Here is a 43150-nt window from a genome sequence, read left to right as displayed (position 1 = left end):
GGCCGGTACCATACAGCCGCTTGCCTATGCGCGCGGGCTGGCCCACGCCGCAGTCGCGGCCGGCGCCCGCCTGTTCTGCCGCAGCCCGGTACGTTCCGCGCACCGCACCGGCAGTGCCTGGCGGCTTCAAACGCCGCAGGGCGCCGTCACCGCAGCACGGGTGATCGCGGCAACCAACGCCTATACGCAGGCCTGCTGGCCGCAATTGCGCACCGAGCTCGTCCATCTGCCCTATTTCAACATCGCCACCCGCCCCCTGTCCGGAAACCTTGCCAGATCCATCCTGCCGGGTAGGCCGGGATGCTGGGACACGAAGGAAATCCTGACATCCTTCCGCTTCGACGCCCGGAACCGCCTGATCGTCGGCAGTGTGGGCGCGTTGCGCGGCACCGGCCGGGCCATCCATCGGCGCTGGGCCGCGGCAACGCTGAAGCGGCTTTTCCCGCAGCTCGGCCCGGTCGAGTTCGAATCCGAATGGTTCGGCATGATCGGCATGACCGAGGATGCGCTGCCGCGCTTCCACAGGCTCGACGAGGGGGTCTTCTCGTTCAGCGGCTACAATGGCCGCGGAATCGCGCCGGGAACGGTGTTCGGCCAGGTCCTGGCCCAGCATCTGACGGGGCACCTGCGCGAGGAAGACCTGCCATTGCCGCTCAGCGACGCGCGCCCGCAGCGTTTCCGCGCGGTCCGCGAAGGCTTCTACGAATACGGGGCGCAGGTCGCCCATCTCACATCCCGGATCTGATCCGCACCAGGAGACCCATCATGACCCTTTCGACACCCATCCGGTCTGCCGAGAGCCTCGCCGCCGAAGTGGCGGCCCTGTTCGATACGCTCGGCACGCCGGCCTCGGCACTGGCGGGCGGCACGCTCGACGTGCATTCGCCCGTGACCGGCGAACGGCTTGCGGCCCTTGCCGAAACGGACATTGCGGGCGTGGCGCGGGCAATCGATGCGGCGGACGCCGCCTTCGCAGAGTGGCGCCTGGTGCCGGCGCCGCAGCGCGGCGAGCTGGTGCGCCTGCTGGGCGAAGAGCTGCGTGCGCACAAGGCGTTGCTCGGCCGGCTGGTATCCATCGAGGTCGGCAAGGTGACCTCCGAGGGCCTGGGCGAAGTGCAGGAGATGATCGACATCTGCGATTTCGCCGTCGGCCTGTCGCGGCAGCTCTATGGCCTCACCATCGCCACCGAACGCGGCGAGCACCGCATGATGGAGACATGGCATCCGTTGGGCGTCGTCGGCATCATCTCGGCCTTCAACTTTCCTGTGGCGGTCTGGTCGTGGAACGCGGCGCTGGCGCTGGTCTGCGGCAACGCCACCGTGTGGAAGCCCTCGGAAAAGACCCCGCTGACCGCCCTGGCGACGCAGGCCCTCTTCGACCGGGCGCTGGCGCGTTTCCGCGACAATGGCGGCAAGGCGCCGGACGGGCTGTCGGCGGTGCTGCTTGGCGGGCGGGACATCGGCGAGGCCATGGTGGACAGCGCGAAGGTGCCGCTGGTGTCCGCGACCGGTTCGACGGCCATGGGGCGCGCCGTCGGGCCGCGCGTCGCGTCGCGCTTCGGGCGGTCGCTGCTGGAACTCGGCGGCAACAACGCGGCCATCGTCTGCCCGTCGGCCGATCTGGACCTGACGTTGCGCGGTGTCGCCTTTGCGGCGATGGGCACCGCCGGCCAGCGCTGCACCACCCTGCGGCGCCTGTTCGTGCATGACAGCGTCTACGATACGCTCGTGCCGCGGCTGAAGGCAGCCTACGCATCCGTCGCCGTGGGCAATCCGATGAGCGAGGGCACGCTTGTCGGGCCGCTGATCGACGCAGCGGCCTTCGAGGCGATGCAGAAGGCGCTCGAGGCCGCCCGCGCGGCCGGCGGCACGGTGTCCGGCGGCGAGCGTGTCACCGTCGGCGCGGGTGGCTACTATGTGCGTCCTGCCCTGGTGGAGATGCCGGGCCAGACCGGCCCGATGCTGGAGGAAACCTTCGCCCCCATCCTCTACGTGGTGCGCTACGACGCCTTCGACGAGGCGATCGCCCTGCAGAACGGCGTGCCGCAGGGCCTGTCCTCGTCGGTGTTCACCAACGATCTGCGCGAGGCCGAGCTGTTCCTGTCGGCGAGCGGGTCGGACTGCGGCATTGCCAACGTCAATATCGGCCCGTCCGGTGCCGAGATCGGCGGTGCCTTCGGCGGCGAGAAGGAAACCGGTGGTGGCCGTGAATCGGGCTCGGACGCCTGGAAAGCCTATATGCGACGGGCCACGAACACCATCAATTACGGGCGCACTCTGCCGCTGGCGCAGGGCGTGAAGTTCGATGTGGGCTGACAAAAGGGCACGTTGACCGGGCTTGCGTAACCATCAATAACTGAGGCTGGTAAACCGCTTCAGGACATCGCATGGCCCGTGGTCCACTTCTTGTCTTCGCGCCATTACTCGTCCTTGTCGCGGCGTGCCGGCCACCCGAGGCCCAGCCCGAGACGCCCATCGTTCCGGTGGTCGTGCAGCGGGCGCAACTGTCCGATTACGCGCCCACGGCCGCCGTCACCGGCGAGGTGCAGGCCCGCAATCAGACGGCGCTCGCCTTCCGGGTCGGCGGTCGCGTTTCCGAACGCAGTGTCGATGTGGGTGACCGCGTTGCCGAAGGCGACGTGCTGGCCCGGCTGGACCCGCGTGAACAGCAGGCGGACCTGGCGGCATCGCAGGCCGGCGTGGAAGCGGCGCAGGCACAGCTTGACCAGGCAAATTCCGAGTTTACGCGGCAGGATGCACTGTACCGGCAGGGCCTGACGACACGCAGTGTGTTCGAGCAGGCGCAGGAGGCCGTTCGTACCGCGCAGGCGTCGCTGGATGCCGCGCAGGCGCAGCAGGCAACCAGCGCCGATGCGCTGTCCTACACGCAATTGCGGGCAACTGCGCCCGGCGTCGTCACGGCGCGCGACATAGAGGTGGGGCAGGTGGTGCAGGCGGCGGAAACGGCGTTCTCCGTAGCCGAGGACGGGCCGAGGGACGCTGTCTTCCACGTTTATGAGCGCATCCTGTTCGAGCGGCCCCCGACCGATCATATCGCGCTATCGCTGGCGACGGACCCCTCCGTCTCGACGACCGGAAGCATCCGGGAAATCTCCCCGGCCGTGGACACGACCACGGGAACGGTTCGCGTGAAGGTCGGCATCGACGATGTGCCGGACCGGATGAACCTCGGCTCCGCCGTCGTCGGCCAGGCTTTGTTGCCCGGCACGCGCGGGGTCATCGTGCCATGGAGCGCGCTGGCGTCCGCCGCCGGACAGCCGGCGGTCTGGATCGTCGACATCGACAAGGGCACCACGGAGCTGCGCCCGGTGCGCATACAGGCCTATGAAACGGGCCGCATCATACTGGCCGGGGGGGTGGAGCCGGGAGAGGCCGTGGTGGTGGACGGAACCAAGTTCCTTCGGCCCGACGAAAAGGTGTCCGTCATCGAGGAGGCCGGATCGTGAGGCACGCCTTGCTTTATCTGCCGGCCCTCGCGCTGGCGCTTGCGGCGCTGGCCGGCTGCAACCGGACAGAGGAGCCGGCTGCCGCCGAGCCTGTCCGCCCCGTCCGCGCCATGCAGGTTGCGGCCGTCGAAACGCCGAGCCTGCTGCTGACCGGAACGATAGAACCGCGTGTGCGCACCGATCTCGGCTTTCGCGTCCTCGGCCGCATCACCTCTCGCCCGGTCGAGACGGGCGATACGGTGCAACAGGGCGCCGTGCTGGCGACGGTGGACCCGACCACCCTGGACCTTGCGGTGCAGTCGGCGGAAGCCGACCTGATCAGTGCCAAGGCCCAGCTTGCCGAAGCCTCCGGCGTGGCTTTCCGGCAAAGCGAACTGCTGGCGGCGCGTGCATCGACGCAGGCCAGCTTCGAATCCGCCGACAGGCAACGCCGCACGGGCGCCGCGCAGGTGGCAAGTGCGCAGGCGCGGCTGACCAAGGCGCAGGAACAACGCGGCTACGCCGAACTCAAGGCGGATTATGACGGCGTCGTCCTGTCCACCAGTGCCGATGTCGGCCAGGTGGTCAGCCCCGGCCAGACGGTCTTGACGCTGGCGCGCCCCGACGTGCGGGAAGCGGTCATCGATGTGCCCGATCAGGCGGCCTCGTCGCTGGCCGTGGGCATGCCGTTCAACGTGCGGCTGGAGCTCGATCACGGCATGACGACGTCGGGCCGCGTCCGGGAGATCGCCCCCAGCGCCGATCCGGCGACACGCAGCCGCCGCGTCCGCATCACGCTGGACGATCCACCGCAGGATTTCCGCCTCGGCTCGACGGTCCGGGTGTTCCCGGCCGATGAGGGCCCACCGGGGATCGCCTTGCCGGCATCCGCCGTCAAGCGGACGGCGGATGGCGACTTCGTTTTCGTCATCGAGGACGGCACGCGGGCGGTGCTCCGGGCCGTGGAGTTGGAGCCGGTCGGACCGGGCTTCAAGGTGACATCCGGCCTGTCGGATGGCGAGACGGTTGCCACCGCCGGCGTCAACCGGCTGGAGGACGGACAGGCCGTGCGCATTGGCGGAGACGCGATTTGAAAGCCGAGCAGTTCAACCTCTCCGACTGGGCGCTCCGCCACCGTTCGATGATCTGGTACTTCATGATCGTCTTCCTTCTGGCGGGGGCGTTCTCCTATATCGGCCTCGGGCGCGAGGAAGATCCCAACTTCACCATCAAGACCATGCTGATCCAGGCGCAATGGCCCGGCGCATCGGCCGAGGAGACGACGCTTCAGGTCACCGACCGCATCGAGAAGAAGCTCGAGGAGCTGGAATCGCTCGATTTCACCCGCTCCGTCACGCGGCCGGGCGTGACGACCGTCTTCGTCAATCTGCGCGACACCACCAAGGCCCGCGACGTGCCGGCGATCTGGCAGGAAGTCCGCAGCATGATCGGCGACATAAGGCCGAACTTTCCGGAAGGGGTGCAGGGGCCGTTCTTCAACGATCGTTTCGGCGACGTCTATGGCAACATCTACGCCTTCGTCAGCGATGGGCTGACCCAACGCCAGTTGCGCGACATCGTGGAGGATATCCGCGCCAAGGTGCTGACGGTGCGCAATGTCGGCCGGGTGGAGGTGCTGGGCGCACAGGACGAAGCCATCTACCTGGAATTCTCGACACGGCAGATCGCCGCGCTGGGGCTCGACCAGCAGCAGATCATCAATACGCTGCGGGCTCAGAACGCCATCAGCCCGTCCGGCGTCATCCAGGCCGGGCCGGAGCGCGTGTCGGTGCGCGTCAGCGGCCAGTTCGCCTCCGAAGACAGCCTGAGCGCCGTCAACCTGCGCATCAACGATCGCTTCTTCCCATTGTCCGACGTCGCGACCATCACGCGCGGCTATGTCGACCCGCCCTCGGCGCTGTTCCGCGCCAATGGCCAACCGGCCATCGGCCTTGCCATCGGCATGCGTGCGGGCTCCAACCTTCTGGACTTCGGCGAGGCGCTGGAGGCCGAGATGGAGCGCGTCACCGCCGAGCTGCCCGTCGGCGTGGACGTGATCCGCGTCGCCGACCAACCCGTCGTGGTGGACGAGGCGGTGTCCCAGTTCACCCGCGCGCTCTTCGAGGCGGTCGCCATCGTCCTTGCCATCAGCTTCATCAGCCTCGGCCTGCGGGCCGGGCTCGTCGTGGCGGTGTCGATCCCGCTGGTGCTGGCCATCACCTTCCTCATCATGGCCTATCTCGGCATATCCATGCAGCGCGTGTCGCTGGGCGCCCTCATCATCGCGCTCGGCCTGCTGGTGGACGACGCCATGATCGCGGTGGAGATGATGGTCGCCCGGCTCGAGGTGGGCGACCCGCTCGAGAAGGCGGCAACCTACGTCTATACCTCGACGGCGTTTCCCATGCTCACCGGCACGCTCGTTACGGTGGCCGGCTTCGTGCCCATCGGACTCAACAGCTCCAATGCCGGCGAATTCACCTTTACGCTCTTCGTCGTCATCGCCGTCGCGCTGCTGATCTCGTGGATCGTGGCGGTGCTGTTTGCGCCGCTGCTGGGCGTCACGCTGCTGCCGCGCGCTCTGCCGGACCACAAGAAGCAGAAGGGCTGGTTCGCGCGGGGGTTCCAGCGCATTCTGCTGGTCGCCATGCGGGCCCGCTGGATCACCATCGGCCTGACCGTCATCGCCTTCGGCATATCCATCTATGGCCTCGGCCACGTGCAGCAGCAATTTTTCCCGTCGTCGGACAGGCCCGAGCTGATCGTCGACTTCACCCTGCCGCAGAACGCCTCGATTGCCGAGACGAACCGCCAGATGCAGAAGTTCGAGCAGGACATGCTGGCGAACAACCCGGATGTCGACCACTGGTCGGTCTATGTCGGGCAGGGGGCGCCGCGCTTCATCCTGTCTTTCGACGTCGAGACGCCCGACCCGTCCTTCGGCCAGGTCGTGGTGGTGACCAAGGGTCTCGACGTGCGCGACCGGACACGAGCCCAGTTGCAGGAGTATCTTCGGAAGACCTTCCCCGGCACCGACGCCTTCGTGAAACTGCTCGATATCGGCCCGCCGGTCGGCCGGCCGGTGCAGTACCGTATCAGCGGACCGGATATCCAGACCGTGCGCCGGCTGTCGGAAGAGCTGGCCGGGGTGATGGCGACCAACCCCAATCTGGACGAGGTCGTCTACGACTGGCACGAGCCGGCCCGCGTCGTGCGCGTCAACGTCTCGCAGGACATGGCGCGGCGCCTTGGCGTTTCGTCCGCCGACATCGCCGGCGCCCTCAACGGCGTGGTCGACGGAACCAACATCACGCAGGTTCGCGATGACATCTACCTCGTCAACGTGGTGGCGCGGGCAACGGATGCGGAGCGCGGTTCCATCGATACGCTGCAGAACCTGCAATTGCCCGGCAGCAGCGGCCAGTCGGTGCCGCTGGCGGCAATTGCCAGCTTCTCCTACGAGATGGAGCAGCCCGTCATCTGGCGTCGCTCGCGGCTGCCGACCATAACCGTGCAGGCGGCTGTCCAGGGCAGCGTCCAGCCCGATACCGTCGTGCGGCAGCTGACGCCCGCCGTCGCCGAATTCTCGGAGCGGCTGCCGGCCGGCTACAACGTCGCCATCGGCGGCGCGGTCGAGGAAAGCGGCAAGAGCCAGGCCCCGATCATCGCCGTCGTGCCGCTGATGCTGTTCCTCATGGCGACAATCCTGATGATTCAGCTTCAAAGCTTCCAGCGGCTGTTTCTGGTCTTCTCCGTTGCGCCGCTGGCCTCCATCGGCGTCGTCGTCGGCCTTCTGGCCAGCAACTCGCCGATGGGCTTCGTGGCCATCCTGGGCATCCTCGCCCTTGCGGGCATTCTGATCCGCAATTCGGTGATCCTGATCGTGCAGATCGAGCATGCGCGCCAGGAGGGCGATTCGCCCTGGGACGCCGTGGTGGAGGCGACCGAACATCGCATGCGGCCCATCCTGCTGACGGCGGCTGCCGCCAGCCTGGCGCTGATTCCGATATCGCGGGAAGTGTTCTGGGGGCCCATGGCCTATGCCATGATGGGCGGCATCGTCGTCGGCACGGTGCTGACGCTGCTGTTCCTGCCCGCCCTCTACGTCGCCTGGTTCCGCATCCACGAAGATGCCAAAGCCAGGCCGACCGAAGAAACCGGGGCGGCCTGAGCCGCCCCGCCTTGGCGCTTCGTCAGCCGATGCGGCCGCCGCCGGTGCGGGTGATGGCAACGACGGCCGGGCGCACCGGCATCGCTTCGTCGAAATCGGGCCAGCGGGTGGACAGGTCCTCGTAATAGGAGGGCCTGCCGAATCCTTCCCAGTCCTCGCCGCCGTCGCCGGGATGCTGCACGGCCACGAACATGGTTTCCATGTCGTCGGTCATCAGCGGCCCGCACATCTCGGCGCCCACGGGTACGCGGTAGAAGAGGCGGGATGTTCCGCGCGCTTCCCCATCGGTGTCGACCGCCCAAAGGCCGTCCGTGCGCCCGGTCGCCTTCGGCGAATTGCCGTCCGTGGAGACCCACAGGCGCCCGTCCGCATCGACGGCGCAATTGTCGGGCATGCCGAACCAGCCGTTCTCGCTTGTGGCGGTGGAAAAGGTCGCCCCCACCTCGGCGACCGAGGGGTCGCCGCACTTCAGGAGGACTTCCCACGTTCCGCGCGTGGCGCTGAAATCGCCATCGGCCTCGGCGATTTCGATGATGTGGCCGAAGGCGTTGGCGGCGCGCGGGTTGGCGGCGTCGACCTGGTCGTCCTTGCGGCGCGTATTGTTGGTCAGCATCACGTAGACCCGGCCATTGGTGCCGTTAGGCTCCACGTCCTCGGGACGGTCCATCGGCGTCGCTTCCAGAAGGTCGGCGGCCCGGCGTGTCTCGATCAGCAGGTCGGCCTGCGAGGCAAAGCCGTTCTCTTCGGTCAACGGCCCCTCGCCATGGATCAGCGGCAGCCATTCCAGCGTACCGTCCTCCTCGAAGCGGGCGACGTAGAGCGTGCCCTCGTCAAGGAGATCCATGTTGGCGGCGCGGTCGTCCGGATCGTAGGTGCCGGCCGTCACGAACTTGTAGACGTAGTCGAAGCGCTCATCGTCGCCGAGATAGAAGACCACCTTGCCGTTCTTCGCCACGATGGATTCAGCGCCCTCGTGCTTGAAGCGGCCCAGCGCGGTCCGCTTCTTCGGAACCGAGTTCGGGTCCATCACGTCGACCTCGACCACCCAGCCGAAGCGGTTGGCCTCGTTGGGCTCTTTGGAAAGGTCGAAGCGGTCGTGGAACCGGCCCCAGGCGTAGGTGCCCTCCGGAATGCCCATGCGCTCATAATTTGCGGCTTCGGGGTGGCCGTCCGGCAGCGCGCCCATGAAATAGCCGTGGATGTTCTCTTCGGCCATGATGTAGGTGCCCCATGGGGTCACCCCGCCGGCGCAGTTGTTGATGGTGCCATGGACGCGCCGTCCGGTCGGGTCGGCCTTCGTCTTCAGGCGGTCATGCCCGGCGGCCGGGCCCGACAGGGCCATCTCGGTGCCCGCCGTGATGCGCCGGTTCAGCGCGCCATCCAGCACAGGGCGCCACTTGCCGCCTTCCTTGCGGATTTCGACGATGGTGCCGCCATGTGCGGCCATCTCGATGTCGACGCGTGTACGGTCGGCCTCGGCCACAGTGATCTCGCCGTCGACGATGGTGACGATGCCGGGGAACATCAGATGTTCGTTCGTGTATTCGTGGTTGACGACCAGGAGGCCGCGGTCGTCTGCGCCGTCCAGCGGAATGAAGCCGACATAGTCGTTATTATAGCCGAACTGCCGGGCCTGCGCCTCGGGGGACTGGGCCGTCGGATCGAACTCCGGGGCGTCGGCGAACAGCCTGTCGCCCCACCGCAGCAGCACGTCGGCATCGTAGCCTTCGGCAACATGGTGGTCTGCGTCCACGCCGGCCACGACCTCGGCGAAGTCGAAGCGCGAGGCGGACGTGGACGCCTTGGCATCGACCGCCGCTGCAAGCGCCAGGGGGCTGACCGTGGCGGCAATGGCCGTCGCAGCCAGCGAGCCCTGCAGAAAGGAACGCCGCGAGAAGCGCGCAGCGATGATTTCACCCATGGTGCGGTTATGCGTCGGGTTCAGCCCTTCGCCATCCGCCTCCTCCAGCCGGCTGGACCGGAATGGTTTCGTGCCGTCGACCGTCTTGTCCATCTGTCACCCCTTGCAGTCTGGAACATTTCCAGGGTGGGGATAGGGGAGCGCAATGACAGGCAAATGACATGCCGGCACCGGGTACTCGTCCGCCGGCCGCCTCGTATCCCTCCGTTTCATATCTTCGTGAGAAAGCCCGGTTCCGGGCCCGATATGGGTATGCGGCGGCAGGAGGTCATAGGCATGCCCCGATCTCCTCGCCTATACAGGCAAGCCAGACCCCGCACCGCCGCACGAGGACCGATTGGGCTCCGCCGGATTCGTTCAGAAACTGACTGCATTGACCGCGCATCGCCACGCCGAGAAGGCGCTGGCCGGCCTGTGCTTTGCGGAAGCCTCCGTCATCCCCGCCTTTCCCGAGGTGATGCTGGCCCCGATGATCATGGCCGACCGGCGACGGGCCTGGCGCCTGGCGGCGATCTGCACGCTGTCTTCCGTTGCGGGGGGGCTTCTTGGCTATGCCATCGGCATGTTCCTGTTCGAGCTGGTCGGCCAGCCGATCCTCAATTTCTATGGCCTCGGCACGGATTTCGAGGCGCTGGCGGTGCGCTTCAACGAGGCGGGCTGGATCATGGTGCTGATCGGAGCCCTGAGCCCGATTCCCTATAAGGTCATCACCATCACCAGCGGCGTCACCGGCCTCGACCTCTGGACCTTCGTGCTGGTCGGCCTTCTGGGCCGGGGCCTGCGCTATTTCGTGCCCTGCGCGCTCTTCTATGCCTTCGGGCCGGCCGCAACGGACATCAGCCGGCGGCATCCGCGCAAGGTTGCGCTGGCGGCGCTGGCGCTGGTGGTGGGCGGCTTCGCCATGGCAGCTTTCGTCATCTGACAAGCGCGAAACGGATTTCCAAACGCGGCCTCCATGCTTTAGATCCTGCACCCAGCGACAGCGCCGGAAGAAGGATCAGCCATGTCACTCGAACAGGTTCTCGCCACCATCGATACGAACCTCGACGCATCCGTCGAGCGGCTGAAGGAACTCCTGCGCATTCCCTCAATCTCGACCGATCCGGCCTATGCGGACGAATGCCGGAAGACAGCGGAATGGCTGGTTGCGGATCTTTCCGGGCTGGGCTTCCGGGCGGCGCTTCACGATACGCCGGGGCATCCGATGGTTGTGGCTCATCACGACGGCGCCGGTGCCAATGCGCCGCATGTCCTGTTTTACGGGCACTATGACGTGCAGCCGGTGGACCCCATTGCGCTCTGGGATACCGAACCTTTCGATCCGCAGGTCACAAGGATGGACGACGGCAGCAGCCGGATCGTCGGGCGCGGCTCGGCCGACGACAAGGGCCAGCTGATGACGTTCGTGGAGGCCTGCCGCGCCTATATCGCGCAAACGGGAAGCCTGCCCTGCCGGGTCACGCTGTTTCTGGAGGGGGAGGAGGAGTCCGGATCGCCGTCGCTGCTGCCCTTCATGGACGCCCACAAGGCGGAGCTGTCGGCCGATGTGGCGCTGGTCTGCGACACCAACATGTGGAACCGCGATACGCCGGCCATCTCCACCGGCCTGCGCGGCCTGGTGGGCGAGGAAGTGACCATCCATGCCGCATCGATGGACCTGCATTCCGGCTATTACGGCGGCGCCGCGGCCAATCCCATCCATGTGCTGGCGAAGATCCTGGCCGATCTGCACGACACGGAAGGCCGCGTGACCCTGCCCGGCTTCTATGATGGGGTGCCGGAACTGCCGGAGGACATCCGGGCCATCTGGAACGGGCTGGACTTCTCCGAGTCGGAGTTCCTCGGCGGTGTCGGGCTTTCCGTGCCGGCGGGCGAAAAAGGGCGCTCCGTGCTGGAGCAGACCTGGTCGCGTCCGACCGCAGAGGTCAACGGCATCGAAGGCGGCTACACCGGAAAGGGTTTCAAGACCGTCATCCCGGCCATGGCCCGCGCGAAGGTATCCTTCCGGCTGGTCTTCGATCAGGACCCGGCGGCCATCCGTTCAAGCTTCCGCTCGTTCGTCGAGCAGCGGCTGCCCGCGGACTGCAAGGTCGAGTTTCATGAACATGGCGGCTCCGGCGCCATCCAGCTACCTTTCGATTCGCCGATGCTGGAAGCGGCAAGGCAGGCGCTGAGCGACGAGTGGCCGAACCCGGCCGTGATGATCGGCATGGGCGGGTCAATCCCTGTTGTCGGCGAGTTCAAGCGACGACTGGGGATGCAATCCCTGCTCATCGGCTTCGGGCTGGGAGACGACCGGATCCATTCGCCCAACGAGAAGTACGAGATGTCGTCATTCCATAAAGGGCAACGCTCCTGGGCGCGTGTTCTGGCGGCCCTGTCGGAGAGGGACGGTTAATCTGCTTACCCTCGGTGCTGCCGGGCCAGGTTGAACATCAGGGAGCGGCGCTCGTGTATCAGCCTCAACTCGATCTCGGCGACCAGTTCGGCAGGGGCGTTGCGCTGCTCCAGCTCCTCCAGCGTCAGAACGATCGCATGGTTGACGGCCTGGGCAACCGGCAGTCGAAGGCGTTCGACCGCATAGGACGCCGCGTCATCGTAGATGGCGACGATCCATTCTTGAAACTGGTACAGCGCTTCGGGTGTGCCAGAAAGATTTCGCCACATGAGTGACCTATAGATATAGTATATATGATAGGGTTCTTGTAAAATAGTATTTAAAATATTGACATTTTTGTGAATGCGACAATCCGACGCATATAATAAGGGTTGAATATTTATGATTTGGAGACCGGTTGGTTATCTTATCGAGGATTCGACCGCTTGCTTTTCCGCTCGTCGACGCACGTGCAGGGCCCTTGCGCAGACGCGCGCTTAAGGCAAAGAAACGGCATTTCGCACTCCGGAGCGGCGCATGCTTGACGCGACTGACTTGAGGATACTGAGGGCTCTTCAACGCGATCCGGAAGGGTCGGTGGAAAGCATCGGGCGTGCGGCCGGGCTCAGCCATACGCCGTGCTGGCGGCGTATCCGCCGGATGCAGGCCGAGGGCGTCATCGGCGACCGCCGATATCGCATCAACGAGCGTGCCGTAGGCCTTCTCGTCACGGTACTGACCATGGTCAAGCTGGGGCGCCAGGACGAAGACAGCCTGGAGGCTTTCGAGCAGGCCGCCAATGCCATGCCCGAAATCATGGAATGCTACCTCGTCACCGGCCGCTACGACTTCGTGCTGACGATCCTGACCCGCGATACGGAAAGTTTCGAGACGCTGGTCAAGACGAAGCTGTCTCGCCTGCCCCATGTGGCGGAACTCAATTCCACCGTCGTGCTGCGCAAGTCGAAGAGCGGATCGCCTTTGCCCCTTTGAGGGGGCGCATCCTCAAAATCTGTCTGAAAGGGCGGCGCGCATCCTTCATACGGCCATCCGCCTACAAAAATCAGCAAAGGTTCTCATCTTCCATAGGGTTAGAATGCCTTCAAAGAGCGGAGAATAACTCCGCCGCAAAAGGCATCGTGGGAGGTACCGGATGGCCAGCGACGAACTCGACCGCAAATATTCCGCGCACGAGGGACGCGTCTTCATGAGCGGCACGCAGGCGCTCGTGCGTCTGCCGATGGTCCAGATGCGGCGCGACCGCGAAGCGGGCCTGAACACGGGCGCCTTCATATCCGGCTACCGCGGCTCGCCGCTCGGCGGCTACGACCAGCACCTCATGAAGGCGCGTCGCGAGCTGGAGGCCGAAGGGATCGTCTTCAGGCCCGGCGTGAACGAAGATCTTGCGGCCACGGCCGTATGGGGATCGCAGCAGGCGTCTGTGTCGCCCGGCTTCCGCAAGGATGGCGTCGTAGGCATCTGGTACGGCAAGGGGCCGGGCGTCGACCGTTCGGGCGATGTGTTCAAGCACGCCAACGCCGCCGGTTCGTCGCGACATGGCGGTGTTCTGGCCATTGCCGGTGACGACCACGGCGCCAAATCCTCCACCGTTCCGCACCAGTCCGACCATGCCTTCATGGCGGCGGTCATGCCGATGCTCTATCCGTCCTCGATCCACGAATTCGTGGAATTCGGCCTCGCCGGAATTGCCATGTCGCGCTATTCCGGCTGCTGGGTCGGCATGAAAGTGATCGCCGACACGGTCGAGACGACCGCTTCGGTGGACCTGTCGGGCGAGGGGCGCATCTTCGTCGAGCCAGGCGATTTCCAGTTGCCCGCCGATGGATTGAACCTGCGTGTCCCCGATGATCGATGGGCACAGGACAACCGGCTCCAGACATACAAGGCCTATGCCGCCATCGCCTTCGCACGGGCCAATCGCCTGGACCGCGTCACGCTGGATTCCACCGACGCGCGATTGGGCATCATCGCCTCGGGCAAGGCCTACGAAGACGTCCGGCAGGCTCTCAAGGAATTGGGGATCGACGAGGAGACCGCCCATCGCGCGCGCCTGCGCCTGTACAAGGTGGGCATGCCGTGGCCGCTGGAGCCCGAGGGCGTGCGCGAGTTTTCGGTGGGGCTGGAGGAAATCCTGGTCGTCGAGGAACGGCGCGAGATCATCGAAAACCAGATCAAGCAGCAATTGTTCAACTGGCGGCCCGACGTGCGCCCCCGCATCATCGGCAAGTTCGACCACAAGGACAGGCCGGTCCTGTCGCTGGCGGAAGAGCTGAGCGTTGCCACGGCGGCCATCACCATCGGCGAGCATATCCTGGCGATGGGGCATGTCGACCCCGATCACCGCGCCTATATCGAGGCGCGCGTCGCTCATTTCCGCCGGCGGCGGGATGCCGGAAAACAGGCCGTGGCGCCTGTCGCGCGCATTCCCTTCTACTGCTCGGGCTGCCCGCACAACTCCTCGACGAAGGTTCCCGAAGGTTCGCGCGGGATGGCGGGCATCGGCTGCCATTTCATGGTGACGTGGATGGGCCGTTCCAGCGAGACATTCTCGCAGATGGGCGGCGAAGGCGTGGCGTGGGCGGGCATCGCGCCCTTCACCGACGAGAAGCATGTTTTCGTCAACCTCGGCGACGGAACCTACTTCCATTCCGGCATCCTGGCGATCCGGCAGTCCGTGGCGGCCGGGGTCAACGCAACCTACAAGATCCTCTTCAACGACGCCGTCGCCATGACCGGCGGCCAGAAGGTGGACGGCCATCTCGACCCGGTCCAGATAACCCACCAGCTCGAGCAGGAGGGCGTGTCGCCGATCTATCTCGTTTCCGAGACGCCGGATCGTTACGCGCCGGCGCAGTTGCCGCATGGCGCGATGATCCGCCCGCGCGACGCGGTGGAAGCCATCATGCGGGAAATCCGCGAAGCACCGGGCGTGTCGGCCATCGTCTACGACCAGACCTGCGCGGCAGAAAAGCGCCGCCGGCGCAAGCGCGGGCTGATGCCGGAACCCAACAGGCGCGTCGCCATCAACCCCGCCGTCTGCGAAGGCTGCGGCGATTGCTCCGTGCAGTCGAACTGCATCTCCGTCGAGCCGCTGGAAACCGAACTCGGCCGCAAGCGGCGTATCAACCAAAGCGCATGCAACAAGGACTTCTCCTGCCTCAAGGGCTTCTGCCCGTCATTCGTGACGCTGGAGGGGGCCGAGCCGCGCCGCCGCGCCGCCCTCGGCGGACCGGACCTGTCATCCGTTCCGGAGCCCTCCGTGCCCAATCTGGACGACGTCTGGAACATCGCCATCACCGGCGTCGGCGGCACCGGCGTGCTGACCATCGGTGCGATCCTGGGCATGGCCGCGCATCTGGACGGAAAGGCGCCGATGCTGCTGGACATGGCCGGCCTGGCGCAAAAGGGCGGCGCCGTGCTCAGCCATGTGCGCCTGGGGCGCCGGGCGGAAGACGTGACATGCCCGCGCATCGTCAGCGGCAGCACCGATCTTCTGATAGCTGCCGACGATGTGGTCGCGGCCTCCAAGGAAAGCGTGAACCTTCTATCCGGAGAGCGAACGCGCGCCGTCGTCAACACGCATCTGACGCCCGTCGCGCAGTTCGTCCGCGACCCCGACTTCGACTTCCGGCGCACGCTGGTTTCCGGCACCATCCGCAAATCGGTCTTGCCGGACAGCTATTTCGAGAATTTCACCGAGATGGCGGAAAACGTGGCCGGCGATGCCATCGCCACCAATATCATGATGCTCGGATATGCCTGGCAGAAGGGCCTGGTGCCACTGTCCGGCGACGCGATCCTGGAAGCGATCCGCATCAATGGCGTTGCCGTGAAGGCCAATCTCGACGCGTTCGGATGGGGCCGTCTCGCGGCCGCGGCGCCGCAGCGCATCGCGGCATTGACCGGCGATGGCCAGTCGCCCGCCGAAACCCTTGCCGACATGTCCACCGAGCGGCTGATAGAGCATCGCGCCGCAATGCTGGCCGCCTACCAGGATGCAGCGCTTGCCGGACGTTACCGCAACTTGGTCGAACGTGCGCAAGCGGTGGATGCGTCGGTGGGCGCGCATGGCAAGCTGGTGCGCGCCGTTGCGCATAATTACGCGAAGGTGCTTGCCTACAAGGACGAATACGAGGTTGCCCGGCTGTTCACCGACGGGCGCTTCGCAGACAGCCTGAAACGCGATTTTACCGGCGTGAAGCGGATGACCTTCCACATGGCGCCGCCCTTCCTGTCCGGCACCGATGCCAATGGCCGTCCGCGCAAGCGCAGCTTCGGACCCTGGATCCTGCCGGTTATGCGGTTGCTGGCCAAGGGCAAGCGCCTGCGGGGCAGCGCCCTGGACCCATTCGGCTATGGAGCGGAGCGCCGGGCGGAGCGGGCGGCGATCGCCGCTTACGAAGCCGATTGCGAAACGGTGTTTCAGCGTCTGGAAGCCGGCAATCTGGGCATCGCGGTCGAGCTCTTGAGCCTGCCGGACAGCGTCCGCGGCTTCGGCCCGGTCAAGGCCGCCAGTGCCGAGGCCGCCGCCGCGCGGCGCGCCAACCTGACGCAGACGCTGCTGGAAGTGCGCCAAACGGACACGCAACGCCTGACGGAGCCGGCCGAGTAATGGAGGCGGAAAGCCGCCTTCCGCGCCCTAATCCTGCCGGCACACCTTGGCCAGCAACTGCCGAAGCGCCTTCTCCTCGCTCGGATGCAGGGGAGCCAGAAAGCTCTCCTCGCTTTCGGCGACGGCCGACCTGACCTGGGGCAGCAGCGCCTTGCCCGCTTCGCTGAGCGACAGCCAATGTGCGCGGCGGTCGAGCTGGTCGCCGGTGCGCTCGACAAGCCCGCGCTCCACCATCCGGTCGATCAGGCGCGAAACGCCGCCACGGCTCATCGCCAACCGTTCGGCCAGCGTGCTCGGCATCATGCGTTCGGTGCCCGACAGCTCGCTGAGGACGAGCCATTCGCCGGAACTCACGCCAAATCGATCGAAGCGCCGCGTCAGTACGCGCACCATGCGATCGGCAGCCCGCAGGAGCTGACGGCTGACACCATCCTGTATTGCTGTGTCGGAGCGCGTATCGTCTGCGACCAAGGGCGTCTGGCCTCCATTTTCGGCCTGTAGCGGCCACCCCGAGGATGCCTGCGTATACGGGCCGGACCCAAGATAACCTTTAGGTGTAGTTACCTGCTCAACAAGGTGCAGAAGTGGCGTGCTGTTGCCTGTCTTCGGCGGGTCGCTTCGCCGGTGTCCGCATTGCGGGCGCATGACTGTCGTGGGTGCTCCGGTTCGCATCCGGGTCACCTGCGATGGGCGGAGGTGGGGTCGGCGCCGCGGTCCGCTCCGCCTGCACGCGCCCGCCTTCATCTTCGCCGGTCGGGCCGACGCGGCCGGGGGCAGTGTCAGTATCCGAACCGCGCGCGGGCGCGGTTTCAGACCCGGGTTCCGACAGGTCCACGCATCCCGTACGCTGTGTGGCATCCTGCGCCTGAGCCCAGCCGCCGGTGACCGTCAGGATGGACATTGCAAGTAACGCCGATAAGCGGTTCATCCGATGTCTCCAGTCGGCAAGGCAATTGCAACGGAAACGAAGGCGCCTATGCCTTCGTTCCGCTGGCCTGACGCCGACGTGCCGCGACCGGTGCAGGCCCGAGAACGCAAGGCTGGGCCTCTTCGACTAGTCTGCCCGTCCGGCAAGCATCTCCTCCTGCGGGAGCTGGCGTGAGGCATCCAGCCGGCGCGCCACCTGCTCGATGAACTTCGCTGCCGCCACCGGCAATGTCCGCCCGCGTAGCTGACCCAGAACCAGCGGACCGTGGGTCGGGTCCGCATCCGCCACGGGAATGGAAATCAGCCCCGGCTCCAGCCACGAAACCTCCGACCCGATCTCGATCTGAAACGTCACCACCTGCCCGGACCGTGCGAGATTGCGCAGCATCTCGAAGGAATCGGATTCGAACTCGATCGACAGCGAGAAGGAGCTCGTCGACAGGATCTCGTCCACGATGCGGCGGGAGCCGAAGGATCGGTCCGCGATGGCGATAGGATAGGGGGCACAATCGCGCAGCCGCAGGCTTGCGCGGCCGGCCAGGGGATGATCGGCCGCCATGATGGCGTGCAATCGCTGGCCGACGGTCACGATGGGTTGCAGCTCGGCGCTCCGGCGCGGCCGGAAGATCAGGGCGATCTCGGCTTCGTAGTCCACCAGCCGCTTCAGGGCCGCATCATGATCCACCACCGAAATCGCGAAACTCACATGCGGATATGACGTGCGGAAAGCGGCGATCTCTTGCGGCAGGAAATAGTTCACCAGCGCCTGGCTGCACGCGATGCGGATGTGGCCGCGCCGCAGCCCGCCCAGGCTTTCGATCTGCGAGCGCGTCCTGTCCAGTTCCACGCTCTGCTGGCGGACCCACCGGATGAAGGTTTCGCCGGCGGCCGTCAGGCGCACCCCCTGTGCCGACCGTTCGAAGATCGCCGCGCCGAGATCCTCTTCCACGTCCTGGATCCGTCGCTGCAGTGCCGATGGCGTGATGTTCAACTCCTCCGCCGCGCGCCGCAGCGATCCATGACGCGCCGCGAGGTCCACGTAAGTCCATATCCGCATGTGCCGCATTGGAAGAGTTCCTAAGGTGTATACTTTTTCGTATCGCAGGCGGCATCATTCAGCATTTCACGTATGCGCCCGGCAAGGGCTACCGTCGAATGGATCGATGGAGCAGCCACCCTTGTCCCACCCCACCGCAAAACCGGATGACATGGCATCCCACCGTCTCGGGCAGACGCCCGGGCAGGGATGGACCGTCACGGGCGACCGTATCTCCACGGTGCGAAGCGCTTCGACGCCGCGTCCCGTGCCGATCCAGGCGCGGCCCCGGACGGTGGAGATCGACCTGTCGCGCACGGCCCTCATTGCGGTCGACCTGCAGAACGACTTTCTGCACGATCGCGGCTGGTTCGGCCGGGCAGGGCGGAAGGGCAGGGCGCCGACCGCCGCTATCGACGGCTTTGCGGCGGCATGCCGCGCCGAAGGTTTGCCAATCATCTGGCTCAACTGGGGCCTGCCGCCACATGCCGGGCACCTGCCCGCCTCCACGCTGTTTCGGGGCAAGCCCCAGCCTGCGGCCACCGGCTATGGCGAAACGCCCGCCGGATCGGACCAGGGTGTGCTGCAAGCCGGATCGTGGGGCGCTGCACTGGCCGAGGGTTTGACGCGTGCACCATCCGATTTCGAGGTCTGGAAGCAGCGGTTCTCGGGTTTTCCCGATACCGAGCTGGACAGCCTGCTGCGCAACCTCCGCGTCGATACGCTGCTGTTCTGCGGCATCAACACCGACCGCTGCGTCTTCGAAACCCTCACCGACGCGGCGGCCAGGGGCTTCGATTGCATCCTGATCGAGGATCTCTGCGCCACCGTCTCACCGCCCGAGATCGAAGCCGCCGTGATCTGGCTCGTCCATACGCTGCACGGCTTCGTGGCGACGTCCGATGCCGTTCCGTTCGCCCATTCAACGCAACCCGCTCAAGGAAACCCCCACCCATGAAACGCGTGATTGCCGCACTTATGATGTCCGCCGCAGGCATCGGCTCCGCCGCCGCCGACACACCGGTCAAGCTCGTCCTGAACTGGAAGTATCAGGGGCCGCAGGCCTTGTTTTTCCTGGCTGAGGACAAGGGCTATTTCGACGAAGCCGGACTGGACGTGACCATCGACCAGGGCGAAGGCTCGGCCGCCTCGATCACCAAGGTGGCGACGGGCGCCTACGATGTGGGCTTCGGCGATATCAACGCCCTGATCGCCCTGGCCGCGACGCAGCCCGACGCGGCGCCCATCGGCGTCTACCAGATGTTCAACACACCGCCCTTCACCATTGCCGTGAAGGCCGACAGCGATATCCAGACACCGGCCGACCTTGCCGGCAAGACGCTGGGCGGCCCGGCCAGCGACGGCGCGCTGAAGCTGTTTCCGGCGTTTGCCAAGGCCGCCGACATCGATCCGACATCCGTGACGATCACCAACATGCAGCCCAACCTGCGCGAGCAGATGTTGATGAGCGGTCAGGTGGACGGGGTCTTCGGCTACGTCAACACCATCGCCTTCAGCGCCAAGGCAGCCGGCATCGACCCGCAAACGGACCTGCGCTTCATCTCCTATGGCGACCATGGCCTCGACCTCTATTCCAACGCGCTCGTCGCCTCGAAGGCCTTTGTCGCCGAGCATCCCGATGCCCTGAAGGCGCTTGTCGCCGCGCTCAACAGGGCCACCGTCGACATGATCGCCGATCCGGCCGGTTCCGTCGCCGCCGTGATGCAGCGGGAGCCGCTGCTGAACGAAGAGGTCGAGATCGAGCGGACAAAGGCAACGATCGCGGCCGAAATGAACCATCCGGAAATCGCCGAAACCGGCCTTGGCGCCATCGACCCGGATCGGATGCGGCGTGCCATCGACATCGTCGTCGAGGCGAACGAACTGCCGCGCACCCCGGCACTGGACGAGGTCTTCACCGACCGGTTCCTGCCACCCCTGAGCGAACGGCCGACCAAGGTCGTCGACTGAACATCCGGAAGGCAGACATTTCATGGAACTCGGATTGAAAGAGCGGGTAGCGGTCATCACCGGACCCGCCAAGGGCATGGGCGCGGCCGTCACGCGCGCCTTCGCTGAGGAAGGCTGCCGTCTGGTGCTGGCCGGCCGCGACACCGCCGCCATCGAACCCGTGGCGCAGGACATGCGCGAGCGCGGGGCGCAGGTTGTCGTCGTGCCCTGCGACGTCACCAGGCAGGCCGACTGCACGGCCCTGGCCGACGCGGCGCTGAAGGCGTTCGGACGGATCGACGTGCTGGTCAACGTGGCTGGGGGGTCGGGGCCCATCGGCAAGACCGGGTGGGAAACCAGCGAAGACGAGTTCAACGAAATCGTCACGCTGAACATGACGGGCTGCTTCAACACGATGCGCGCCGTCATGCCGGCGATGATCGAGCAGGGCGGCGGGCGCATCGTCAATGTGGGCGGAACGTTCGGCATGCGCGGGCGCGCCGGCCGGATGGCCTATTCCGCCTCGAAATGGGGCCTGCGCGGCATCACCAAATCCTTCGCGCTGGAGGCGGGGCCGCACAATGTGAACGTCAATTGCGTAGCGCCCGGCATGGTGGATGGACCACGCTTCCGCACCAAGGTGGTGCCCGAAATGGCAGCGCGGCTCGGCATCGGCGAGGACGAAGCCTTCCGTCGCCACGCGGAAGACTATGCGCTGCGCCGCGTTTCCACCGATGCCGATGTCGCGCATGCCTGCGTGTTCCTGGCCAGTGACGCCGCACGGCAGATCACCGGTGTCGACCTGCCGGTCGACGGCGGCTGGGCCATGCTCTGATCGAAGGACCAATTCCCATGACCGACCAAACCAGACCCTATGCCGACCTCGTCATCCATGGCGGCGTCATCGCCTCAGAGACGGGCACGCTCTCGGCTTCCCTGGCCATTGCCGACGGCGCCATCGTCGCCATCGGCGAGGCGGGCGCCATGCCCGCCGCCGGCACGACGATCGATGCCTCCGGACTGCATCTGCTGCCGGGCGCCATCGACGCCCATGTGCATTACCGCGAGCCCGGTTACACGCATAAGGAAGATTGGGGTACCGGCACGGCCGCGGCGGCCATGGGTGGCGTGACGACCGTTTTTGAGATGCCCAACGTCAACCCGCCGACGGCCACGCCCGAGGCGCTGGCGATGAAGCTCGACGCGGCACGCAAGGCGCATGTCGATTTCGGCCTCTATGGCCTTCTGGCGGAAGACAATATCGACCAGCTCGAAGCGTTGATCGACGGCGGCGTTGCGGCCTTCAAATGCTTCATGGGCAATACGTTCGGCAATCTGCCGTCGCCCTCCACCGGCGCGATGCTGGAAGGGTTCGAGATCCTGGCCCGGCACGGTCTGCGCTGTTCGCTGCATGCGGAGACCGCTTCCATCATGGCGTGGCGGCAGAAGAAGCTGCAGGCCGCCGGGCGCACGGATCCGCTTGCCCACCTGGCCTCACGCCCGGCCGTGGTGGCGACGGAGGCCGTCGCCCGTGCCGCCATCCTGGCCGAATGGACGGGCGCGCGCATCCATATCCTGCACATCTCGTCGGCCGACGAGCTGCGCCCGCTGCGCGAGGCGAAGGCGCGCGGCGTCGACATTACCGGGGAAACCTGCCCGCATTATCTGCTGTTCGACGAAGGCGCCTACGAAACGCTCGGCTCGATCATCCGCGTCAACCCACCGGTCCGCGAAGCGCATCACCAGGCCGCGCTCTGGGAAGCCTTGAAGGACGGCACGATCGACATGATCGCGACCGACCATGCGCCGCACGATCCCGAAGAGAAGCGCCGCGACGATATATGGACAGCCGATTGCGGCTTTCCGGGTGTGGAGACGCAGATGCAGCTCATGCTGACGCAAGTCCACAACGGGCGCCTGGCACTGGAAGATTATGTCCGCATGGCGGCCGGCGCGCCTGCACGGGCCTTCGGGCTGTTTCCGCGCAAGGGTGCGATCGCAGTCGGCGCCGATGCCGACATTGCCTTCGTGGATATGGAGCGCCGCCATGTGATCCGCGCCGCCGAACTGCATTCACGCGGCAAGATCACGCCCTTCGAGGGCATGGAGACGGTGGGCCTGCCCCTTCATACCATGGTGCGCGGACGCTTCGTGATGAAGGATCGCAGCCTTGTCGCCGATACGCGCGGCTGGGGAAGCTCGGTGCGCCGCGTGCAGCGGATGCCGGAACCGCAACCGTGCAATACCGATCAGACGATGGATGCCGTGACGCAGGCCGTGCCGCAGCGCCGCCCGCGCGCCGCCGCCTGACAGAGGAGAGAAGGGCATGCAGATGCTGAAGTCTCAAGCGACCAGGGACGCACGCCCGCTCAAGCCGGATGGCGGGGCGCCGTCACCGATGCCGCTGATCCAGTTCGACAAGGCCTCCCTTTCCTACGGCCGGGGCGACGAAGCGGTCGCCGCGCTGGCAGAAACGGATCTGAAGGTATTCTCGGGCGATTTCGTCGCCTTGGTCGGCCCATCCGGGTGCGGCAAATCCACCATCCTGAAGCTCGTTGCCGGCCTGATCCGGGCCTCGTCCGGCTATGTCTTCGTCGGTGGGCGCGAGGTGGGTGCAGAGGATGTGCGGATCGGCATGGCCTTTCAGAACCCGACCCTGCTGCCCTGGCTGTCGATCCGCGACAACGTCATGCTGCCGCTGAAGATCATCGCCGGCTTCCGTGAAGACTGGCGTGCGAAAAAGCGTGGCGAGTATCGCCAGCGCGCCGATGCCCTCCTGGAAAAGGTGGGCCTTGGCGGGTTCGGCGACCGGTTCCCGTGGCAATTGTCGGGCGGCATGCAGCAGCGTGCCTCGCTGTGCCGGGCTTTGATCCATGAGCCGACCCTTCTGCTCCTGGACGAGCCCTTCGGGGCGCTCGACCAGTTCACCCGCGAAGAGCTGTGGGAGACGCTGCAGAGCCTGTGGATGGAGACGCAGCCGACCGTGCTTCTGGTGACGCACGACCTGCGGGAAAGCGCGTTTCTTGCCAATCGCATCGTCGTCATGAGCGCCCGGCCGGGGCGGATCCTGGTGGACGAAACCGTGCCTTTCGCACGCCCCCGCACGATGGACACGATGGCCGAGCCGGCCTTCGTCACGCTCAATCACCGCCTGCGCAGCCTGATCGTCCAGGCGCGCTCGGACCAGAAGAAGGAAACGGTGCGATGAGCATTTCCAGGGAACGTCTCGGATCTCTCCTGGTGATCCTGGGTTTCTTCGCGACATGGGAACTCGCCTGCCTGGCGTTTTCCATCAGCCCGCTGGTACTGCCGCGCCCAAGCGAAATCCTGACCGTACTGGTGACCCGCTGGCCGGCCCTGATGCCCCATACGATACAGACGCTGTACACGACGCTGGTCGGCTTCGCCCTCGGCGTATCGGTGGGCATCATGATCGGCATGCTGATCGGCTCTTCCCGCTTCGCCTACAAGGTCGCCTTTCCCCTGCTGGTCGGTTTTTCGTCCATCCCCAAGGTCGCCGTGGTGCCCATCCTCGTCCTGTGGTTCGGGGCAGGGACGGTGCCGGCCATCATCACCGCCATGATCATCTCGATCTTCCCGGTGGTGGTGAATGTCGCGACCGGCCTTGCCACGACCGAGCCGGAGCTGGAGGACGTGCTGAAGACGTGGAAGGCCAGCAAGATGGACATTCTTTTCAATGTCGGCCTGCCGCGCACGATGCCCTATCTGTTCGCCTCTTTGAAGGTGGCCGTCACGCTGGCCTTCGTCGGCACGGTGATCGCCGAGACGGTCGCCTCGAACCGCGGTATCGGCAACATGATGCTGATCGCTTCCTCCAACTTCAACGTGCCGCTGGTGTTCGCCGGGCTGTTCATACTGGCTGGCCTTGGGGTAACGCTCTATGCCGTCTTCTCGCTGATCGAAAAGCGCGTGACGGGCTGGGCAAACCGCAAGACGGAATTCGCCATGGGTTGAGCGTCGAACCGCTCCACCCCTCCCTTTTCCCGATCAGGATATACCCCCTTGTCTGCTACCCGTCCCGCGGCGCGCCTTCACCGCGTGTCCGCCCGTGCGCCCGACGATGTCGAGGGTCTGGAACGTCTCGTTACGCAAGGCGCGCTCGATCCGTCGGCCATCGTCGCCATCCTCGGCAAGACCGAGGGCAACGGCTGCGTCAACGATTTCACCCGTGGCTTCGCAACGCGCGCCTTGAAGGATTTTCTTCTCCGGCACATCGGAGCGGCCGAGGCGCGGGACGTCCTCATGGTGATGTCCGGCGGAACCGAAGGTGCGCTCAGCCCCCACTGGCTGGTCTTCGAGCGCATCGAGATGGCCGGAGAGCCTGTCCATGACGGCGCGTCGGCGGCGCTGGCGCTGGGCGCGGCGCGCACATGCGACCTCCGGCCGGAGGAGATCGGCACAATGGCGCAGGCGCGCATCGTCCGCGACGGTGTCCTGAGCGCCATGGCCGATGCCGGCATCAATGGGCCGGACGATGTCCATTTCGTGCAGATCAAATGCCCGTTGCTGACATCGGCGCGTATTGCCGAGGCCGCGGCGCGGGGCGAGGCGTGCGCGGCGTCCGATACGTTGAAATCCATGGGGCTTTCACGCGGCGCCAGCGCACTCGGTGTTGCGATGGCGTTGAAGGAAATCGATGAGGACGCCGTCACCGACGGTGCCATCGGCAAGGACATGTCCCTGTTTTCCGGCCGGGCCAGCACGTCGGCCGGCGTGGAACTTCTCGGCCACGAAATCCTGGTCATGGGGATGAGCAGCGCCTGGGCCGGCCCGCTTGCCATCGGCCACGCCGTCATGGCGGACATGATCGACGGGCAGTCCGTCGCGGCGGTCTTTGCCGGCCTCGGCATACCGGGGCACGCCCGTTTCGAGGCGCTGCTCGCCAAGGCGGAAGCGGCCCGCTCGGGCATGGTACGCGGCGCACGGCACACGATGAACGACGACAGCGACATATCGGCGACGCGCCATGCCCGTGCCTTCGTCGGCGGCGTGCTCGCGGGCCTTGCCGGCACCACCGAGCTGTTCGTATCAGGCGGCGCAGAGCACCAGGGCCCCGACGGTGGCGGCCCGGTCGCCGTCATCGCCCGCCGTTCGGGCGTTTGAAACACGAAATGGAGCAAGACATGAGCGATATTGCAATCGAGATCGACGGCCAGCTCTTCAAGGGTCGTTTCGAAACGGAGGCGGCACCGGCTACGGTGGCGGCTTTCCGCTCCCTTCTGCCGTACGAAAAGCAGATCATCCATGTGCGGTGGAGCGGAGAGGCCTGCTGGATACCGCTGGGCGATTTCGATTTCGGCCTTGGCTACGAAAACGCCACGAGCCATCCGGCGCCGGGCCAGTTCATCCTGTATCCCGGCGGCGTATCGGAAACCGAGATCCTGGTGGCCTATGGGCCGGTGGCTTTCGCTTCGAAGGCCGGTCCGCTGGCCGGCAACCATTTCCTGACAATCACCGAAGGTCTCGACCGTTTGGCCGAGATCGGCCGTGGAACCCTTTGGACGGGCGCAAAGGCGATCGCATTTCGCTGATGCCCTCCTGGCGAGCGAACCAACACGTCGACGGATCGTTATAGGGTTTTCGCGCGCGCAGCCGACGTTACGCTCGGCTGCCGCATATCAAAGGCCACAATACGATGAGCGATCCTACTCGACCAAGGCCAACAGTTGTTGACGCGGCTCATGCTTCCCCGTCCGTCGTCGACGATGCACATACGATTTTGATAAACAAAGTGTCCTGGGGGGCGATCTTCTCCGGTGTCGCCCTCGCCTTGATCGTTCAGGTATTGCTGACGATGCTGGGGGTCGGTATCGGCGTAGCCACGCTGGACCCCGGAACGGGCGATAACCCCGCAGCCTCGACCTTCTCTATCGCTGCCGGGATCTGGTACGTCGTCTCCGGCCTGATTGCGGCATTTGCCGGGGGGTACGTTTCTGCTCGAATGTCCGGCAAGACCGTCCCGACGTCAGGTGCCCTCCATGGGCTCACCACCTGGGCGGTAACCACGCTCCTCGTGTTGTACTTCCTGACAAGCTCGGTCGGGGCCCTCGTCGGAGGCGTGTTCAGCGGTGTGTCGAGCGCCATCGGCGGCGTCGGTTCGACGATCGCGCAGACTGCCGGTCCTGCACTCCAGGACGCGAACCCCCTCGACGCCATCGAAGGGCAGGTTGCTGCAACCGGTACGGATCCCGAGGCCCTGCAGGCCAACGCAGTCAATGCGCTGCGCGCTCTTGCAACCAGCGGACCCGATGGGGCCGATCAAGCGCGTCAGGAAGCAGCCGAGGCGCTTGCTCAAGCGCGTTCCATACCTCTCGACCAGGCTCAGCAGCAGGTTGCCGACATCGAGCAGCGGTATCGCGACGCGGTAGCAAGGGCCCAGCAAACCGCCACCGAAGCTGCGGACGCCGCTGCGAGCGGCGTGGCAACCGGAGCGATCCTGGCCTTTGTCGCCCTGGTGCTCGGGGCCGGCGCCGGCTGGCTCGGCGGCCGGTCGGGGGTTGTCCATCCCGTCTATGCCGACAGGGTGATACCCACCCGTCGCCAACCCTGATCGATGGGTGAGTTGCAGCCTGCATGTCTGCCCGGCGCAGGCATGCAGGCCTGCCGCTTCAGGCTTCCTGGCTCTTGCGGATGAAGCTGAATTTGCCTTGGGGCTCCAGGATGCCCCAGGCCACTTCCTCCATCGACGCTATACCGGCTTGTCGCATCTCGCTTTCAACCTCCGCCCGGGTCACCCTGTCCCGGCGGAGGTTGTCCTCGATCAGCGATCCATCCCGGATGACGATGCGCGGCTCTCCGTCCAGGAGCTTTTCGGCGCGTGGAAACAGATACGTCACCCAACTCAACACCAGGCCCCAGAAGGCAAAGGTGACGATGGCCAGCATTGCGCCGGTCAGGCTGAAGTCGTTGTGCGTCACCCCCTGCTGGATCAGGTCACCCATGACGACGAGGACGACGAACTCGAACGGCGTCATTTGCCCCAGTTCCCGCTTGCCGAGCAGGCGCAGCAGCAGGAACAGGATTGCGAACATCACTGTCGCACGCAGGACGATATCCATTACGGCCACACCCTTAATTGAAGCGGCTGGCGAAGAAGCTCGCTTGGCCCGTCGAAGAGGGTTACGTCACCGGATGCTCCCCACATCAGATCGGGGTTGATCTGGAAATCCGCCTTCAGATGCAGGGCTTCGCCGGCACCAAGCGGGCCATAGGAGTAGCGGAATCCGCCGTCGCCATACGTCTCGTCCGCAGCCGCCGGAACCATGCTGTTCTGCGTCTGACGACGCCAGAGCCCCGGCTCCACCGCAAGGACGACATCTGCGATATCGCGTTTGGCCGAAACATCGATCGTGACCTCGAAGAACATGCCGTTCCTGACGATCGACGGAGCACTGATGGTCATTTCCGCGGCGGGACCATCGATGCGATCGGGCGGCGGCATCCGCCCACCCATCCATCCGAACAGCGCCAGTCCAAGGAAGGTGGCCAGCAACACGATCGAAATCGGACTCGCGTGACGGTGCAATACGCTTCGGGGGCGAGCGTGCCCGGAATGCAGTCCATCTGGAAAATCCACCATGCAGGGTTCCCAACATTCGGCTGGAAGACATGTATCGCCGGCTTGCTCTCAGTTGTGAGGTAGGTTTGCGGGTGCAGCGAGCAATCCCGCCGGGGTCCATTTCGGTAACGCTGCCGTCCCTCCGGGGGGGGCGTCCGACCCGCAACGGTTTTAATTTTCATGGATGGCTTCAGAGGCGAATTTTCTTTGCCTGCAATCCGTCCTGCAGTCTGGCAGAACCGGTCGGAAGCCAACGGTCCGGACCATGTTCCAAGATCCTGATACTGCCCGTACGCACATAAGCGCCTTGACCAACGCAGCTATCATTCGGATGCGGGAAGCTTTCGGTGCCGGCATCGGCGCCGGAATCGGCATTCTGGCGGCCGCCTGTGTCGCCTTCGCGATCTCGCGCGACTTATGGCTTACGGTCTATCTGATCGCTCCCTTCGGGGCGACGGCCGTCCTTGTCTTCGCGGTTCCCAGTAGTCCGCTTGCGCAGCCCTGGCCGGCCATCGCCGGCAACACGATATCGGCGGTCGCTGCCATCCTGGTGTGCAGGCTGATGCCGAACGCCTGGTTCGCAGCCCCGTTGGCAGTGGGCCTTGCCATCGTCGCCATGGCCTTGGCGAAGGCAACTCACCCACCGGGCGGGGCCGTCGCAATGACGGTCGTCCTGAACTACCGGAACATCGAAGCTTTAGGCTTCAGCTTCGCACTGTTTCCAACTGCCTCGGGAACGGCGGTTCTGGTGATCTGGGCGCTGCTGTGGGCGCGCGCGACCGGTCGGCACTACCCACTCAGGCCATTTGCCGGCAACGGCATCCGGGGAACGGCCGATGCGGCGGCCGTCGAGCGCCTCGGTCTCAGCGAGCGGGAGCTTGCAGATATTCTCGAAAGCTATCGGCGAACATTGAATCTGGGCGTCGAGGATTTGGCCAGGCTGATCGGAGCGGCGGAGCTGAGGGCCGCCGGCAACCGCGCCGGTGCCACCCGAATCGGCGAGATCATGTCGAAGGACCTCGTCACCATCTCTCCGCGCACGCCCCTCAGCGAGGCGGCAGGCCTGTTTATACGTCACGGCTTCACGTCCCTGCCCGTTGTCGGACAGGATGGCGAGTTTCTCGGCATCCTTTTTCACCTGCATATCCTGCAAGCCCGCTACCCCGACCGGCCCCTGCGCAAATGGCTGGACATCCGGGACTGGAAGTCGAACAAGCGTAGAGCTCGCGAACCCGTGGCAGCCGACGTGATGGCTGTTTCCACCCCGGTCGTTGCACCGGACAGTGGGGTATCGGCTGCTATCCCCCAACTTGCCACAAGGGGCGTCGACGCGCTTCCGGTGATCCTGGACGGTCGGATCGTAGGTATCGTTACGCAAACAGACCTGATCGCCGCCCTCTCGCGCAGGCTCCTTGACGGTGCGCCGGGCGGTAAAACCGCCGGCCGGCGCCCCATGGATCCGGATGGAACCGACTAAGGGTGCGATCGGCAGTCTTGGAACCTTAGGCCGTCGACGCGGCCCCGGCGTTCAGGGGCGCTTTCGTCAGCGTGCAAGCCGCAGGAGATGCTGGTCCCAGGCGACGGGGCTCGTCGTGTCCGCCAGCGTTCCGTCATAGGTGGAAACCGCGATCCCTGCCGCCGACGCGGCCACCCCTGCCGCGTCGCGGACGGCGCGTTCCGACAGCAGCCTTCCGTCCCGCGCATCCAGGATAAGCAGGCTGCCCCTCGGCGATGAAAGGCCAACCAGTCCGTCCGCTGCGTTGATGGCGATGGCGCCCACGTAATGGCCCATCCGCTCCGTGACATCCGTTGGCAGCGTCACATATGTCGGGTCGTCGCCCGGCGAGAAATAGCCGGCAAGCGGCGGGGTCTCGTTGCGCGATCCCTCGAACTGGCAGGCGAACCAGATGCGGCCGCCGTCTCCAAAGGCAAGATGGCGCGTCGATAGCTGCGCCAGCGCCGGGGGAAGCCTGTGCCGTTGTACCAGCGCGCCGCTGCGTGCATCCAGAAGCACCAGCGATGGCTGCATCGTGTCGAGGTTGAGTTTGGTGCGCCCGAAATCCGGATGGGTTTGGATGCCGCCATTGGCGATCGCCAGGAAGCGGCCGTCCGGGCTGACGCCGATATCGTGGGTGCCGATGCCGTGCGCGTCGAACTCCGCGATGCGGCGGAACGAAGATGTCGCGTCATACAGGCCGATAACCCCGCGCCCCGCCTCGAAATCGTTTTCGCTTGCAAAGAGGATGCGCCCATCGGCCGAGAACTCGCCATGCCCGAAGAAGTGCCGGTCCTCGGGCGTGGCGATTACGACCGGCTCACACGCGGCATCCTTGTCGAAGATCACCGCGAAGGTGCCCGGCCGTCGCGCAAACGCCACCATCCGGCCGGTCGCCCGGCATGCGGCCATGCCGTGGGCGCGATCCGGCAGCCGGGCCCTGTCCACGATCTCGCCCCGCTCCGTGATGGTTGCAACCCCGAAGCTGCCGTCCGGCGCGCGGAACGCCGAGGCGAAGACGGCATCGGTGCGCGCCAGCGCCAGCGCGGCGCGTGGCCTGAGGGCCATCAGGAAGCCGGCACCCGCAGCGCCCATGAAGGCGCGCCTGTCGAGGAGCGGGCCGCCGGCCACCGGCGTCAGTCTCCATCCTGGAAGGAGAAGCCGGCGGACAGGCCGATGGCACCCCCCAGTTCGTCGTTGAACCGCAGGATGAGATCCTTGCCGGCCACCAGCAGATATTCCATCTGCCCGCGTCCCTTTGCATCGGCCATCAGCGCCTCGATGTCCGGGTTGGCGGCATTGGAGACACGCTCCATGTTGGCCATCAGAAAGTGGATGCTGTCGACCGTGCCCAGTTGGTCCTTGCCCAGAAGCGCACCCATGCCCGATGCATCGAACAGGGTGCGCAGCCCGTCGATGTTGCCGGAGATCATTGTGAAGGTGCTGCCGCTGCGCCAGAACAGGGCCTGCCGTGGGAACGTCGCCTTGTCGGCACCCTTGTAGAAGCCTTCGACGCGCTGGTCGCGCATGGCTTCGGCGCCATGCACGAGCAAGCCGAGCAGTCCGGTTGCCGCTTCCTCGACGCTGCGGAACTGGGGGTTCTGCGCGCCCGGCCGCGTCCAGACCGCCGCGATGCCATCCGGTGCGGCCCAGGCCTCGTCCAACTGCCGGGCGATCTCGTCGACATTGTCGGCAACAGCGACGCCGTAGCGGCAGCGATAAGGTTCGGCCTGCGATGCGAGGCCTTCCGAGCCGGTGCCGAACAGGACGAACTCCAGCGCGCCCAGCCCCTGTACGGCAACGCTCCTGCCTTCGAGGGCGCCGGCCTCCAGCACGGACGCATCCTGTTCGGCAAGAAGTGCCTGCACCTGCCGCAGGCCCAGGCCCTTGCGGTCGGGATAATAGAGTATCCGCTCGAACCGGTTGTCCTGCAGGACGGGCCCCGCCCGGACGATCTCGATGCGGGCCCATTGCGCGGCCGTCGCCTTGAAGGCGCCGCGCGCAGAATCGAGCGTTGCGGCGGATGGCGCGTCGCACAGCGCGCGCAGGTCGTCGCCGAGCCGCCGCGTGCTGTCGGAAAAGGCCGCGTAACCCGGCCGTATCGCCCCGTCGACCGCCTTTTCCATGATGGCGACGACCTCGGCCGGAACAAGCGGCGGCGGCGGGGCGCTCGCCCCCTCCTGGGCATTGGCGGTCGTCGACAGCAGGGCCAGCAGCGCAAAGGCGTGAAGAAGGCGCATCAGAGAGACTCCAGAAAGCGCAGAAGGGCGGCACGATCGTCGGATGGCATGGCGGCGAAGGCGTCTCTGGCGGTGGCGGCCTCGCCCCCGTGCCACAGGATCGCCTCGGTCAGGTTGCGGGCCCGCCCGTCATGCAGGAAGAAGCTATGGCCGCTGACCGTTTCGGTGAGGCCGATGCCCCATAAGGGCGGCGTGCGCCATTCCTGGCCACTCGCCATGCCCACCTGTTGCCCGTCCGCAAGGCCATCGCCCATGTCGTGCAGCAGGAAGTCGGAGTAGGGCCAGATGAGCTGGAATGCCTGCGCCTTGTTGTCGGCCTGCCGACTGGTGACGAATTTCGGGACATGGCAGGCCGGACATCCGGCGTCATAGAACATCTGCTTGCCCCGCAGGACGGCCGGGTCGTCGACATCGCGGCGGCGCGGCACGGCAAGGTTCTTGGAATAGAAGGTCACCAGATCCATGACGGGATCGGGCGCTTCCGTATCCCCCAGGCGCGGCTGGACGCCATCCGGCATCGCGATGCAGGCCGGCTGGCGCTCGGTACAGTCGCCGTGGCTGCGTGGCACATCCGGCGTCGATATGCCGATATCGCCGGCAAAGGCGCTGGCCGTCTGGTCGCGGATAGAGCCGTTCTGCGCCTTCCATCCGAAGCGCCCCAGCACGATCTCTTCGCTGCGGTGGTCGCGGACGATGGCGGGCCGGCCCGAGATGCCGTCGCCATCGGCATCGTCGGGATCGGCGTGGGCCAGGATGTCGCCCGCCGCTATGGCCTCGATCAGCCCCATGCCGATCATCGGATTGGCGATGCGCGGCGACAGTGTCGTGCCTTCGTCGAGCGGCCCGTAGGCCAGGCCGGCGATGGAATAGGCGGGCCGGCGCAGCGAGGCGGTTTCGCCGTCGGGAAAGCGGAACGGCTCCTCTTCATAGGAGACCTGCATGTTGCCTTCCGCCGGCAGGCCGGGCACGGCGAACTCCTGTAACTGCTCGCCGTAGATGGGATCCTGAATGTTGAGGCGCCGGTACTCGGCGACATCCTGCCGTTCCTGCGGGGTGCGCGGCGGTCCGGCGAGGCGCAGGAACATCGACAGCGTTTCGCCGCCCTCGGGCGGCTTGCCGCGCCCATCCTTGAGATGGCAGCTCTGGCAGGAGCGCGCGTTGAAGAAGGGCCCGAGCCCGTCCGATGCCTGCGTGGAGGAGGGGGCCGACACCCAGAATTTGCGGAACAGCGCGTTGCCGAGCTTGAACTGCTCCTCTTCCTCGAAGGTGATGTTGGTGGAGAAATGCGAGAAGGAGTCGGCATTGACCGGCGCCGTCGTCGTGCCGGCCCCACCCGACATCGCCTCGAACCGCTCCGGCTTGGTGAAATCCGTCGTCGGGCGGGTTACCGCCTGGATGCGCGCCTTGTCCTTTGCGGAGACGTCGCTCCGCTCGGGAAACAGGGGTGCGCCCGGCCGTGCAGGCGCGGCTGCGGCCAGCACCAGCCAGGCGGCGAAAGGGCAGGCGACAAGGGCGACGATACGGCGCATGGCGATGGCTGGCGACCGTTCGGGGCCTGTGGCCTATTCGAAGACCGCGTCCGGATTGTCGAGGCTGTCCGATCCTTCGATCTCGACCTGGCCAAGATCGACGGCGGCCACGACACGCTCGATGCTGCGGGTCTGGTCGATCAGCCCGTCGATGGCCGCCTGCACGGCCGCGTTGCCGGTTTCGTTGCCCTCGCCGATCATCTGGTCATAGGCTTCACCGCCCTCGGCCCGCGCTGCCATGGCGTTCATGGCCGCCAGCGTGACGTCGAGCTTGCCGCGCATCTCCGTGTCCAAGACCGGGTCCTTCGCCGCGACGAGGTCGGAGATCGACGGACCGGTCATCTCCGTTCCGTCCACGCGGGTATAGCGGCCGGTATAGGCCGACGCGATGCCGATGGCGTCGTTGAGATGCGAGGCGTGGGTATTGTCGGAGAAGCAGTCATGCTCTTCTTCCGGATCGTGCAGGATCAGGCCGAGCTTCATCCGCTCGCCGGCCAGTTCGCCATAGGATAGAGAGCCCATGCCGGTCAGGGCCGCGCGCAGCCCGACCTTCGGGTCTGCCACGACGACGCTTTCCGCCGCGCCGCCCGGCTGCCAGTCGGCCACCATCTCTTCCAGGTCGGCCACCAGCAGCTCCGTCGCGGCCTTCAGATAGGCAGCGCGCCGGTCGCAATTGCCATGGGTGCAATTGGCCGTGTCGTAATCGGTGTAGGGGCGGTTGCCGGCGCCGGGGCCGGTTCCGTTCAGATCCTGCCCCCACAGCAGAAACTCGATCGCGTGATAGCCGGTGGCGACATTGGCCTCCACTTCGCCTGCTTCCTGCAGGCCGGAGATGGTTTCCGGCGTCAGGCTGCTCATGTCCAGCGTCTCGCCGTTGATCGTCGCGGACGGGTTGGCGATGACGTCGGCGACGTAATAGGGGTTGCTGTCGCTTTCGGTACCGTAGGCAGGGTCGACATAGTCGATCAGCCCTTCATCTAGGGGCCACGCATTCACCCGGCCTTCCCATGCATCCACCACGGGATTGCCGAAGCGGTACACCTCGGATTGCTGATACGGGATGCGGGAAGCCTTCCAGGCGCTGCGCGCCGCATCCAGCGTTTCCTGAGAGGGTTTGGCGATCAGCGCGTCGACCGCGGCGTCGAGCGCCTTGGCGGTGGCGAGCGAGTCCTCGTACTTGGCAAGGGCCATGTCGGCGTAATGCCGCACGACGGCCTGCGGCTCGGGCGCCGCGGCGCCGGATTGGGTCGCGAATGCCATGATGCAGAGCGCCGAAACAGCGGACAAGGAATGTTTGCGTGCCAATGCCGCCTCCTCACGAAAACGCCCGGGATCGCGGGCGCCGGAGCTTTGCTAATGGCGCAATCACAAACTTGTGTCAATTCATCATAAATATAGAACTATTCCAGAATCGACATGGGGACCGGTTCAGCGAAACCGGGCCGCTTGAAACGCCTTGAGCCGCGCGATCGTGTCGGCGTCGATGGGGGGAGGCTGCGTCACTTCGATCCAGGCATCGATGTAATGTTCCGGCGCGTAGAGATGGCCGTATCCGATGGGGGCCGTCGTCGCCAGCATCATGTCGGCTGCCAGTTGCAGGCCGGTGACGATGGGAAACCAGCGCAGCGCCGGGCTGACATCCGGTCCGCGCGGCGCCTTCATCCAGTCGGGCTCGCGGTAGAAGCTGGACGGCTCGAAGAAGGTGACGGGATCGCTCGCATATTGCAGGTAGACGATGCGGATGGGGCCCCACGGCGCGCTGGCGGCATCGAGATTGTTTCGCTGCGCGGTGAAGCGGATGATCGATCCGTCGCGGAAGCGCGGCAGCCATTCGGGCGTGCCCGGCACGCGTGCATCCGTCGCCATCCGCCAGGTACGGCTGGTGAAGGGCGGGCCGGACCAGAGAGCGCCGTCGAAGGGATCGGCGACCACTTCATAGAGGTCGGTCGACAGTTCGGAGTTCATCGCCCCGAGGCTGAGGCCATAAAGGTAGAGGCGCGGCCGTTCTCCGGGCGGCAGGCCCGTCCAATGCGCATAGACCTTCTGGAACAGGGCCCGGCCTGCCTCGGCGCCGTAGCCGGGCTCCACCATCAGCGACAGCCAGCTCGTGAGATAGGAATATTGCAGGGCGACGGAGGCGATGTCGCCCCGATGCAGATATTCCAGCGTGTCGGCGCCGGCCGGGTCGATCCAGCCGGTGCCGGTGGGCACGATCACCACGAGCGCCGACCGCTCGAAGGCGCCGACGCGCAGCATCTCCTGCAGGGCAAGGGTTGCGCGCTCCTCGACGGTCTCGCGTGAGTTCAAGCCCACATAGACGCGGATGGGGTCTTGCGCCGGCGCGCCGAAGAAATCGCCGATCTCGGCCGCCCGTGGCCCGCTTGCGATATATTCGCGGCCGCGCGCGCCGAGGCTTTCCCACGACACGAGCGACTGGGCGCTGCCGGTGCGGAAAGGGTCGTCCGGTGGGGCGCTTTCGGCATCGATATGGGAATCCAGCTCGCGGAACGAGCTGTCGGCAAGACGCAGCGCCTGATGGAAGATGACCCCGTTGAAAACGTACCAGAAGGCGAAGACCGTCAGGCCTGTGGCCAGCACCTGGGCGACCCTCGGTGGCAACAGCCGCTTCAGCCGGCCCCGCAGCAGCCGCATGACGACGCCGAACAGGCGCGCCAGCGCAAGCAGCGCAAGGAAGACGAGCAACCCCACCGCCCCGACCTGCAGCGGATGCGCGGTGTCGAGCGGCTCCAGCCCCATCACCTGGCGAACCGAATTCTGCCATTCGGCGGCTTTCCAAAGCGTCAGCGCGACGGCCGGCAGGGCCAGCACGCCTCCGGCGATGCGAAGCGCCCGGGCGCGCCTGTGCTCCGGCTCCGGCAGTTGCAGGTAGGCCCAGAGCCAGTGGATGAAGACACCCACGGCATAACCGGCAGCGAAGGAGGCGCCCGACAGGGCCCCCTGCACGAGCGGTCCGCGCGGCAGGAGGCTCGGTGTCAGGGATGCGGCGAAGAACAGGAGGCCGAGCACGATTCCAGGCATGGAAAGGCCCAGCGTTCGCCAGCGCCACCGGGATTGCTCGCTGTGAACCGCCATGCAGGCCTCCGTTTCGGTCAGCCGGCGGCGTCGGCGCGCGCAAGCGCAGCCTGACGCATCTGGCTCAGTGTCTGGCGTGGTGTCAGCGCCTCGACATCGATGACAAGTTCGATAAGGGCGCCGCCCGGCGCCGACGCGGCGCGTTCGAAGGCGGAGGCGAAGTCGCTTGTGTGGCTGACGCGCTCGCCGTGGAAACCGAATGCCTCGGCAAGCTGGACGAAGTCGGGGTTGGCAAGGTCCGTCGCGGAGACGCGGCCGGGAAAGGTCCGCTCCTGGTGCATCCGGATGGTGCCGTAGCTGCCATTGTTGAGAACCAGAACGATGGGCGCGGCGCCGGCCTGGCGCGCGGTAGCGAGTTCCTGGCAGTTCATCTGGATGTCGCCGTCGCCGGCAAAGCAGACCACGGTGCGCGCCGGTGCTTCCAGCTTGGCGGCGATGGCCGCCGGCAGGCCATAGCCCATGGCGCCGCTTTGCGGGGCCAGCAGGCGGGCCCCGGCGTGCAGCGGAAAGTAACGGCCGGGCCAGGTGGCGAAATTGCCCGCTCCGTTGGTCAGGATCACGTCCGGCGGCAGCACGGCACGCAGATGTTCCATCACGCGGCCCATGTCGACGCCGCCGGGCTGCTCGGGGCAGGCGAGCGCGGCCTCGTAGGCGGCGCGGCCTTCCTGCGTCCAGGCCGTCTGCCGCGCACCGCCGCAGCGGGCGTCGGCAAGCGCGGCGAACAGCGTGTTGGGCCCGGACTGCACCGGCATGTCGGCTTGGTAGATCTTGCCGATCTCGGCATCCGAGGCATGGGCGTGGATCAGGTACTGGCGCGGGTTCGGCGCATCGAAGAGGGTGTAATCGCCGGTGGTCATCTCGCCGAAGCGTATCCCGGCGGCCAGGATCACGTCTGCCTCGCGGATCATGCGCGCCACATGCGGCGCCATGGCGATGCCGGCCTCTCCGACGTAATGGGACGCGCCATTGTCGACGAGGTCGTTGAAGCGGAAGGCGGCGGCCACGGGGATGTCGGCTGCACGCGCCAACCGGTCCAGCGCCATGCGCCCATCCGCCGTCCAGCCGCCACCCCCGGCCAGGATCAGCGGCCGGCTTGCGCCTGCCAGCCGGTCGGCGATCGCCTGCGCGCCGACGGGGGATGGGGCGGGCTCCGGCACCAGCACCTTGCGTGCCGGTTCCGCCTCGCTCGTCGCGGCCAGGACATCTTCGGGCAGCGCCACGACCACCGGGCCGGGCCGTCCCGAAAGCGCGGTGGCGAAGGCGCGCGCCACGATTTCGGGTATGCGGTCGACCTGCTCGATCTCGACAGCCCATTTGGCCAGCGAGCCGAAGACCGCGCGGTAATCGACCTCCTGGAATGCCTCGCGACCGCGCACATCCAGCGGGATCTGGCCGACGAACAGGATCATCGGCGTCGAGGCCTGGCGTGCGGCATGGATGCCGATGGCGGCGTTGGTTGCCCCGGGACCGCGGGTGACGAAGGCGATGCCCGGCTGCCCCGTCAACTTGCCATGCGCCTCGGCCATGAAGCTGGCGCCGCCCTCGTTGCGGGCGTTGACGAAGGAAATCTGCGGCTGGCAATCGTAGAGCGCGTCGAGCACGGCAAGATAACTTTCGCCCGGAACGCCGAAAACACGCCGGACGCCTTGCGCCGCAAGACAATCCACCAACAAGCGACCACCCGTTCTTGCCATGCGCCGTGCCTACCCCCTCATGCCCGCTGCACCGGCAGTTTATGCGTCTGCCGGCGTGCCGAGACAAGGTTTGAATTCGCCGCGCGTTGTTCTAAACCGGATGGAGGCCGGCAGCGGGGAGGGAACATGCGCGCCATACTGGAACAGCTCGATGCGCGGCGTGCCCAGGCACGCGCGGGCGGCGGCGAAAGGCGCGTCGCCGCGCAGCACGCCAAGGGCAAGCTGACGGCGCGCGAGCGGCTGGAGATCCTGCTCGACGAGAACTCCTTCGAGGAGTTCGACATGTATGTCACCCACCGCGCCACCGATTTCGGCATGGCGGCGCAGAAGGTGCCGGGCGACGGCGTCGTTACGGGCTGGGGCACGATCAACGGCCGTCTTACCTATGTGTTCGCACAGGATTTCACCGTGCTCGGCGGCTCCCTGTCGGAAACCCACGCGCAGAAGATCTGCAAGATCATGGACATGGCGATGCGCAATGGCGCGCCCGTCATCGGCCTCAACGATTCCGGCGGGGCGCGCATCCAGGAGGGTGTCGCTTCCCTCGCAGGCTATGCGGAGGTGTTCCGCCGCAATGCCGAGGCCTCGGGCGTCGTGCCGCAGCTTTCGCTGGTGATGGGGCCGTGCGCCGGTGGCGCGGTCTACTCCCCGGCGATGACCGACTTCATCTTCATGGTGCGGGATTCGTCCTACATGTTCGTCACCGGGCCGGACGTGGTGAAGACCGTGACCAACGAGACCGTCACCGCCGAAGAGCTGGGCGGCGCTTCCACGCATACCCGCAAATCCTCGGTCGCCGACGCGGCATTCGAAAACGACGTCGAGGCACTGGAGGCAACACGCCGCTTCTTCGACTTCCTGCCGCTGAACAACCGGCAGGCGCCGCCCGAGCGCCCATCGAACGACGATCCGGCCAGGCTGGAGATGCGGCTCGACACGCTGGTTCCCGACAACGCGGCCAAGCCCTACGACATGCGGGAGCTGGTGCTGGCGCTGGCCGACGAGGGCGACTTCTTCGAGTTGCAGGCCGAATTTGCCCGCAACATCCTGATTGGCTTCATCCGGCTCGAGGGACAGAGTGTCGGCGTCGTCGCCAACCAGCCCATGGTGCTGGCCGGATGCCTGGATATCGACGCATCGCGCAAGGCAGCCCGCTTCGTGCGGTTCTGCGACGCGTTCTCCATTCCCATCCTGACACTGGTGGATGTGCCCGGCTTCCTGCCGGGTACCGCGCAGGAACATGGCGGCGTCATCAAGCATGGCGCCAAGCTGCTTTTCGCCTATGCCGAGGCGACCGTGCCCATGGTGACGCTGATTACGCGCAAGGCCTATGGCGGGGCCTACGACGTCATGGCGTCCAAGCATATCGGAGCGGATATCAACTACGCCTGGCCCACGGCCGAAATCGCGGTGATGGGCGCCAAGGGCGCGGCCGAAATCCTGTATCGCTCGGAACTCAAGGATCCGGAAGCCATCGCCCGGCATACGCAGGAATACGAGGAGCGCTTCGCCAATCCCTTCGTCGCAGCCGAACGGGGCTTCGTGGACGAGGTCATCATGCCGCACTCCTCGCGCAGGAGGGTGGCGCGCGCCTTCGCCATGCTGCGCACCAAGAAGCAGGAACAGCCCTGGCGCAAGCACGACAACATCCCGCTCTGAAGGGTTTCAGGCAGGCTGGAGGCGGCGCGCGGCCGGCGCGCGCTGCAAGGTGACGCGCTCGACCAGGCGGCGCTTCAGCGATCTTGGGGCAAGCTGCTCGGCGTCCCGCTCGAAGATCGATCCGGTCAGGCTGCGGTCGTCGCTGAGCGCCAGCGCCACGCCCCAGCGCGCCGCCACGGCCGGGTCGAGCCCGTCCACCAGCCCCATCCGCGTCGCCAACTGGCCGGGCATCCAGTCGTTGATCACGATCTGCGGGAAGCGGTCGCAGACATCGGCGATCAGGGCCCGCGTGAAGATGCGGGCCGCCCCCTTGGAAACGGAATAGGCCGAGCTTCCGGGCAGCGGCGCAAGATCGGCGAATGTCGAGACGTTCAGGATCCGCCCACGGCCGGTCTGCGTCATGTCGGCAAGCGCAATCAGCGCGCAATTCACCATGCCGCCGAGGTTGACGGCCATGCAGTCCATGATGTGCGACGGCGGCTCGCTCAACAGGTCGCCTCGCGGATAGACCGCGGCGTTGTTGATCAGCCGCGTCACCGGCCCGGCGACATCGCGTACATGCGCAAAAGCCGCCCGCGTCGCCGCTTCGTCGGCGACGTCGCAGGCCACGGGCAGGAACAGCTCGGGCCGTGCACACAGGCGCCGCGTTTCCTCCAGCGCATCCGCGGTGCGGGCAAAACCGGCAACGCGCCGGCCCTTGCGGGTGAGTTCGGATGCCATGGCGCGGCCAAGGCCGACACCTGCTCCGGTCAGCACGACGACTTCGGGCGCGACTTCGCTCATCGCATGGATTCCTTGATCGAGTTGGCGACGCGCAGGGCGTTCGCGGCGATGGTGAGGCTTGGATTGACCCCCATCGATGTCGGCATGAAGGAGGCATCCGCAACCCAGAGATTGCGCATCCCGTGGACGCGGCATTCCCGGTCGACGACGCTGTCGGCGGCAGTCCGGCCCATGCGCAGCGTACCGCTGGGGTGGCCGAAATTGGGTTCGGGCTCGTGCGTCAGGAAGATGCTGCGCAGGCCGGGAACGGATTTTCGGATGAGCTGGCGGAAGCTTTGCCGGCGTTCCAGGAGTTCGGGCGCGAAGCCATACTCAATCTGGATGCGGCCCGTCCGATTGGCATCCCGCACCACGCGGTTGCCATGGTAGGGAAGATCTTCCAGAAGGCCCACGAACATCTTGGCCTGGCCAAGGATCGGCGCTACCGCCGCCGCAATCGCGCTGGTGGCCTTGGCCCGCCCCGGCAAACCCCGCAGCACCGACCGGTCACCCATCAGCTTGAGATGGTGGGCGATGGCGCCGTATCCGGCATTGAGGCCCATGGACTGGACCATGCCGTAGCGCACGCCATCGCGAAAATAGAAGTCCCGGAAGCCGACGGATTTGCTGGCTTCCGCGTAAGCCTCGCTACGCTTGGGGAACAGGGCGAAAAGCTCGTTCAGATGGAACATCAGATTGCGGCCGACGAGGTCGTGACGGTTGCCGATGCCATCCGGCCAGACGTCCGAGACGGAGTCGAGCAGGAGCCGGGGAGACGACAGGGCGCCCGCTGCCAGCACGATATGCCGGCCGGACAGCGTGATCGTCCGTCCGTTATGGCGCGCAACGACGCCCTCCACGCCGTCGGTGCCGGCCTTCAGCTCCACCACCTCGCAGCGTTCGAGCACGGTGGCGTTGCCGGTGGCGACGGCAGGCTCCACGCCGGCCGATCGCCCGTCCATCTTGCATGGGCGCGGGCACTTGCGGCCGGCGCAGTTCTGGCAGTTGGTGGGTTCCGCTATGGCGGAATGAAGCTGGTACGGATGCAGGCCACCGGCCTCCATCCGGGTCATGATCGCCTTGTCGCCGGGGGAAGGCGGGGCGGGGCGCGTCACGTTGGGCGCCGGAAAGGCTTCGTCCGGTACAGGGCTGCCCTGCACGCGATACAGGCGTTGCGCCTCGTCGAACCAGGGCAGCATTTCGCGGAACGAGACCGGCCAGCCGCTGGTAGGGTGCGGATGGGCCTCGTCCTCGTCGAGATCGTGCGGCTCGGGGCGCTCCAGCGTCGCGGCGTAGAAGACCGAGGTTCCGCCGACGCCGGCGCCCAGCGGCGCAAAGAAATCGCGCCGCACCCCGGACAAATCGGCCGTGATCTTGTCCGGCCAGAAGCCGCGCAGAAGACGCTGCTCCGGATCGTCCAGGAAGATCGTGTCGAGCGCGGTCTCTTCGCGGCGGTAGCCCGCGGTTCCCTTTTCCAGGAACAGGACGGACAGTCCGGATTCTGCCAGGCTGCGGCCGACAGTGCCGCCTCCGACGCCGGATCCAATCACGATAATGTCCCAGACGTGTGAAACGACGTCGTCGCCCATGGCAGGAAAACCGCCCTCTGCGTAGTTTTGCAAACGAGATATTGAAAATGAAATGATGTATCGCTGCCGCTGTTCTTGCAGCCCGACGCATCGATGAACAGTGATCCTTTCGACGTAAGAGGGAGAGGTGGATGGCACAGACCTGTATCGTGGCAGGGGGCGGCCCGGCCGGGATGATGCTGGGCTATCTGATGGCCCGTGCCGGCGTCCACGTCACCGTGGTGGAGAAGCATCCGGATTTCCTGCGCGATTTCCGGGGCGACACCATCCACCCCTCGACGCTCGAGGTCATGCGCGAACTCGGCCTCATCGACGGGCTCCTGAAGCTGCCGCATACGCGGGCCGAAACCCTGAGCGCCGAAATCGCCGGGGCCACCTTCCGCGTGGCCGATTTCTCGCGCCTGCCGGTAGCCACCCGCTACATCGCCTTCATGCCGCAATGGGATTTCCTGAACTACCTGTCGGGCGAGGCTTCGCGGCTGCCGTGCTTCCGGTTGATGATGGAAACCCAATCGGAAGCGTTGCTGGAAGAGGACGGGCGCGTCGTCGGCATCCGCGTGCGCACGCCTGAGGGCAGCCGCGACCTTCGGGCCGACCTGACGGTGGTGGCCGAAGGTCGCAACTCCACCCTGCGGGGATTGTCGGGCCTGACCTCCCGTGCCTTCGGAGCCCCCAGCGACGTGCTGTGGTTTCGCCTGTCGCACCAGCCGGGCGATCCGGCCGAGACCATGGGCCATGCCGGGCCGCAGCAGGGCCTGGTGATGATCGACCGTGGCGATTACTGGCAATGCGGCTTCGTGGTGCGCAAGGGCAGCTTCGACGCGCACCGGGAAAAGGGCCTGGAAGCCTTCCGAGATGCGGTGCGCCAGCTCTCGCCGCTGCCGCCGGAGCGGCTGGACGAAGTGCGGAGCTGGGACGACGTCCATCTTTTGAGCGTGCGGATCGACCGGCTGGACAGATGGTGGCGGCCTGGCCTCCTGTGCATCGGCGACGCCGCGCATGCGATGTCGCCCATCGGCGGTGTCGGCGTCAATCTCGCCATTCAGGAT

35 protein-coding genes (1 of these 35 running past the window's edge) are annotated in these 43150 nt (G+C 66.1%); 21 read left to right on the top strand and 14 right to left on the bottom strand.

Annotated elements, in window-relative coordinates; all coding sequences use genetic code 11:
- The 5 genes from AUL31_RS17545 to AUL31_RS17525 all read left to right on the top strand — a co-directional run.
- Positions 1-745: NAD(P)/FAD-dependent oxidoreductase (locus AUL31_RS17545; protein WP_156417298.1), on the top strand; the 745-nt coding region annotated here is incomplete at its 5' end.
- Positions 746-765: 20 nt separating this feature from the next.
- Positions 766-2316: an L-piperidine-6-carboxylate dehydrogenase gene (gene amaB / locus AUL31_RS17540; protein ID WP_060609495.1), complete on the top strand. Its 1551-nt coding sequence runs from the start codon at positions 766-768 to the stop codon at positions 2314-2316.
- Positions 2317-2387: 71 nt separating this feature from the next.
- Positions 2388-3467, top strand: coding sequence for an efflux RND transporter periplasmic adaptor subunit (locus AUL31_RS17535; protein WP_060609492.1), 1080 nt, complete (start codon positions 2388-2390; stop codon positions 3465-3467).
- A complete protein-coding gene (locus AUL31_RS17530; RefSeq protein WP_244489452.1) occupies positions 3464-4540 on the top strand; it encodes an efflux RND transporter periplasmic adaptor subunit in 1077 nt (358 codons plus the stop codon). Before AUL31_RS17535 ends, AUL31_RS17530 begins: the two co-directional genes overlap by 4 nt.
- Positions 4537-7617, top strand: a complete 3081-nt coding sequence (locus AUL31_RS17525; RefSeq protein ID WP_280137918.1) for an efflux RND transporter permease subunit — start codon at positions 4537-4539, stop codon at positions 7615-7617. The genes AUL31_RS17530 and AUL31_RS17525 overlap by 4 nt, the downstream gene beginning before the upstream one ends.
- 22 nt (positions 7618-7639) lie before the next feature.
- Here the strand turns inward: AUL31_RS17525 and AUL31_RS17520 are convergent, their stop codons facing one another.
- The gene (locus AUL31_RS17520) at positions 7640-9631 is read right to left on the bottom strand and encodes a PhoX family protein (RefSeq protein WP_060609489.1); all 1992 of its coding nucleotides are present in this window, start codon (positions 9629-9631) and stop codon (positions 7640-7642) included.
- Between the two features lie 280 nt (positions 9632-9911).
- Between AUL31_RS17520 and AUL31_RS17515 the strand changes: the two genes are divergently transcribed.
- Positions 9912-10460, top strand: coding sequence for a YqaA family protein (locus AUL31_RS17515; RefSeq protein WP_244489451.1), 549 nt, complete (start codon positions 9912-9914; stop codon positions 10458-10460).
- A gap of 81 nt (positions 10461-10541) precedes the next feature.
- On the top strand, positions 10542-11936 hold the full coding sequence (locus AUL31_RS17510) for a dipeptidase (protein ID WP_060609486.1): 1395 nt from the start codon (positions 10542-10544) through the stop codon (positions 11934-11936).
- A 5-nt stretch (positions 11937-11941) separates the two neighbouring features.
- Here AUL31_RS17510 and AUL31_RS17505 read toward each other — a convergent pair whose 3' ends face one another.
- Positions 11942-12205, bottom strand: coding sequence for a hypothetical protein (locus AUL31_RS17505; protein WP_060609483.1), 264 nt, complete (start codon positions 12203-12205; stop codon positions 11942-11944).
- Positions 12206-12452: 247 nt separating this feature from the next.
- Here AUL31_RS17505 and AUL31_RS17500 point away from each other — a divergent pair, with 247 nt between their 5' ends.
- Both AUL31_RS17500 and AUL31_RS17495 read left to right on the top strand, forming a co-directional pair.
- On the top strand, positions 12453-12908 hold the full coding sequence (locus tag AUL31_RS17500) for an Lrp/AsnC family transcriptional regulator (protein WP_039194614.1): 456 nt from the start codon (positions 12453-12455) through the stop codon (positions 12906-12908).
- A gap of 160 nt (positions 12909-13068) precedes the next feature.
- Complete coding sequence (locus AUL31_RS17495; RefSeq protein WP_060609477.1) at positions 13069-16548, top strand: indolepyruvate ferredoxin oxidoreductase family protein; 3480 nt, start codon at positions 13069-13071, stop codon at positions 16546-16548.
- Between the two features lie 27 nt (positions 16549-16575).
- Here AUL31_RS17495 and AUL31_RS20555 read toward each other — a convergent pair whose 3' ends face one another.
- Both AUL31_RS20555 and AUL31_RS17485 read right to left on the bottom strand, forming a co-directional pair.
- The gene (locus AUL31_RS20555) at positions 16576-17019 is read right to left on the bottom strand and encodes a MarR family winged helix-turn-helix transcriptional regulator (RefSeq protein ID WP_060609471.1); all 444 of its coding nucleotides are present in this window, start codon (positions 17017-17019) and stop codon (positions 16576-16578) included.
- 583 nt (positions 17020-17602) lie between these two features.
- Positions 17603-18514, bottom strand: a complete 912-nt coding sequence (locus AUL31_RS17485) for a LysR family transcriptional regulator (protein WP_159439814.1) — start codon at positions 18512-18514, stop codon at positions 17603-17605.
- Between the two features lie 169 nt (positions 18515-18683).
- Between AUL31_RS17485 and AUL31_RS17480 the strand changes: the two genes are divergently transcribed.
- From AUL31_RS17480 to AUL31_RS17440, 9 genes are all read left to right on the top strand, one after another.
- A complete protein-coding gene (locus AUL31_RS17480) occupies positions 18684-19469 on the top strand; it encodes a cysteine hydrolase family protein (protein WP_060609468.1) in 786 nt (261 codons plus the stop codon).
- Positions 19466-20482 carry an ABC transporter substrate-binding protein gene (locus tag AUL31_RS17475; protein WP_060609465.1) on the top strand — a complete coding sequence of 339 codons (1017 nt, stop codon included), beginning with the start codon at positions 19466-19468 and terminating at the stop codon, positions 20480-20482. Before AUL31_RS17480 ends, AUL31_RS17475 begins: the two co-directional genes overlap by 4 nt.
- 22 nt (positions 20483-20504) lie before the next feature.
- On the top strand, positions 20505-21296 hold the full coding sequence (locus AUL31_RS17470) for an SDR family NAD(P)-dependent oxidoreductase (protein ID WP_060609462.1): 792 nt from the start codon (positions 20505-20507) through the stop codon (positions 21294-21296).
- Positions 21297-21313: 17 nt separating this feature from the next.
- Positions 21314-22771 (top strand): allantoinase AllB, encoded by a 1458-nt coding sequence (gene allB / locus AUL31_RS17465; RefSeq protein WP_060609459.1) that lies wholly within the window; start codon positions 21314-21316, stop codon positions 22769-22771.
- A 16-nt stretch (positions 22772-22787) separates the two neighbouring features.
- Positions 22788-23669: an ABC transporter ATP-binding protein gene (locus AUL31_RS17460; protein ID WP_082647000.1), complete on the top strand. Its 882-nt coding sequence runs from the start codon at positions 22788-22790 to the stop codon at positions 23667-23669.
- Positions 23666-24436, top strand: a complete 771-nt coding sequence (locus AUL31_RS17455; protein WP_060609456.1) for an ABC transporter permease — start codon at positions 23666-23668, stop codon at positions 24434-24436. The genes AUL31_RS17460 and AUL31_RS17455 overlap by 4 nt, the downstream gene beginning before the upstream one ends.
- Positions 24437-24484: 48 nt before the next feature.
- On the top strand, positions 24485-25585 hold the full coding sequence (gene atzD, locus AUL31_RS17450) for a cyanuric acid amidohydrolase (protein ID WP_060609453.1): 1101 nt from the start codon (positions 24485-24487) through the stop codon (positions 25583-25585).
- 20 nt (positions 25586-25605) lie between these two features.
- Complete coding sequence (locus tag AUL31_RS17445; protein ID WP_060609527.1) at positions 25606-26013, top strand: DUF3830 family protein; 408 nt, start codon at positions 25606-25608, stop codon at positions 26011-26013.
- A 104-nt stretch (positions 26014-26117) separates the two neighbouring features.
- The gene (locus AUL31_RS17440; RefSeq protein ID WP_060609450.1) at positions 26118-27032 is read left to right on the top strand and encodes a hypothetical protein; all 915 of its coding nucleotides are present in this window, start codon (positions 26118-26120) and stop codon (positions 27030-27032) included.
- 58 nt (positions 27033-27090) lie between these two features.
- Here the strand turns inward: AUL31_RS17440 and AUL31_RS17435 are convergent, their stop codons facing one another.
- Together AUL31_RS17435 and AUL31_RS17430 are read right to left on the bottom strand one after the other, a co-directional pair.
- Positions 27091-27540 (bottom strand): DUF421 domain-containing protein, encoded by a 450-nt coding sequence (locus AUL31_RS17435; protein WP_060609448.1) that lies wholly within the window; start codon positions 27538-27540, stop codon positions 27091-27093.
- On the bottom strand, positions 27540-28061 hold the full coding sequence (locus tag AUL31_RS17430) for a hypothetical protein (protein WP_143190281.1): 522 nt from the start codon (positions 28059-28061) through the stop codon (positions 27540-27542). Before AUL31_RS17430 ends, AUL31_RS17435 begins: the two co-directional genes overlap by 1 nt.
- Before the next feature lie 163 nt (positions 28062-28224).
- Here AUL31_RS17430 and AUL31_RS17425 point away from each other — a divergent pair, with 163 nt between their 5' ends.
- Positions 28225-29517 carry an HPP family protein gene (locus tag AUL31_RS17425; RefSeq protein WP_244489450.1) on the top strand — a complete coding sequence of 431 codons (1293 nt, stop codon included), beginning with the start codon at positions 28225-28227 and terminating at the stop codon, positions 29515-29517.
- Positions 29518-29583: 66 nt separating this feature from the next.
- Here AUL31_RS17425 and AUL31_RS17420 read toward each other — a convergent pair whose 3' ends face one another.
- The 6 genes from AUL31_RS17420 to AUL31_RS17395 all read right to left on the bottom strand — a co-directional run bounded on the left by AUL31_RS17420 (position 29584) and on the right by AUL31_RS17395 (position 38091).
- Positions 29584-30630, bottom strand: coding sequence for a DUF1513 domain-containing protein (locus tag AUL31_RS17420; RefSeq protein WP_060609524.1), 1047 nt, complete (start codon positions 30628-30630; stop codon positions 29584-29586).
- Between the two features lie 41 nt (positions 30631-30671).
- Positions 30672-31775 carry an imelysin family protein gene (locus AUL31_RS17415; RefSeq protein ID WP_060609443.1) on the bottom strand — a complete coding sequence of 368 codons (1104 nt, stop codon included), beginning with the start codon at positions 31773-31775 and terminating at the stop codon, positions 30672-30674.
- Positions 31775-33304 (bottom strand): di-heme oxidoreductase family protein, encoded by a 1530-nt coding sequence (locus AUL31_RS17410; RefSeq protein ID WP_060609440.1) that lies wholly within the window; start codon positions 33302-33304, stop codon positions 31775-31777. Before AUL31_RS17410 ends, AUL31_RS17415 begins: the two co-directional genes overlap by 1 nt.
- Positions 33305-33337: 33 nt before the next feature.
- Positions 33338-34564: an imelysin family protein gene (locus tag AUL31_RS17405; protein WP_060609521.1), complete on the bottom strand. Its 1227-nt coding sequence runs from the start codon at positions 34562-34564 to the stop codon at positions 33338-33340.
- A gap of 168 nt (positions 34565-34732) precedes the next feature.
- A complete protein-coding gene (locus AUL31_RS17400; protein ID WP_060609437.1) occupies positions 34733-36397 on the bottom strand; it encodes an alpha/beta hydrolase in 1665 nt (554 codons plus the stop codon).
- A 17-nt stretch (positions 36398-36414) separates the two neighbouring features.
- A complete protein-coding gene (locus AUL31_RS17395) occupies positions 36415-38091 on the bottom strand; it encodes a thiamine pyrophosphate-dependent enzyme (protein ID WP_060609434.1) in 1677 nt (558 codons plus the stop codon).
- Between the two features lie 126 nt (positions 38092-38217).
- Here AUL31_RS17395 and AUL31_RS17390 point away from each other — a divergent pair, with 126 nt between their 5' ends.
- The gene (locus AUL31_RS17390) at positions 38218-39750 is read left to right on the top strand and encodes an acyl-CoA carboxylase subunit beta (RefSeq protein WP_060609431.1); all 1533 of its coding nucleotides are present in this window, start codon (positions 38218-38220) and stop codon (positions 39748-39750) included.
- A gap of 6 nt (positions 39751-39756) precedes the next feature.
- Here AUL31_RS17390 and AUL31_RS17385 read toward each other — a convergent pair whose 3' ends face one another.
- Positions 39757-40533 carry an SDR family NAD(P)-dependent oxidoreductase gene (locus AUL31_RS17385; RefSeq protein WP_060609428.1) on the bottom strand — a complete coding sequence of 259 codons (777 nt, stop codon included), beginning with the start codon at positions 40531-40533 and terminating at the stop codon, positions 39757-39759.
- On the bottom strand, positions 40530-42101 hold the full coding sequence (locus AUL31_RS17380) for a GMC oxidoreductase (RefSeq protein WP_060609425.1): 1572 nt from the start codon (positions 42099-42101) through the stop codon (positions 40530-40532). The genes AUL31_RS17385 and AUL31_RS17380 overlap by 4 nt, the downstream gene beginning before the upstream one ends.
- A 131-nt stretch (positions 42102-42232) precedes the next feature.
- Here AUL31_RS17380 and AUL31_RS17375 point away from each other — a divergent pair, with 131 nt between their 5' ends.
- Positions 42233-43150, top strand: partial view of an FAD-dependent oxidoreductase gene (locus tag AUL31_RS17375; protein ID WP_060609422.1) — the 5' portion only. Its footprint extends 315 nt past the window's final position; only the first 918 of its 1233 coding nucleotides appear in the window; it begins with the start codon at positions 42233-42235; the stop codon falls past the right edge of the window.

It is taken from the genome of Aureimonas altamirensis (genome assembly GCF_001463885.1).
GTDB classification, from domain to species: domain Bacteria; phylum Pseudomonadota; class Alphaproteobacteria; order Rhizobiales; family Rhizobiaceae; genus Aureimonas; species Aureimonas altamirensis.
Note: the sequence above shows the minus strand (reverse complement) of the source record. Positions and strands in the feature narration are given on the sequence as shown.

Coding starts and splice junctions, on each gene's coding strand:
- AUL31_RS17535 (WP_060609492.1), top strand. CDS start 2,388: ATGGCCCGTGGTCCACTTCTTGTCTTCGCGCCATTACTCGTCCTTGTC.
- AUL31_RS17460 (WP_082647000.1), top strand. CDS start 22,788: ATGCAGATGCTGAAGTCTCAAGCGACCAGGGACGCACGCCCGCTCAAG.
- AUL31_RS17495 (WP_060609477.1), top strand. CDS start 13,069: ATGGCCAGCGACGAACTCGACCGCAAATATTCCGCGCACGAGGGACGC.
- AUL31_RS17440 (WP_060609450.1), top strand. CDS start 26,118: ATGAGCGATCCTACTCGACCAAGGCCAACAGTTGTTGACGCGGCTCAT.
- AUL31_RS17430 (WP_143190281.1), bottom strand. CDS start 28,061: ATGGTGGATTTTCCAGATGGACTGCATTCCGGGCACGCTCGCCCCCGA.
- AUL31_RS17480 (WP_060609468.1), top strand. CDS start 18,684: ATGGCATCCCACCGTCTCGGGCAGACGCCCGGGCAGGGATGGACCGTC.
- AUL31_RS17470 (WP_060609462.1), top strand. CDS start 20,505: ATGGAACTCGGATTGAAAGAGCGGGTAGCGGTCATCACCGGACCCGCC.
- AUL31_RS17405 (WP_060609521.1), bottom strand. CDS start 34,564: ATGGCATTCGCGACCCAATCCGGCGCCGCGGCGCCCGAGCCGCAGGCC.
- AUL31_RS17400 (WP_060609437.1), bottom strand. CDS start 36,397: ATGGCGGTTCACAGCGAGCAATCCCGGTGGCGCTGGCGAACGCTGGGC.
- AUL31_RS17390 (WP_060609431.1), top strand. CDS start 38,218: ATGCGCGCCATACTGGAACAGCTCGATGCGCGGCGTGCCCAGGCACGC.
- AUL31_RS17445 (WP_060609527.1), top strand. CDS start 25,606: ATGAGCGATATTGCAATCGAGATCGACGGCCAGCTCTTCAAGGGTCGT.
- AUL31_RS17415 (WP_060609443.1), bottom strand. CDS start 31,775: ATGCGCCTTCTTCACGCCTTTGCGCTGCTGGCCCTGCTGTCGACGACC.
- AUL31_RS17520 (WP_060609489.1), bottom strand. CDS start 9,631: ATGGACAAGACGGTCGACGGCACGAAACCATTCCGGTCCAGCCGGCTG.
- AUL31_RS17385 (WP_060609428.1), bottom strand. CDS start 40,533: ATGAGCGAAGTCGCGCCCGAAGTCGTCGTGCTGACCGGAGCAGGTGTC.
- AUL31_RS17455 (WP_060609456.1), top strand. CDS start 23,666: ATGAGCATTTCCAGGGAACGTCTCGGATCTCTCCTGGTGATCCTGGGT.
- amaB (WP_060609495.1), top strand. CDS start 766: ATGACCCTTTCGACACCCATCCGGTCTGCCGAGAGCCTCGCCGCCGAA.
- AUL31_RS17475 (WP_060609465.1), top strand. CDS start 19,466: ATGAAACGCGTGATTGCCGCACTTATGATGTCCGCCGCAGGCATCGGC.
- AUL31_RS17500 (WP_039194614.1), top strand. CDS start 12,453: ATGCTTGACGCGACTGACTTGAGGATACTGAGGGCTCTTCAACGCGAT.
- AUL31_RS17425 (WP_244489450.1), top strand. CDS start 28,225: ATGGCTTCAGAGGCGAATTTTCTTTGCCTGCAATCCGTCCTGCAGTCT.
- AUL31_RS17395 (WP_060609434.1), bottom strand. CDS start 38,091: ATGGCAAGAACGGGTGGTCGCTTGTTGGTGGATTGTCTTGCGGCGCAA.
- AUL31_RS17420 (WP_060609524.1), bottom strand. CDS start 30,630: ATGGGCGCTGCGGGTGCCGGCTTCCTGATGGCCCTCAGGCCACGCGCC.
- AUL31_RS17380 (WP_060609425.1), bottom strand. CDS start 42,101: ATGGGCGACGACGTCGTTTCACACGTCTGGGACATTATCGTGATTGGA.
- AUL31_RS17510 (WP_060609486.1), top strand. CDS start 10,542: ATGTCACTCGAACAGGTTCTCGCCACCATCGATACGAACCTCGACGCA.
- AUL31_RS17505 (WP_060609483.1), bottom strand. CDS start 12,205: ATGTGGCGAAATCTTTCTGGCACACCCGAAGCGCTGTACCAGTTTCAA.
- AUL31_RS17410 (WP_060609440.1), bottom strand. CDS start 33,304: ATGCGCCGTATCGTCGCCCTTGTCGCCTGCCCTTTCGCCGCCTGGCTG.
- AUL31_RS17435 (WP_060609448.1), bottom strand. CDS start 27,540: ATGGATATCGTCCTGCGTGCGACAGTGATGTTCGCAATCCTGTTCCTG.
- allB (WP_060609459.1), top strand. CDS start 21,314: ATGACCGACCAAACCAGACCCTATGCCGACCTCGTCATCCATGGCGGC.